The organism is Saccharothrix coeruleofusca (assembly GCF_014648515.1).
GTDB classification, from domain to species: domain Bacteria; phylum Actinomycetota; class Actinomycetes; order Mycobacteriales; family Pseudonocardiaceae; genus Actinosynnema; species Actinosynnema coeruleofuscum.
In genome coordinates this window covers 3,141-45,669 of the sequence record NZ_BMRG01000029.1, presented here as the reverse complement: position 1 = coordinate 45,669, position 42,529 = coordinate 3,141, and the positions used below count along the sequence as shown (strand labels likewise).

General features: G+C 72.5%; 42 protein-coding genes. 22 read left to right on the top strand and 20 right to left on the bottom strand.

The window, feature by feature from the left end; genetic code table 11:
• Window positions 1–302: 302 nt before the first annotated feature.
• Complete coding sequence (locus tag IEZ00_RS34665) at window positions 303–1,058, bottom strand: SDR family NAD(P)-dependent oxidoreductase (RefSeq protein ID WP_189227583.1); 756 nt, start codon at window positions 1,056–1,058, stop codon at window positions 303–305.
• A 30-nt stretch (window positions 1,059–1,088) separates the two neighbouring features.
• Window positions 1,089–1,862, bottom strand: coding sequence for an SDR family NAD(P)-dependent oxidoreductase (locus tag IEZ00_RS34660; RefSeq protein ID WP_189227582.1), 774 nt, complete (start codon window positions 1,860–1,862; stop codon window positions 1,089–1,091).
• Between the two features lie 307 nt (window positions 1,863–2,169).
• Here IEZ00_RS34660 and IEZ00_RS34655 point away from each other — a divergent pair, with 307 nt between their 5' ends.
• From IEZ00_RS34655 to IEZ00_RS34640, 4 genes are all read left to right on the top strand, one after another.
• Entirely contained in the window at window positions 2,170–2,661 is a 492-nt protein-coding gene (locus IEZ00_RS34655; protein ID WP_189227581.1) for a SigE family RNA polymerase sigma factor, read from the top strand.
• On the top strand, window positions 2,658–3,476 hold the full coding sequence (locus IEZ00_RS34650; RefSeq protein WP_189227580.1) for a hypothetical protein: 819 nt from the start codon (window positions 2,658–2,660) through the stop codon (window positions 3,474–3,476). The genes IEZ00_RS34655 and IEZ00_RS34650 overlap by 4 nt, the downstream gene beginning before the upstream one ends.
• 157 nt (window positions 3,477–3,633) lie before the next feature.
• A complete protein-coding gene (locus IEZ00_RS34645) occupies window positions 3,634–4,575 on the top strand; it encodes an oxidoreductase (RefSeq protein ID WP_189227579.1) in 942 nt (313 codons plus the stop codon).
• A gap of 14 nt (window positions 4,576–4,589) precedes the next feature.
• A complete protein-coding gene (locus IEZ00_RS34640) occupies window positions 4,590–5,177 on the top strand; it encodes a TetR/AcrR family transcriptional regulator (RefSeq protein ID WP_189227578.1) in 588 nt (195 codons plus the stop codon).
• 96 nt (window positions 5,178–5,273) lie between these two features.
• Here IEZ00_RS34640 and IEZ00_RS34635 read toward each other — a convergent pair whose 3' ends face one another.
• The gene (locus IEZ00_RS34635; protein WP_189227577.1) at window positions 5,274–5,858 is read right to left on the bottom strand and encodes a choice-of-anchor C family protein; all 585 of its coding nucleotides are present in this window, start codon (window positions 5,856–5,858) and stop codon (window positions 5,274–5,276) included.
• Window positions 5,859–6,093: 235 nt separating this feature from the next.
• On the opposite strand from IEZ00_RS34635, the gene IEZ00_RS34630 reads away from it, so the two are divergent.
• The 5 genes from IEZ00_RS34630 to IEZ00_RS34610 all read left to right on the top strand — a co-directional run bounded on the left by IEZ00_RS34630 (window position 6,094) and on the right by IEZ00_RS34610 (window position 12,273).
• Window positions 6,094–7,434 carry a helicase-associated domain-containing protein gene (locus IEZ00_RS34630; RefSeq protein ID WP_229796388.1) on the top strand — a complete coding sequence of 447 codons (1,341 nt, stop codon included), beginning with the start codon at window positions 6,094–6,096 and terminating at the stop codon, window positions 7,432–7,434.
• Between the two features lie 71 nt (window positions 7,435–7,505).
• Window positions 7,506–8,429: an AraC family transcriptional regulator gene (locus IEZ00_RS34625; protein ID WP_229796387.1), complete on the top strand. Its 924-nt coding sequence runs from the start codon at window positions 7,506–7,508 to the stop codon at window positions 8,427–8,429.
• A 162-nt stretch (window positions 8,430–8,591) separates the two neighbouring features.
• The gene (locus IEZ00_RS34620) at window positions 8,592–9,131 is read left to right on the top strand and encodes a (2Fe-2S)-binding protein (RefSeq protein ID WP_189227576.1); all 540 of its coding nucleotides are present in this window, start codon (window positions 8,592–8,594) and stop codon (window positions 9,129–9,131) included.
• Window positions 9,128–10,123, top strand: a complete 996-nt coding sequence (locus IEZ00_RS34615) for an FAD binding domain-containing protein (RefSeq protein ID WP_189227575.1) — start codon at window positions 9,128–9,130, stop codon at window positions 10,121–10,123. The genes IEZ00_RS34620 and IEZ00_RS34615 overlap by 4 nt, the downstream gene beginning before the upstream one ends.
• On the top strand, window positions 10,120–12,273 hold the full coding sequence (locus tag IEZ00_RS34610) for a xanthine dehydrogenase family protein molybdopterin-binding subunit (RefSeq protein ID WP_189227574.1): 2,154 nt from the start codon (window positions 10,120–10,122) through the stop codon (window positions 12,271–12,273). Before IEZ00_RS34615 ends, IEZ00_RS34610 begins: the two co-directional genes overlap by 4 nt.
• 19 nt (window positions 12,274–12,292) lie before the next feature.
• Here the strand turns inward: IEZ00_RS34610 and IEZ00_RS34605 are convergent, their stop codons facing one another.
• The 5 genes from IEZ00_RS34605 to IEZ00_RS34585 all read right to left on the bottom strand — a co-directional run bounded on the left by IEZ00_RS34605 (window position 12,293) and on the right by IEZ00_RS34585 (window position 16,900).
• Complete coding sequence (locus tag IEZ00_RS34605) at window positions 12,293–13,696, bottom strand: M20/M25/M40 family metallo-hydrolase (protein WP_189227573.1); 1,404 nt, start codon at window positions 13,694–13,696, stop codon at window positions 12,293–12,295.
• Between the two features lie 31 nt (window positions 13,697–13,727).
• Window positions 13,728–14,354 (bottom strand): hypothetical protein, encoded by a 627-nt coding sequence (locus IEZ00_RS34600; RefSeq protein WP_189227572.1) that lies wholly within the window; start codon window positions 14,352–14,354, stop codon window positions 13,728–13,730.
• 248 nt (window positions 14,355–14,602) lie between these two features.
• Window positions 14,603–15,667, bottom strand: a complete 1,065-nt coding sequence (locus IEZ00_RS34595) for a Kelch repeat-containing protein (RefSeq protein WP_189227571.1) — start codon at window positions 15,665–15,667, stop codon at window positions 14,603–14,605.
• A 145-nt stretch (window positions 15,668–15,812) separates the two neighbouring features.
• A complete protein-coding gene (locus IEZ00_RS34590; RefSeq protein ID WP_189227570.1) occupies window positions 15,813–16,235 on the bottom strand; it encodes a VOC family protein in 423 nt (140 codons plus the stop codon).
• A 92-nt stretch (window positions 16,236–16,327) separates the two neighbouring features.
• Window positions 16,328–16,900, bottom strand: a complete 573-nt coding sequence (locus tag IEZ00_RS34585) for a TetR/AcrR family transcriptional regulator (RefSeq protein ID WP_189227569.1) — start codon at window positions 16,898–16,900, stop codon at window positions 16,328–16,330.
• Window positions 16,901–17,014: 114 nt separating this feature from the next.
• Here IEZ00_RS34585 and IEZ00_RS34580 point away from each other — a divergent pair, with 114 nt between their 5' ends.
• Window positions 17,015–17,893 carry an SDR family oxidoreductase gene (locus IEZ00_RS34580; protein ID WP_189227568.1) on the top strand — a complete coding sequence of 293 codons (879 nt, stop codon included), beginning with the start codon at window positions 17,015–17,017 and terminating at the stop codon, window positions 17,891–17,893.
• 34 nt (window positions 17,894–17,927) lie between these two features.
• Window positions 17,928–19,442 (top strand): FAD-dependent monooxygenase, encoded by a 1,515-nt coding sequence (locus IEZ00_RS34575; RefSeq protein WP_189227567.1) that lies wholly within the window; start codon window positions 17,928–17,930, stop codon window positions 19,440–19,442.
• 20 nt (window positions 19,443–19,462) lie between these two features.
• Here IEZ00_RS34575 and IEZ00_RS34570 read toward each other — a convergent pair whose 3' ends face one another.
• The gene (locus IEZ00_RS34570; protein ID WP_189227566.1) at window positions 19,463–20,323 is read right to left on the bottom strand and encodes a helix-turn-helix transcriptional regulator; all 861 of its coding nucleotides are present in this window, start codon (window positions 20,321–20,323) and stop codon (window positions 19,463–19,465) included.
• A gap of 86 nt (window positions 20,324–20,409) precedes the next feature.
• Here IEZ00_RS34570 and IEZ00_RS34565 point away from each other — a divergent pair, with 86 nt between their 5' ends.
• On the top strand, window positions 20,410–21,168 hold the full coding sequence (locus IEZ00_RS34565) for an SDR family oxidoreductase (RefSeq protein WP_189227565.1): 759 nt from the start codon (window positions 20,410–20,412) through the stop codon (window positions 21,166–21,168).
• Window positions 21,169–21,214: 46 nt separating this feature from the next.
• Complete coding sequence (locus IEZ00_RS34560) at window positions 21,215–21,424, top strand: 4-oxalocrotonate tautomerase family protein (protein WP_189227564.1); 210 nt, start codon at window positions 21,215–21,217, stop codon at window positions 21,422–21,424.
• Window positions 21,425–21,470: 46 nt separating this feature from the next.
• On the opposite strand, the gene IEZ00_RS34555 is transcribed toward IEZ00_RS34560, so the two are convergent.
• Window positions 21,471–21,893, bottom strand: coding sequence for a hypothetical protein (locus IEZ00_RS34555; protein WP_189227563.1), 423 nt, complete (start codon window positions 21,891–21,893; stop codon window positions 21,471–21,473).
• A gap of 119 nt (window positions 21,894–22,012) precedes the next feature.
• Here IEZ00_RS34555 and IEZ00_RS34550 point away from each other — a divergent pair, with 119 nt between their 5' ends.
• Complete coding sequence (locus tag IEZ00_RS34550; protein ID WP_189227562.1) at window positions 22,013–22,804, top strand: MmyB family transcriptional regulator; 792 nt, start codon at window positions 22,013–22,015, stop codon at window positions 22,802–22,804.
• Here the strand turns inward: IEZ00_RS34550 and IEZ00_RS34545 are convergent.
• Window positions 22,753–23,658 carry a helix-turn-helix transcriptional regulator gene (locus IEZ00_RS34545; RefSeq protein ID WP_189227561.1) on the bottom strand — a complete coding sequence of 302 codons (906 nt, stop codon included), beginning with the start codon at window positions 23,656–23,658 and terminating at the stop codon, window positions 22,753–22,755. The genes IEZ00_RS34550 and IEZ00_RS34545 overlap by 52 nt on opposite strands.
• Window positions 23,659–23,788: 130 nt before the next feature.
• Between IEZ00_RS34545 and IEZ00_RS34540 the strand changes: the two genes are divergently transcribed.
• On the top strand, window positions 23,789–25,054 hold the full coding sequence (locus tag IEZ00_RS34540) for a lipase family protein (RefSeq protein ID WP_189227560.1): 1,266 nt from the start codon (window positions 23,789–23,791) through the stop codon (window positions 25,052–25,054).
• A gap of 72 nt (window positions 25,055–25,126) precedes the next feature.
• On the opposite strand, the gene IEZ00_RS34535 is transcribed toward IEZ00_RS34540, so the two are convergent.
• Together IEZ00_RS34535 and IEZ00_RS34530 are read right to left on the bottom strand one after the other, a co-directional pair.
• On the bottom strand, window positions 25,127–26,536 hold the full coding sequence (locus IEZ00_RS34535) for a carboxylesterase/lipase family protein (RefSeq protein ID WP_373293256.1): 1,410 nt from the start codon (window positions 26,534–26,536) through the stop codon (window positions 25,127–25,129).
• A 5-nt stretch (window positions 26,537–26,541) separates the two neighbouring features.
• The gene (locus IEZ00_RS34530) at window positions 26,542–27,483 is read right to left on the bottom strand and encodes an MBL fold metallo-hydrolase (protein WP_189227559.1); all 942 of its coding nucleotides are present in this window, start codon (window positions 27,481–27,483) and stop codon (window positions 26,542–26,544) included.
• Between the two features lie 148 nt (window positions 27,484–27,631).
• Between IEZ00_RS34530 and IEZ00_RS34525 the strand changes: the two genes are divergently transcribed.
• Window positions 27,632–28,504 (top strand): helix-turn-helix domain-containing protein, encoded by an 873-nt coding sequence (locus IEZ00_RS34525; protein WP_189227558.1) that lies wholly within the window; start codon window positions 27,632–27,634, stop codon window positions 28,502–28,504.
• Entirely contained in the window at window positions 28,501–29,076 is a 576-nt protein-coding gene (locus IEZ00_RS34520; RefSeq protein WP_189227557.1) for a TetR/AcrR family transcriptional regulator, read from the top strand. The genes IEZ00_RS34525 and IEZ00_RS34520 overlap by 4 nt, the downstream gene beginning before the upstream one ends.
• Before the next feature lie 12 nt (window positions 29,077–29,088).
• Here IEZ00_RS34520 and IEZ00_RS34515 read toward each other — a convergent pair whose 3' ends face one another.
• Together IEZ00_RS34515 and IEZ00_RS34510 are read right to left on the bottom strand one after the other, a co-directional pair.
• On the bottom strand, window positions 29,089–30,360 hold the full coding sequence (locus tag IEZ00_RS34515) for an alpha/beta hydrolase-fold protein (protein ID WP_189227556.1): 1,272 nt from the start codon (window positions 30,358–30,360) through the stop codon (window positions 29,089–29,091).
• A complete protein-coding gene (locus tag IEZ00_RS34510) occupies window positions 30,357–31,292 on the bottom strand; it encodes an NmrA family NAD(P)-binding protein (RefSeq protein ID WP_189227555.1) in 936 nt (311 codons plus the stop codon). Before IEZ00_RS34510 ends, IEZ00_RS34515 begins: the two co-directional genes overlap by 4 nt.
• A 103-nt stretch (window positions 31,293–31,395) precedes the next feature.
• Here IEZ00_RS34510 and IEZ00_RS34505 point away from each other — a divergent pair, with 103 nt between their 5' ends.
• Entirely contained in the window at window positions 31,396–31,986 is a 591-nt protein-coding gene (locus tag IEZ00_RS34505) for a TetR/AcrR family transcriptional regulator (RefSeq protein WP_189227554.1), read from the top strand.
• Here the strand turns inward: IEZ00_RS34505 and IEZ00_RS34500 are convergent.
• Window positions 31,968–33,104, bottom strand: a complete 1,137-nt coding sequence (locus IEZ00_RS34500) for a serine hydrolase domain-containing protein (RefSeq protein WP_189227553.1) — start codon at window positions 33,102–33,104, stop codon at window positions 31,968–31,970. The genes IEZ00_RS34505 and IEZ00_RS34500 overlap by 19 nt on opposite strands.
• Window positions 33,105–33,257: 153 nt before the next feature.
• Window positions 33,258–33,533, bottom strand: a complete 276-nt coding sequence (locus tag IEZ00_RS34495; protein WP_189227552.1) for a hypothetical protein — start codon at window positions 33,531–33,533, stop codon at window positions 33,258–33,260.
• A gap of 469 nt (window positions 33,534–34,002) precedes the next feature.
• Between IEZ00_RS34495 and IEZ00_RS34490 the strand changes: the two genes are divergently transcribed.
• Complete coding sequence (locus IEZ00_RS34490; RefSeq protein WP_189227551.1) at window positions 34,003–35,787, top strand: CocE/NonD family hydrolase; 1,785 nt, start codon at window positions 34,003–34,005, stop codon at window positions 35,785–35,787.
• A 389-nt stretch (window positions 35,788–36,176) separates the two neighbouring features.
• Here the strand turns inward: IEZ00_RS34490 and shbA are convergent, their stop codons facing one another.
• Window positions 36,177–36,755, bottom strand: a complete 579-nt coding sequence (gene shbA, locus IEZ00_RS34485) for an RNA polymerase sigma factor ShbA (protein WP_189227550.1) — start codon at window positions 36,753–36,755, stop codon at window positions 36,177–36,179.
• A 130-nt stretch (window positions 36,756–36,885) separates the two neighbouring features.
• On the opposite strand from shbA, the gene IEZ00_RS34480 reads away from it, so the two are divergent.
• The 3 genes from IEZ00_RS34480 to IEZ00_RS34470 all read left to right on the top strand — a co-directional run bounded on the left by IEZ00_RS34480 (window position 36,886) and on the right by IEZ00_RS34470 (window position 42,054).
• Window positions 36,886–38,790 (top strand): N-6 DNA methylase, encoded by a 1,905-nt coding sequence (locus IEZ00_RS34480; protein ID WP_189227549.1) that lies wholly within the window; start codon window positions 36,886–36,888, stop codon window positions 38,788–38,790.
• 61 nt (window positions 38,791–38,851) lie between these two features.
• The gene (locus IEZ00_RS34475) at window positions 38,852–40,828 is read left to right on the top strand and encodes a type I restriction-modification system subunit M (RefSeq protein WP_189227548.1); all 1,977 of its coding nucleotides are present in this window, start codon (window positions 38,852–38,854) and stop codon (window positions 40,826–40,828) included.
• Complete coding sequence (locus IEZ00_RS34470; RefSeq protein WP_189227547.1) at window positions 40,825–42,054, top strand: restriction endonuclease subunit S; 1,230 nt, start codon at window positions 40,825–40,827, stop codon at window positions 42,052–42,054. The genes IEZ00_RS34475 and IEZ00_RS34470 overlap by 4 nt, the downstream gene beginning before the upstream one ends.
• A gap of 43 nt (window positions 42,055–42,097) precedes the next feature.
• Here the strand turns inward: IEZ00_RS34470 and IEZ00_RS38265 are convergent, their stop codons facing one another.
• Window positions 42,098–42,304, bottom strand: coding sequence for a DUF397 domain-containing protein (locus tag IEZ00_RS38265; protein ID WP_189227546.1), 207 nt, complete (start codon window positions 42,302–42,304; stop codon window positions 42,098–42,100).
• Window positions 42,305–42,324: 20 nt separating this feature from the next.
• On the bottom strand, window positions 42,325–42,529 hold a 205-nt coding region (locus IEZ00_RS34460; protein ID WP_189227545.1), incomplete at its 5' end, for a Scr1 family TA system antitoxin-like transcriptional regulator.

Here is a 42,529-nt window from a genome sequence, read left to right as displayed (position 1 = left end):
GCCACCGCCATGCCGCGCTCTCGCACAGCCGCGGCACGGCGGTCCGGGGTACCGCCCCCACCCTCGACGGGGGGCGGCACCCCACCCCACGCGCCCGACACCGCCGGGCGTCATGACCGCGCACGTGGGGTGGCTCTGGCGCGCGTACCTGGAAGACGGGATCACTCATCAGCACTTGGCCGGTTCCGGCTTCTCCCCCACCTTCTCCAGCCGCGCTGCCGGCGCTGCGCGGTCCCGGTTGGCGGTGGCTGCCGCCGCAGCATCTGCGCGCACCCGTCTGGTGATGGGAAGCGCTCCTGTGGTCAGTGGGCGGTGAGGCCGCCGTCGACGACGAACTCCGCCCCGGTGACGAACGAGGATTCGTCGCTGGCGAGGAACAGCATCACCGGGGCGACCTCTTCGGGGCGTCCGGCGCGGCGCATGGGGGTGCGCACGATGTCGGGCTGCTGGTCGCCCATCTCGTCGAGGAGGTCCCCGATCATCGGGGTCGCGATGACGCCGGGGTGCACCGAGTTCACCCGCACGCCCTTGGTGGCGTACTCGACGGCCGCGGTCTTGCTCAGCAGCCGCACGGCGCCCTTGGTCGCCTGGTAGGCCGCGCCCGCGCCGCTGCCGATGATGCCGAGGACCGACGAGGTGTTGATCACCGATGCGTTACCGCTCTCGCGCAGCAGCGGCATGGCGGTCTTCATGCCGAGCCAGGTGCCGGTCTGGTTGACCGCGACGACCCGGTTCCAGGTGTCCTCCTCGGTGTCCTCGATGCCCGGCCAGTCGAGGATTCCGGCGATGTTGACCAGGACGTCGAGCCTGCCGAAGCGCTGGCGCGCCAGGTCGACGGTGTTCGCCCACTCCCGCGCCGAGGACACGTCCAGGCGTGCGGGCACCACCTCGGCGCCGGTCTCGGCCAGCCGCGCGGCCAGGGCGCGCAGCGCGTCCTCGGCCAGGTCGGTCACGACGAGGCGGGCGCCTTCCCGCGCGAAGAGTTCGGCGGTCGCCTGTCCGATGCCGCCGGTGGCGCCGGTGATCAGTGCGACCTTGCCCGTCAGTCGTCCTGCCATGGTTCTCCCTGTTCTCTCGTGCGGGGGTGGTCAGGCGGCGGTGTAGCCGCCGTCGGCGGCGACGATCGCGCCGGTGATGAACGAGGACCTGTCGGACGCGAGGAAGCCGATGACCTCGGCGATCTCCTCGGGGTGCGCGACCCGGCCCAGCGGGTGGGCGGGGCCGAAGGAGCGCAGGTACTCGCGGCTGTCGTCGCGGAAGTTGTCGAGCATGTCGGTCTCGACCACGCCGGGCGCCACGACGTTGGCGCGGATGCCGTGCGGGCCGCCCTCCAGGGCGAGGACCTTCGTCAGCTGCGCCAGCGCCCCTTTGGACGCGCTGTAGGCGGAGCCGCTGACGAGGCCGACGGTGGAGGCGAACGAGCCGACGGTGACGATCGAGCCGCCGCCGCGTTCCCGCATCACCCGGAACGCCTCGCGCGCGTGCAGGAAGACGCCGCGGGCGTTGATCGACATCAGCTCGTCCCAGTCGGCGGCGGTGGTCTCGGTGATCGGCTTGTTGACCGACCGCCCGGCGTTGCCGACCAGGATGTCCAGGCCGCCGAAGCGCTCCACCGCAGTGGTCGCCGACCGCACGGCCGTCTCCTCCAGCGACACGTCGCCGACGAGGGTCGCCACGCCGTCGAACTCGGTGGCCAGCTCCCGCACCTCGGGTCGCAGGTCGCAGGCGAGGACGTGCGCGCCGCAGGCGTGCAGCCAGGCGACGGTGGCCTTGCCGATGCCGCGCGCGGCTCCGGTGACCACGGCGACTCGGCCCGCCAGTTCGGCCCCCTGGTCGTGGGGTGGGGTGGGTTCTGCGTTCACGGCGGCTCCTCCCGGTCCGGTGCCGTGACGGGCGCTCGTGGTTCGGCCCGTCTCGTGCTACCGAGCTTGGGCGGTGGCGGGCGGACGTGGTAGGGCGTGCTGTGCCTGGGTGCGGCGCACCCGGGAACGTCGCGAGCGGGCTTCAGCCGTGGGGTTTCGCCGCGGAGTCGGCGGCACGGGTGGGGCGTTGGTCCTGCCGGTACGGGGTCGAGGCTCTCAGCGGCCGTGGAGATCGAATGCAACAAAAGGGGCCACTTCCGCATTAGGGGTGCGGAATCGAGGTCGAGCCGACGATCGGGAGTGGCCGATGGAGTTTGCTGAGTACGTGGCGAGGCAGCGTCCCGCGCTGATGCGGTTCGCCACGGTCCTGACCTGCCGGACGTGGCTGGCCGAGGACCTGGTGAGCGACGTGCTGGGCCGGGCGTTCGAGCGCTGGGAGCGGATCTCGGCGATGGCCGAGCCGAACGCCTACGTGCGGCGGATGGTCGTCAACGAGTACCTGTCCTGGCGCAGAAGGCTGACCCGCGCGTCCCCGCGCGCCGGGGTCGAGCCGACGGTGACCCCCGACGGCGCGGACGAGCGGGCCGAGCGGGACGCGATGATCCGCCGCCTCGCCCGCCTGCCGAGGAAGCAGCGCGCGGCCGTGGTCCTGCGCTACTACGCGGGCCTGTCCGACAGGGAGATCGCCTCACAGCTGGGGTGTCGGGAACCGACCGTACGCAGCCAGATCCACCGGGCGCTCAACGCTCTGCGCATCGACCTCACCGCCACCGCCCCCGACTTCCAGGAGACCTCATGAGCGACCTGCGCACCCTCCACGATGCCTTCGCCGAGTTGGAGCGGCGCGCCGACGCCGCCGCTACGGGTATGGCCCCGGTGGCGCGGCCGCGCCGGGCCGTGCGGCTGGCACCCGTCGCGGCCACCGTCGTCGCGGTGGCGGCCCTGGTCGCGGGTGTGGTGTGGCTGGTGCCGGGCGGCTCCGGCACGCACGCCGCCGACCCGTCGACCACCTCGTCGACCGCGCCAGCCACGACCACTGCGCGCGGCCCGGTCCCGACCTCGCCGGATGACCTGATCGCCCGGTTCAGGGTGGTGCTCGGTGACACCGCGACGTTCGAGGCGACCACGAAAGCCAGCTTGCCACCCCCGTCCACGTCGAACAGCCCGCAACCCCCGTCCCCGACGAATCCCCCGCGACCAGGAGCGGGATCGGTCGGGACACCGCAACTGGCGGACCCGGAGGTCTCCACCGGCGCGGTCATCGGCGGGACTCTGACCTCCGCGGGCTTCACCGGGGGCTTCGGCCTGATGGTCCACCCCAGCGATTCCGAGCCCCGCGAGTGGTGCGACTTCTCCCGCGTGGAGCACTGCGACGTCAGCACGCTGCCCGACGGCTCCCGGCTGGCGACCGGGACCGCGCGGCGGGCTCCCGGCGCGGTGTCGTACCTGGCGTGCCTCAAGCGGCCCGACGGGACGATGCTCCTCATGCAGGTCAGCAACCAGGAGGACCCTGCGGGCGCCGTGATCGGCTCGCCGGGCGGCGAGATCTACTCGCCGCAGCCGCCGCTGACCCTCGACCAGTTGAAGGAGATCGTCACCTCGGACAAGTGGTGACGAGTTCGCGATGGCGGGCCACCTCGGTGGCCCGTCATTGGTCATTTCCTGGCCGGTAGGCGATCCGGACGCGGGGTGAGGCCGTTGTCGAGGGCATGGTGCTGACGCCTGACGCACCTTGCGCGCCGCTTTACAACTCGGACTATAGTTGTAAAGCATGTCAAGCCAACGAGGTGGTCGGGCGTCCCGGTGGACCGCTGACGACATTCCGAGCCAGCAGGGCCGGTCGGTGATCGTCACCGGCGCCAACACGGGCCTGGGGTTCCAGGCCGCGGCGATGTTCGCCGCCAAGGGCGCGGACGTGGTGCTGGCCTGCCGGGACGAGGCGAAGGCGGAGTCGGCGGTCGCGCGGATCATGGAGCGCCTGCCCGTCGGTTCGGTCCGCGCCGCGCGGCTCGACCTCGCCGATCTGGACTCGGTCCGCGCCTTCGCCGACGACTTCGCCAACCGGCAGGACCGCCTCGACGTCCTGGTGAACAACGGTGGCGTGATGTGGCCGCCGCTGTCGCGCACGGCGCAGGGCTTCGAAGTGCAGTTCGGCACCAACCACCTCGGGCACTTCGCGCTGACCGGCCGGCTGCTCCCGCTGCTGCTGCGCACCCCCGCCGCGCGGGTGACGACCGTGACCAGCCTGGCCCAGGTCACCGGTCGCATCGATTTCGAGGACATGCACTGGTACGAACGCCGGTACTCCACGGGTGCCGCCTACGCGCAGAGCAAACTGGCCAACATGATGTTCGCGCTCGAACTGGACCGGAAGCTGCGGGCGGTGGGTTCGCACGTGGTGTCGACCGCGTCGCACCCCGGCTGGACCTTCACCGATCTCACCCGCCACTCGCCCGCCGTCCTGCGCAGGGCGAGCCCCTTCATCGGGATGCCGCCGGAGGTGGGCGCGCTGACCACGATGCGCGCGGCGACGGACCCGGACGCGCCCGGCGGCAGCTACTGGGGGCCTGCGCGGCTGTTCGGGACGAAGGGGCATCCGGCCCCCGCCCGCATCCCGCGCCGGGCGCGGGACATCGTGGCGGCGGCCCGGTTGTGGGCGGAGAGCACGCGCCTGACCGGGGTGCGGTATCCCCTCGCGGCGTCGACCGGTTGAGGAAGCGGGCAGCAGTGGACGACACCGCGGCAGGAGGCTCGGCGCGGCGCGAGGGCATAGTCCGCGCCGCCACCGGGGCCTTTCTGCGCTTCGGGTTCCGCAAGACCTCGATGGAGGACGTCGCCAAGGCGGCGGCGATCTCCCGGCAGGGCCTCTACCTGCACTTCGAGACGAAGGAGGCGCTGTTCCGGGCCGTCGTGGAGCAGATGCTGGCGGATCTGCGCAGTACCACGTGGGAGGCGCTGGACCGGGAGGACGTCGAGGCCGGGGAGCGCCTGGCGCGAGCCCTCGAAGCTTTTCACGGCGTCACGGTCGGCACGGTCAACCGCGAGGTCTACAGCGAGCTGCTGAGTTCGGCGCGGTCCTTCGCGCTGGACCGGATGAGTCGGATGGAGGAGGAATTCGTCGCGGGCATGGCCGCTCTGCTGACCAGCACCGGGCACGCCGCCGCGTGGGAGGGCGCGGGGCTGTCCGCCGCCGAACTCGCACAGAACCTCTTCGACGCCTCTGCGGGCGCCAAGCACGAATCCGGTTCGCTGGACGATTACCGCCGACGCGTCCGGGTCGCCACGCGGATCATCACCTCTCGACCGAGGGATTAGCCGCATTCCACGATGGCGGCGGTAGGCGGGCCGGAGCGTGCGTGGTTTTCACCGCGCACGCTCCGGCCCGTTTCACTGGGGCTATTTCGGAAATGGTCAGCAGCACCCGCAGGGTTTCACCGTCACGTTGTCGAGGACCGGTCCGTTGGCGCTGCTGGGTGTGGTGCTGGCGAATGTCAGCGTGGTCGTGGGATTGGTCGCCACGAAGCTGAAGGCGCGGGTGACGTAGCCCATCGCCGCAGGCGTCCTGCCGGTGATGTCGAAGGTGAAGTCCTGGAAGTTCTGGCCGTCGACCAGCGCCCGGCCGGTCTTGACCACCGGGCCCGCCGCCGTGTTGCCCGCGATCGAGTAGCCGACGTCGTACCTGACACCGGGAATGGTGTCGAAGGTCTGCGACACCGCGCCCGGTTGCACGCCGTTGAGGTCGACGGACTGGTCGCCCTCGGCGGCCTGCCAGTAGCCCGCGCCGATCAGGTCGACGTTCCCGCCCGTCACGCGCCAGGGGCCGATGGCGCTCCCGGTTCCCAGGTTGGTGAAGCTGTTCTGGGGCGCCCTGGGGGTTTCGAAGCCGCCGTTCCCGAAAAGGGCGGCCACTCGGGCCGAGGCGGCGGCCCCGGTGGTCGTGCCCACGAGGAGGAGTCCGGCGGTGATGGCGACGATGAATGCGCGTTTGCGGCTCATGAACTTCCCTCTGCTTTGCGTCGGGCGGCAGTAGATCAAGTGCGGCGGTGACGTTACTCCGCCGAATAAGGCGCGTAAGCCGTCAAGCGAGGGACACACCATTAGGTGACTGCCTGGACGCGGGAGTTCCCGATACCGGTGTGAGAGGCCAAAAGGGTGATATTCCGGGGGCCCATTCACTCCGCCGGCCGCTCGTGAGCCGATACCGAATACGCTGTCCGCGCTTGCGGAGCGGGTGCGGCGGCGGGATCTCGCCGTCGAGGGCGAGGAGGACGACGTGGACCCCGAGGAGCGGGTGCGGTTCACCGAGCAGGAGGCTCTGGCCAACCTGCGCACCGTGCTCGAACTGTGCGCGGCCGGGGAGGTCAGGTGCAGCGACAAGACCAAGCGCCCGTCGGCCGCGACGATCCGGACCATCACCGCGCACCTGGCGCAGGGCGACTTCTACGACGACGAGCCGATTGCCGCGTTCGCCTGGCCGCTGCTGCTGCAGGCCGGTGGGCTCGCGGCGCTCGACGGCACCCGCCTGCGGTTGACACCGAAGGGGCGCGCGGCGTTGGGGAAACCACCGGCGGAGGTGATCCGGGGGCTGTGGCAGCGCTGGCTCACCCACGCGGTGATCGACGAGTTCAGCCGGGTGGAGCAGATCAAGGGCCAGCGCGTCCCCAACGTCCTGACCGCGGCCAAGCCGCGTCGTCAGTCGGTGGCCAAGGCGCTGGCCACCTGCCCGCAGGACAAGTGGGTCGACGTGGACACGCTGTTCACCACCATGCGGCGCGGGAACATGAGCCCCACCATCGCGCGTAACGACAGGGCGTTGTGGAGGCTCTACCTGGTGGACCCGGAGTACGGCAGTCTCGGCTACGACGGCCACCACGACTGGGAGCTGCTGGAGGGCCGCTACACCTTGGCGGTGCTGTTCGAGTACGCGGGCACGCTGGGGTTGATCGACCTGGACTACGTCGACGCCGCGGGCGCGCGTGACGACTACGTCGACAACTGGGGCGGCGACGACCTTGAGGCGCTGAGCCGCTACGACGGACTCGTGGCGATCAGGCTCACCGCGCTGGGCGCTCATGCCGTTGGCCTGACCGACGCCTACCGGCCCGCCGCCATCGGGACCCGGCCGCTGAAGGTGCTGCCCAACCTCGACGTGGTCGCCGTCGGCGAGGTCGGCGCGGCGGACCGGCTGGTGCTGTCCGCTTACGCGGAGCGGACCGCCGACCGGGTGTGGGCGGTGTCGGCGGGCAGCCTGCTCTCCGCGCTCGACAGCGGACGCGACCTCGACGAGTTCGTCGCGTTCCTCGGTGAGCGGACCGACCACGAGCTGCCCGCCGCCCTGCGCACGGTGGCCGAGGACGTGCGGCGGCGCAGCGGGCAGCTGGTCGATCTGGGCCTGGTCCGGGTGATCGAGTGCGCCGACGCGGCGACCGCCGCGCTGCTGGGCCGTGATCGCGCGGTGTGCCGCGTGATCGGTGACCGGCACATCGCCGTCCGGCCGGATCAGGAGCCGAAGTTCCGCAAGGCCCTGCTGAAGCTGGGCTACGTCATGCCGTCGCGCGAGGTGTCGGGCTGACGTGCGGAGGAGGTGCTCCTGTCACGGGGGCGCGCTCGGCTCGGCGGGCATCGGGCTCGCGCGGTGCTTGAATGGCGGCCATGCCGCTCGACGAACTGCGTGTGCTGCTGGCCAGGCACGCCCGGCCCGACCTGAGCACCGACATCGACGGCCTGCGCGTCTTCCGCGCCGATCGGCCGACGCCGCCGACGCCGACCACCTACGGCAAGGTGCTGGCCCTCGTCGCCCAGGGGGTCAAGCGGTTCGCGCTGGGCGACCGCCTGTACGAGTACCGCGCCGGGGAGTACCTCGTCGCCTCGGTCGACCTGCCGGTGACCGCGTACTTCGCCCGCGCCAGCCCGGAGGAGCCCGCGCTGGGCTTCGGCTTGGAGCTGCGCCCGGCCGTGGTCGCCGAGGTGCTGCTGCAGGTGGACCCCGCGCAACTGCCGGAGCCCGGCCCCGGCGGGGCGGCCGGTCTGGTGGTCAGCACCGCCTCCGCCGAACTGCTCGACGCCGTGCTCCGCCTGCTGCGGCTGCTCGACCGGCCGCACGACATCCCCGTGCTCGCGCCCCTGGTCGAGCGGGAGATCATCTGGCGGCTGCTCACCGGCGAGCAGAGCGGCGTCCTGCGCCAGTTCGGCTTGCCCGACAGCGGCCTGAGCCACGTCGCCAGGGCGGTGCGGTGGATTCGCGACAACTACGCCCTGCCCTTCCGGGTCGAGGAGGTGGCGCGGCGGGCGGGCATGAGCGCCTCGGCGTTCCACCGCAACTTCCAGGCGGTCACCTCGATGAGCCCCATCCAGTTCCAGAAGCAGATCCGCCTGCAGCAGGCCAGGTTGCTGCTCGCCGCGAACCCCGGCGACATCGCCGGGGTCAGCCGCCTGGTCGGCTACGAGAGCCCCGCCCAGTTCAGCCGCGAGTACCGCAGGCTCTTCGGTGGTCCGCCGCGCCAGGACGCGGTCCGGCTCGGTGGCGGCACCCGGACCGGCGCACCGGCCGCCGGTCGCGGCGATTGACCAGAACTCGCGTTCTCTTGCTCGATCCTGCCCCGTCGCGCGACGGGCGCTCCCGCGTCGGCTTCCGCTGGATAGCGTGCGGGACAAGGGCTTCTGGTTGCCCTGGAGGATTCGATCTCAACCGGCGTCCCGTGCACGACAGCGGGTGCGCGGAGGACTGCGATGACCGACCACACGCGCAGCGGGATATCGCTGCGAGTCAACGACGTGTCCCACCGGCTGTCGGTGGACAACCGCCGGACGCTGCTCGACGCGCTGCGGGAGGACCTGGGGCTCACCGGGCCGAAGAAGGGGTGCGACCACGGGCAGTGCGGGGCCTGCACGGTGCTGTGCGACGGCAGGCGGGTGGTCTCCTGCCTGACCCTCGCGGTCGCCGCCGACGGCGCCGCCGTCACCACGGTCGAGGGGCTGGCCGCCGGGGGTGAGCTGCGGCCGTTGCAGGAGGCGTTCGTGCGCCTGGACGGTTTCCAGTGCGGCTTCTGCACTCCGGGGCAGCTCTGCTCGGCGGTCGGGGTGCTCGCCGAGCACGAGGCGGGCTGGCCCAGCGCGGTCACCGCCGACGACGACCCGGAGCGGACGCCCGAGCTGGACGAGGCCGAGGTGCGCGAGCGGATGAGCGGCAACCTGTGCCGTTGCGGGGCGTACCCGTCGATCGTGCGCGCGGTGCTCGAAGCCGCCGCCCGCCAAGGGGGTGCGGCGTGAGGGAGTTCGCCTACCAGCGCGCGGCGCGGGTCCACGACGCGCTCCTCGCGGTCGCGGGCGACCGGAACGCCCGGTACCTGGGCGGGGGCACGAACCTGGTCGACCTGATGAAGTGCGGGGTCGAGCGGCCGACCCGGCTGGTGGACGTGCGGCGGCTGCCGCTCGACGGTGTCCACGTCGCGCCGGGCGGGGGCCTGGTCATCGGCGCGACCACGACCAACAGCGACGCGGCCGCGCATCCCGAGGTGCGCCGCCGGTTCCCGGCGCTGTCGCAGGCCCTGCTGGCGGGCGCGTCCGGTCAGCTGCGGAACATGGCCACGGTGGGCGGCAACCTGTTGCAGCGGACCCGGTGCGGCTACTTCGCCGACCTGTCCCGGCCGTGCAACAAGCGGCTGCCCGGCAGCGGGTGCGCCGCGATCGCGGGGGTGCACCACAACCACGCCGTGCTCGGCCACTCCGCGCACTGCGTGGCCACCCACCCCTCGGACATGGCGGTGGCGCTCGCCGCGTTCGACGCGGTCGTGCGCTACCAGTCGCTCGACGGCGGCGGCGAGATCCCGCTGTCGCGGTTCTACCTCCCGGTGGGCGACCGCCCGGACCTGGAGACCGCGCTGCCGCCCGGCGCGCTGATCACCGCCGTCGCCCTCCCCGGCGTTCCGGGGAGCCTGCGCTCGCGCTACCGCAAGGTCCGCGAGCGCGCGTCGTACGCCTTCGCGACCGTCTCCGTCGCCGCCGCGCTCGACGTCCGCGACGGCGTGGTGCGCGACGTGCGCATCGCCATGGGCGGTGTGGCGTCGCGCCCGTGGCGGGCCGGTTCCGCCGAGGCCGTGCTGCGCGGCGCGCGGCCCACCCCCGACCGGTTGCGGGCCTGCGCCGAGGAGGCGCTCAGCGGTGCGGAGCCGTTGCCCGACAACGGTTACAAGGTGCTGTTGGCGAAGAACCTGATCGCGGCCGTGCTCGGTGAGCTGGCCGCGGCGGAGGAGGTCGGATGAGCCCGGACCGCACGGTGGGCGCGGTCGGCGCGTCACGTCCCCGGATCGAGGGCGGGCTCAAGGTCACCGGCGCCGCCCGCTACACCGCTGACGTGCCGATGCCGGGACTGGTCCACGGTCAGCTGGTGACCGCCACGACCTCGCGCGGCCGGGTTCGCGATGTCGACGCCTCGACCGCGCTGGGCATGCCGGGGGTGCTGGGCGTGCTCGACCACCGCAACGCGCCGCGGCTGAACCCGAAGGCGGGCAACTACTTCGGCCCGGACGGCAGTCTGCTGCTGTTGCAGGACGAGGTGGTCCCGTACGCGGGTTGGCCGGTCGCGCTGGTGGTGGCGGAGACGCCCGAGCAGGCCAGGGCCGCGGCGGCGGCGCTGCGGGTGACCTGCGACGCCGAGCCCCACGACCTGGATTTCGACATGGACCACCCGGCCGCCCGTCCGGCGTCGACCGCGTTCGGCCCGGAGGCCGACACCGGCGACCTGGAGGCGGAGCTGGCGGCCTGCGCGGTCGTGGTCGAGGAGCGCTACCGCACCCCCGAGGAGAGCCACTGCGCCATGGAGCCGCACGCCTCGACCGCGTGGTGGGAGGGGGACCACCTGCACGCCCTGGACGCCAACCAGGGTGCGTTCAGCGTGTCGGAGGTGCTGGCCGCGCTGTGGTCGATCGACCGGGAGCGGGTGCACGTCCGCTCCGAGCACGTCGGCGGCGGCTTCGGCGGCAAGGGCGTCTGCGGTCCCCAGATGATCCTCGCGTCGATGGCGAGCAAGCGGTTCGGGCGTCCGGTGCGGATCGCCATGACCAGGGCGCAGGTGTTCGAGACGACCTCGTCGCGGCCCCGGACGGAGCAGCTGGTGACCATCGGCGCCGACGCCGACGGCCGCCTGCGGGCGGTCGGCCACCGGGCCGCCTACGCCCTCTCGCCGCTGGCCGAGTACATCGAGGCGTGCACCGAGCAGGCCAAGGTCCTGTACGCCGCGCCCGCGATCCGCACCCGGCTCACCGCCGTGCCCCTCGACGTCCTGCCGCCCGCCTCGATGCGCGGGCCGGGCGCGACGCCCGGCTCGTTCGCCCTGGAGTCGGCGATCGACGAGGTGGCGGAGCGGTTGGACGTGGACCCGGTGCGGCTGCGGCTGCGCAACCAGCCCTCGGTCGCGCCGGTGTCGGGGCTGCCGTTCAGCACCCGCCGCCTGGTCTCCTGCGTCCAGGAGGGCGCGCGCCGGTTCGGCTGGGCGGCGCGCGACCGGCGTCCCCGCTCCCGGCGCGAGGGTCCGCTGCTGATCGGCACCGGCATGGCCACCGCGTCGTTCAGCGCCGGGGTGTTCCCCTCGACGGCCTCGATCACCGCCGAGGTGGACGGGACGTTCACGGTGTCGGTCGGGGCGAGCGACATCGGCACGGGCGCCCGCACCGCGCTGACCGCGGTCGCCGCCGACGCGCTCGGGGTCGACGCGGGGCGGGTCCGGCTGCGCATCGGCGACAGCGACCTGGGCATGGCGTGGGGCGCGGGCGGCTCCCGTGGCACCACCTCATGGTCCTTCGCCATCACCGAGGCCGCCAAGGAGCTGCGCGGGCGCCTGGGCGACCCGGCCCGGCCGGTGACCGCGACGGTGGACACCAGCGCGCTGATCGACTTCCAGCCTGGCCGGGAGCGGCAGACCTTCAGCGCGGTCTTCGCGGAGGTCGCCGTCGACCCGGCCACCGGCGAGGTGCGGGTGCGCCGCCTGCTGGGCGTGTTCGCGGTGGGGCGGGTGATCAACCCGCTGCTGGCGCGCGGCCAGGTGGTCGGCGGGATGGTCATGGGGCTGTCCATGGCCCTGCACGAGGAGAGCGTGCGCGACCCCCGCACCGGCAGGCTGGCCAACGGCGACTTCGCCGGCTACCACATCGCCGCGCACGCCGACGTGCCCGACGTGGAGGCCGACTTCGTGCCGGACTACGAGCCGTTGGACCCGTCGGGGTTCAACGGCCTGGGCGAGATCGGCACGGCGGGCACCGCGGCGGCGATCGCCAACGCCGTGTGGCACGCCACGGGCACCCGTCAGCGGACCCTGCCGATCCGCCTGGACCGCGTGCTGGAGCCGGTCGCCGCCGGGAAAGACACCGAGGGAGCCACCGAGGGGGCCGACCACGCCGTGACCAGGGGGGCGTGACCTGCCCGATCGGATCGGGTCAGGCCAGCCGCGACCAGAAGCGGGCCAGGGTGGCGGCCCCGGCCAGCAGCACGTCGACCGACACCCGCTCGTCGCTGTCGTGCCAGCGGTCCTCGGGCAGGCCGGTGCCGAAGAACACCACCGGCGCGTCCAGGGTGCGGGCCAGCAGCTCGGCCGGTCCGCCGCCCGCGTTGCCCATCCGCCCCGGCGGCGCGCCGAACCCCTCGGCCATGGCCGCCGCGAGCGCGTCCACCGCCGGGAGGTCCTCCGGGGTGCGGTAGGGCTCCTGGCCGCTGTCCTCGGAGACCGTCAGCTCGTAGTCGACGCGGTCGCTGATGGTGTCCGCGACCCAGCGCCGCACCTGCTCGGCCACGACGGCGACCTTCTGGTCGGGGACGGTGCGGATGCTCAGGTCGGCGCTGGCCACGGCGGGCACGGCGGCCCGCGACGCGCCGACCGGGTCGCCCGCGACCACGGTGAGCACTTCCAGCGCCGGGCGGGTCCACAGCCGCTCCAGCACCGTGTACCCGGCCTCGCCGCCGACGGTGCGGGTGTCCGACCTGGTCAGCCAGTCGTCCTCGGTGAACGGCAGCGCGGCCAGCTCCGCGCGCAGGCGCTCGGGGGCCTCGGCGACGTCGTCGTAGAACCCCGGCAGGGTGACCCGGCCCTTGTCGTCGTGCAGCCGGGCCAGCAGCCTGCTCAGCTCCTCGACGGGGTTGGGCGCGGGCCCGGACACCGCGCCGCTGTGCACGTCGCGCAGCGGGCCCAGGACCTCCAGGTGCGCCAGGACCAGGCCGCGCACGCTGGTGCAGATCGCCGGGTGGTCGGCCCGCCACAGCAGGGTGTCGGAGAAGACCACCAGGTCCGCGCCGAGCCGGTCGCGGTTGTCGTCGACGAGCCCGGCCAGGTGCAGCGAGCCGATCTCCTCCTCGCCCTCGACCAGGAACTTCAGGTTCACGGCGGGGGCGTCGCGGCCGGTGGCGGCCAAGTGCGCCCGCACGCCCCACACGTGGGCCAGCACCTGCCCCTTGGCGTCGGAGGTGCCCCGCCCGTAGAGGCGGCCGTCGCGCAGCGCGGGCTCGAACGGCGGGGTCTCCTCCCACTGGTGGTCCTTGGCCGCGCGCACGTCGTGGTGGCTGTAGACCAGGACCGTGGGCGCGTCGGGCGCCGCGCACCACTCGGCGTAGACGGCGGGCCCGCCCTCGGTCTCCCACACCTCCACGGTGGGAAAACCGGTTTCCCGCAGCACGCCCGCGAGCCAGTTGGCCGACCGGATCAGGTCGGGGTCGTGCTCGGGCAGGCCGGCGACCGAGCGCAGGCGCACCCAGCCGATCAGCTCCTCGATCATCCGGTCGCGGTGTTCGGTCAGGTAGTCGCGCACGTCCGCTACCGCGCGCTCCTCGTCCCGTGGTGCTGCGGTCATGGCGTTCCCCTGTTTGCCGAGTCCACGACGGCTACCCCGCCACAGCGGCCTCAACCTCTTTCCGGGGCGGGGGGCGGGAGTCCCGACCGGGCCGCCCGTCGGTCAGGGCCGACCGGGCGGCGGCCACGACCCGCGCCGCGAACGCCAGGGTGATCAGCACTTCGGCGACCGACACGGCGAGCAGGTCGGCGCGCACGGCGGCGGAGGTCCAGTAGAGGGTGGTCGACAGCAGCGACGGGACCACGAAGACCAGCAGGTCCACCACCAGTTGCATGACCTTGTCCAGCCGTCGCAGCGGCTCGTGCCGGTGGACGGACTCCCAGGTCAGCACCCTGGCCGCACCTTCGTCGACGGCTGTGAGCGCGGGGGCCAGGTGCCGGCGCAGGTACCCGCCGATGGCGGTGATCTTCTGGTCGTTGGCCAGGTGGGTCCAGCCCAGCACGACGCACACCACCGGCAGCAGCAGGAGCAGGTGCGGCCCGCCCGCCTGCTGGACCACCGGTGTCACCGTGGCCGTGAGCGCGGCGAGCGCGACGTACACCATCCGGTCCCGCGACGCGATCCGCGACTTCTGCTCGGCTTTGAGGGCTTCGTACTCCGCCAGCAGGACGTCCTTGGCCGCGCTGTCCGACGCGACACCGACTCGGTTTCCGCTCATCGTCCGTCCGTGCTCCTCCGGCGTCGAGTCGCCTTGGCGGAGTCGAGGTCAACCCCGGCACGACATTTATTGTCATGGTGACATTAAGTGTTCGCCACCACAAGTGACGCCGTGGAGCCAATGGTCAGGTTGACAAAAAAGCCTCGAACGGCGGAGCACGATCGGGTCGGACGAGCGCGACAAAGCCCTGCGGGGTGGGTGCGGAAGACCGCCGCCCACCCCGCAGGGCTGTCCATGCGTCAACGGGCTCAGCGCCGCCCAGGGCGGTAGGCGTCGTTCACGTCGACCGGGCCCGCGCCGCCCACCGTGCCGCCACCGGGGATGTGGATGGTGCCGCCCACCGCGACGGCCGCCGTGCCGTGGCGCGGCACCGCCATGGGGGCGAGCCGCTGCCAGCTGTCGCGCGCCGTGTCGTACACCTCGTTCTCGGCGAAGACGCTGTGCGAGCCCTCGGCGGGGTTGCCCTCGCCGCCGAAGGTGTAGATCTTGGTGCCGACGGCCGCCGCCGCGATGCCGCCCCTGGCGGTCGGCATGGGGGCGCGCTCGGTCCACCGGCCGGTGCCGAAGTCGAAGGCGTAGACGGTGTCGCGGACGTTCACCTGGCCCCGGTCCCGGCCGCCGAGCACGTAGAAGGTGTTGCCCACGACGGCCCCGCCGACGTGGTCGCGAGCCTGGGGCAGGCTGGGCAGCGTCTCCCACCGGCCGGTCACCACGTCGTAGGACGACACGGTGTCCACCGTGTCCTGGAGGCCGCCGGGGCCGGGCGTCAGCGTGCGCATCCCGCCCGCGAGGTAGATCTTCGTCCCGCGCACGCCCATCGCGGCGCTGCCGCGCTCGGTTCCGGCGGGCATCGGGGCGAGCCGGGTCCACCGGTCGGCGCGGGGGTCGTAGACGTAGCTGTCGCGCATCGCCTGCCAGGAGTTGCCTCCCGACAGCGCGCCCAGGACGTAGATCCGGCCGCCGACGGCCGCCACGTTGGGGTGGTTCATGGGGACCGGCAGGGGGGCGGCTTCCGACCAGCGGTCACGCCGGGTGTCGTAGACCTCCACCCGGTCGGTGGTGACGACGCCGCCCTCGGCACCGGGTTCGATGCCGCCGAGGACGTAGACCTTGCCGTTCAGGGCGGCGACGCTGTGCTCCTGGCGGGGACCGCCCGCGATGGGGGCCAGCGGCTTCCAGCCGTTGCCGTAGGTGGGGGTGGTCGGCGCGGCGGGCGGGTTCGTCGGCGTGCCGTGGCCGGGGTGGGCCAGGGCCGGGCTCGCGGGGACCAGCAGCAGTGCCAGTCCGAGGGCCAGCGCGGTTGGTCGTCGCATCGGATCTCCATTCGCTCACGGCACCCGAGTTCGAGGTGTCGGGACTGCGCGTCGCTTTCGACCGTGACCGGAGCGGGAGCGGACAACCAGGGGTCCTTCAACCAGGGGACGGCATCCCCTGGTTGAAGGGCACCGCGGCGGGGCGTCAGCCGTTGTACTCGACCTCGACGTCGAGGACCCAGACGACGCCGAAGCGGTCGCGCAGCATGCCGTAGGCGGGGGCCCAGCCCGCCGGGCCCATCGGGACGACGACGGTCGCCCCGTCGGAGAGCTTCTCCCAGTGCCCGGTGACCTCTTCGGCGGTCTTGCCGCGCACGGAGACGAAGAACGAGTTCTCGCCCTGGTCGTAGCCCATCCGCGAGGGCACGTCGTAGGCCATGACGTGGAAGCCGTTCTCGGCGAGCACCTGACCCCACATCACCTGGTCGGCCTCGGACTCCTCCTGGACGTTGCCCGCGTCCTTGTACGTGACGACGGCGATGTGGCCGCCGAACACGGACTGGTAGAACTCCAGCGCCGCACGGGCCTGGCCGCGGAAGTTCAGGTGGGTGGTGGTGGTGACGGACAAGGTCGCTCCTCGACTCGGTGCCTGTTGTGGGGCAACAGTCGCAGGGGAAGCGGCCAGGGTGTGTCCTCTTCTCCGCGCCGGTCGGGCGGGGTTCAGCGGAGTTCGGCGACGGTCGTCCGCAACTCCTGGAGCGCCTGCCGGGCCAGTTCGCCGAACTCGTGGGGGTTGGCGGGGTCTGCCCAGCGCGAGTAGGCGTCGCCGAACGCGAGGACGCCCAGCCAGGCGGCGACGCTCGCGGGCCGGTCGGGGACGCCGCGGCGGCGCAGCGCCTCGGTCATGGCTTCGGCGAAGCCGGTGTACTTGAGCGCCTCGCGCTCGCGCAGCTCGCTGTTGGCCGCGATGGCCGCGAGGAGGGCGGGCGCGTAGTCGCGCCGGGCCGGGATGAAGATCGCCGCGGCGGCGGCGAGGGCGGCTGCCACGGCGTCGAGCGGGGTCGCGCCGTCGGGGGCGTTGGCGATGCCCTCGGCGAGGAGTCCGTTGAGGGTGTCCTGACCGCCGAAGAGCACTTCCCGCTTGTCGCGGAAGTGCCGGAAGAACGTGCTCTTGGTCAGCCCCGCCCGCTGGGCGATCTGGATGACGGTGGTGTCGTCGTAGCCCTGTTCGGCGAACAGGTCGAGCGCGGCGCGCAACAGCCGGTCCCGCGCGTCGGGTTCCCATCGGGCCATGCCCTCAGGATAGGCGATGGGACTTGGTCCCATCACTCTGCTACGGTGACGGGACCAAGTCCCATCACTTGTCCGGCACCGGACCGGACGGGGGCGGTTCCCAGGAGGCTTCCCATGCGTGTTCTCGTCACCGGCGCGGCGGGCTGGATCGGCTCGGCGCTCGTGCCCGAGCTGATCGGCGCGGGTCACCACGTCGTCGGGCTCATCAGGTCCAACCGCTCGGCCGCGGCCGCCGCCGAGCGGGGCGTCGAGGTGCTGCGCGGCGACCTGGCCGACCTGGACCTGCTGCGGGAAGCGGCGGCGGGCGTCGACGGCGTGGTCCACCTCGCGTTCGGCCACGACTTCAGCCGCTTCGAGGAGTCGGCGCGGGAGGAGGGGCGGGTCATCGAGGCGCTCGGCGCGGCCCTGGAGGGCTCCGACCAGCCGCTGGTCGTCGCGTCCGGGACGCCGGTCGTGCCCGGCGGGGTGGCCACCGAGCGCGACCGCGCCCAGGGCGAGGGGTTCGCGGTGCTGCGCGACGCCAACGCACGGGCTGCGGTCGGCCTGGCCGAGCGCGGTGTCCGCTCCTCGGTGGTGCGGCTGCCCCGGTCCGTGCACGGCGAGGGTGACCGGGGGTTCATCAGCGCCCTGATCGGCATCGCCCGCGACCGGGGCGTCTCCGGCTACGTCGGCGACGGCTCCCAGCGCTGGCCCGCCGTGCACCTGCGCGACGCCGCGCGCCTGTTCCGCCTGGCGCTGGAGCAGGCCCCGGCCGGGTCGGTGCTGCACGCCGTCGGCGACGAGGGCGTGCCGATCCGGGAGATCGCCGAGGTCATCGGCCGCCACCTGGACGTGCCCGTGGCCGCCGTCCCGGCCGAGGGGTTCGGCTTCCTCGGCGGGCTGCTCGGGGTCGACCAGCCCGCCTCCAACGCGCTGACCGGCGAACTGCTCGGCTGGCGGCCGGAGGGGCCGGGGCTGGTCGAGGACCTGGACGCGGGTCACTACTTCGCGTGACACCCGACACCTTCGACTACCTGGAGTGGTGCGCATGACCGCCTCGGCGGTGGAGACGGCCGACGTGGTGATCGTCGGCGCGGGTCCGGTCGGCCTGATGCTGGCCGGTGAGCTGTGCCTGGCCGGGGTGCGGCCGGTCGTGGTCGAGCGGTCGCCGCGGCGCGTGCCGGTGCCGCAGGCGGGCGGGCTGGTCGGCCAGGTCGTGCGGCTGATGGACCACCGCGGCCTGTACCGGGGGCTGAGCGGGGACGCCGCGCCGCCCCGGCCGGTGTCCGCCTACCCCTACGGCGCGATCCCCCTGCTGCTGGACGGCTGGGCGGACAACCCGCTGCACGCCTTCACGATCCAGCAGTGGGAGCTGGAGGCCCGCTTGGAGGAGTGGGCCCTCGGGCTGGGGGCCGAACTGCGCCGGGGCCAGGAGCTGCTCGGGTTCGAGCAGGACGACGACGGGGTGACCGCGCAGCTGTCCGGCGGGTCGCTGCGGGCCCGCTACCTGGTGGGCTGCGACGGCGGGCACAGCCGGGTGCGCAAGCTCGCGGGCATCGGCTTTCCGGGGGTGAGCGCGCGGCGGATGGTCGTCCGCGCGGCGGACGCGATGCTGCCGGAGTCCGAGCGACGGGCGCTGACCGACGAGCCGGTGTCACCGGGAGGGCTGACCTACCGGCGCACCGAGCACGGCGTGTTCGCGTCCGTGTCGATCGATCCGGGGGTGCACCGGGTCACCGCCCTGGAGTGGGACCGGCCCGAGGTGGCCGACGGCGAGCCCGTGACCTTCGAGGAGGTCCGGGCGGCCGTGGCCCGCGTGCTGGGCCGGGACGTGCCGATGGCGCGGCCGGGCGGTGCGGGCCCGCACGTGCTGCGGCGGCTGCCCGGTTTCAACACCCGGCTGGCCGACCGCTACCGGGTGGGCCGGGTGCTGATCGCGGGCGACGCCGCGCACGTGCACTCCTCGATCGGCGGGCCGGGCCTGAACGCGGGCCTGCAGGACGCCGCCAACCTCGGCTGGAAGCTGGCCGCCGAGGTCCGGGGGTGGGCCCCCGCCGGGCTGCTGGACACCTACCAGCGGGAGCGGCGGCTCGCGGGTGAGCGGGTGATGGTGTCCTCGCAGGCGCAGCTGGCGCTGCTCGCGCCGGGCAGCGAGGTCACGGCGCTGCGGGAGGTGTTCGGCGAGCTGCTGGCCGACCCCGCGAACGCGCGGCGGATCGCGGCGATGATGGCGGGCGCGGACGTGCGCTATCCGTCCACTGAGGACGACCCGCTCACCGGGCGGTGGGTGCCGGACTTCCCGCTGGCCCGCGCGGACCGCCCGGTGCGGCTGGCCGAGCTGGCGCGCGCCGGCCGCCCGCTGCTGGTCGACCTGACCGGCGGTCCGGAGCTGGCCGGGGTCGCGGCGGGCTGGGCCGACCGGGTCGACCTGGTGGCCGCCACCTCCGACGCCGCCCCCGCCGCCGCGCTCCTGGTCCGGCCCGACGGCTACGTGGCGTGGGCGGGCGAGGACGCCGCTTCGCTCGCCGACGCGCTGCGGACGTGGTTCGGCGAGCCCCGCTGAAATCCTCTTGCAGGGGTGGTCTACTCCGGGTTGGGGGCGAACTCCTGGGTGCCGATGACGGCGAGCAGGTCCAGCTTGTCGACGCTGTCGGTGCCCAGGGCGGGGGTGAACCACAGCAGGCGCTGCCGACCGTCCTCGCTGAACAGGTTGAGGCAGTTCACCTCGACCAGGCCGAGCACGGGGTGCTGCAGGCGCTTGCGGTCGTCGCGGCGGAACGCCACGTCGTGCTCGGCCCACAGCCGGGCGAACTCGGCTGAGCGGTCGAGCAGTTCGGCGACCAGCGCGCTGACCTCGGTGTCCCTGGCGTCCCGGCGGGCGGCGGCGGCCCGCAGGTCGGCGGCGAACGCCCTGGACTGGGCCGGGTGGTCCGCCTCGGGGTAGAGCCGTCGCGCCTCGGGCTCGGTGAACCACCGGTAGACGAAGGCCGCCCGCTTGCCCCGGAAGTGGGAGTGGTCGCCGAGCAGCGCGACGGCCAGCGGGTTCTGCACGAGCGTGACGTGCAGGTCGGTGATCACCTGCGCGGGCGTGCCGGTCAGCCGGGTGAGCAGGTCCAGCATTCCGGGGTGGACGTGCGAGCCGAGGCCGCCGTCGCGCGGCACCGGGCGGTTGGCCAGGTGGTAGAGGTGGTCGCGCTCGTCGGCGGTCAGGCGCAGCGCGCGGGCCAGCGCGGCCAGCATCTGCTCCGACGGCTGCGCGCCGGCGCCGCGCTCCAGCTCGTTGTAGTAGTCCGCGGACGCCCCGGCGAGCTGGGCGACCTCCTCGCGGCGCAGCCCCGGCACGCGCCGCCGCGGCCCGGCGACCAGGCCGACCTCCTCGGGCCGGATGCGCTCGCGCCGGGAGCGGAGGAACGCGCCCAGCTCGGCGTACTTCGACGAGTTCATGCCGTCCAGTCTGCGTCGGAGCGGGCCGCCGACACAGGGGATGGCGTCCCCTGTCACCGTTCCGCGCGGTGCCGCACGGTAGGGGCATGACAACCACCGACCCCTTTGCCGGAGGGACGCGACGGGTCGCCGTCGTCACCGGGGGTTCGCGCGGCATCGGCCGCGCGGTCTCCCGCAGGCTCGCCGACGACGGCTTGGCCGTCGTGGTCAACTACGTCGGCGACGACGCCGCCGCGGCGGAAACCGTGGGCGCGATCACCGCCTCGGGCGGGCAGGCGGTCGCGGTGCGGGCCGACGTGGCCGACGAGACCGCGGTGGCCGCGCTGTTCGACCGCGCCGAGACCGAGTACGGCGGCGTCGACGTCGTGGTCAACTGCGCGGCCCGGCTGGCCCTGTCCCCCATCGCGGAGCTGGACCTGGACGTGCTGGACCGGTTGCACCGCACCAACATCCGGGGGGCTTTCGTCGTCGCCCAGCAGGCGGCCCGGCGGCTGCGCGCGGGCGGCGCGCTCGTGGGCTTCTCGACCTCCGTCGTGGGCACGCAGTTCCCCGGCTACGGCGCTTACGTCGCCAGCAAGGGCGCGGTGGAGGCGATCACCCTGATCCTCGCCCGCGAGCTGCGCGGGCGCGACGTCACGGTCAACGCGGTCGCGCCCGGCCCGACGGCCACCGAGCTGTTCCTGGACGGCAAGACCGAGGAGCAGGTGGAGGCGCTGGCCAAGGCTCCGCCGCTGGAGCGCCTGGGCTCCCCGGAGGACATCGCGGACGTGGTCGCCTTCCTCGCCGGTCCCCGTGGCCGCTGGGTCAACGGCCAGGTGCTGCGCGCCAACGGCGGCCTGGTCTGACACCGCACCCACCGAGCGAGCACTCAACACAACCAAGGAGAAACCAGTGCCATTCGCCAACTTCAAGGTCCCGGCGGACACGATCAGCGCCGAGGACAAGAAGAAGATCGTCGAGCGCACCACCGAGCTGTACGTGGAGATCTACGGGGAGCGCGCCCGCGCGACCACGGTCGTGCTCGTCGACGAGGTCCCGGACGGGGGCTGGGGCGTCGCGGGCAACGTGCTGACCGCGGCGATGCTCAACGGCGACGCCTGACGCGCGGGCGGGCGTGGCGGCCTCGACGGGCCGTCACGCCCGCCCGTCACGCCCGGGCGCGCGAGCGCCGCAGGCCGGTGAGCTGGAGGGCGGCGAAGCCGGTCACCCACGCCGCCCCGACCAGCACGAAGGCGACGCCCAGGCCGGTCAGCGGCAGCGCTCCGGTGGCCACGAGCAGGAGCATCGCCGCGCCGGAGACGCCGTTGCCCGCGACGGCGAGAGCGGCGGGCCGGGGCGGGATTCGCGGGTAGCCCGCGATGAGGCCGAGGGCGGCGGCCCCGCCCAGCATGGCGATCCCGATCGGGGTGAACCACCCGGCGGGCAGGCCGAGCGGGCCGCTGAGCCACCCCCCGCCCGCCAGCATGACGACGCCGAACACCGCGGTGCCCCAGGCGTCCGCGCGCAGGCTGCCGCGCAGCAGGTCCGATCCGGGCGCGGTGTCGGTGGCGGTGTCGGGAGCGGTGTTCATCGGCGTCTCCTCGGGTGTTCGGGCCGCTGTTCGCGGTGACCGTCGCACCGGGGCGGGCGCGGGTTCAATGACCTCGGAGGTCATGGCCCCGGTGATCCGGGGGTGGCTACCCTCCCGGCATGGACGCGCACGGGCCGGGGGCGCTGCTGCGGCAGTGGCGGCGGCGACGCAGGCTCAGCCAGCTCGACCTGGCCCTGCTGGCGGGCACTTCCGCGCGGCACCTGTCCTGTGTGGAGACCGGGCGCGCCCGGCCCAGCCGGGCGATGGTGCTGCGCCTGTGCGGCGCGCTGGAGATCCCCCTGCGCGAGCGCAACACGTTGCTGCTGGCCGCCGACTACGCGCCCGCGTACCGGGAGAGCGACCTGGACGACCGGGCGCTGGCGTCGGTCCGCTCGGCGCTGGACACCATGCTGGCCGCGCACGAGCCGTACCCGGCGGTGGTGGTCGACCGCCGCTGGGACGTGCTGGCGGGCAACCGGGCCATGCCCGTGCTCATGGACGGCACACCGGAGCACCTGCTGCGGCCCAGGCCCAACGTGTTCCGCCTGACCCTGCACCCCGAGGGGCTGGCCTCGCGGCTGGTCAACTTCCACCAGGTCCGGGCGCTGTTCCTGGAACGGCTGCTGCGCCAGGTCAACGCCACCGGGGACGCGGGCCTGCGCGAGCTGTACGAGGAGGTGCGCCGCTACCCGCTGCCCGGTGGCGTGTCCGAGGAGCGCGCCGACGACCAGCCGTCGGGGCCGATCCAGGTGCCGCTGCGGGTCCGCACCCCGCACGGCGAGCTGGCGATGTTCAGCACCGTGGCGACGTTCGGCGCGCCCGCCGACGTGACGCTGTCGGAGCTGGCGATCGAGCTGTTCTACCCCCTCGACGAGGTCACCGGGCGGGTGTTGCGCGCGCTGGCCCGGTGACCGGCGGCCCGCGTGGCGGTCAGGGACGCGAGGAGCTGGAGGCGTTCGGCGTCGGGGGTGCCGGGTTCGGCGGTGTAGACCAGCAGCAGCGGGCCGGGGTTGCCGGGCAGCGGGTAGGTGTCCCAGGTCAGGGTCATCTCGCCCGCCTCGGGGTGGCGGAACACCTTGGTGCCGTGGACCGACGCGCGCACGTCGTGCCGGGCCCACATCCGCCGGAACTCGTCGCTGCGGATGCTCAGCTCACCGATGATCGCGGTGGCGCGCGGGTGGGTGGGGTCGGCGGCGAGGCCGGTGCGCAGCATCCCGATGTACTGGCGGGCGAAGCCCTCCCAGTTCGGGCAGCGCAGCCGGGACTCGGGGTCGAGGAACAGGCCGAGCAGCAGGTTGAGCCGTTCCGGCGGGTGGTCGCGCGGGCCGCCGAAGAGGGTCTCGGCCAGCGGGTTCCAGGCCAGCACGTCGAGGTGCCTGCCGACGACCAGCGCGGGGGTGGCCAGGACGTGCAGCAGGTTGCGGGTGCTGTCGGGGACTCGTTCCGGGCGGCGCGGCGGGGTGGGCTTGGGCCGTCGCGCCGCGCGGGCCAGGGCGAACAGGTGGGCGCGCTCCTGCTCGTCGAGGACCAGCGCGGCGGCGATGGCGTCGAGGACGTCGTCGGAGGGCCTGACCTCGCGCCCCTGCTCCAGGCGCTGGTAGTAGTCGGTGCTCAGGCCCGCCAGCAGGGCCAGCTCCTCGCGGCGCAGGCCGGTGACCTTGCGCCTGCCGCCCGGTTCGAGTCCGACGTCCTGCGGGCGCAGTCTGTTCCGCCGGGCGCGCAGGAAGTCGCCCAGCTCGCGCGCGTGCGGGTGCGGTTCGGCCATGTCGACCAGTGTGCGGGGCGGGCGGCGGGAGTGGGTAGGACTGCCACCCCCGGGGAAACGGGGACGAGGGAGGTCCGCCTGGGCCGACCTAGCGTCGGGAGGCGTTGTCCACCCCTGACGAGGAGTCCTGATGCCCCTTCACCGCTGGAAAGCCGCGCGGCTGGTCGTCGCGGCGGCCGTGGCGCTCACCGCCGTGGCCGCCGCGCCCGCCGCGTCGGCGGCCCCCGCGACGTCCTCCCCCGCGCCGTCCTCCCCCACCGCCGGGCTGCCGCGACCGGACGACGATCCGTTCTACGCGGTGCCGTCGCGCCTGGGGTCCAAGCCCGACGGCGCGGTGCTGCGGTCGCGGCGGCTGCCCGCCGACGCCTTGGCGGTGCCCGCGCCCGCCGAGGTGTGGCAGCTGCTCTACAAGACCCGCGACAACGACGGGCGGGCGACGGCCACGGTCGCCACCCTGCTGGTGCCGACCGCGCCGTGGACCGGGGGCGGGCCGCGCCCGCTGCTGTCGTACCAGACGCCCGAGGACGGCCTGGCGACCTTCTGCGCGCCGTCCTACGTGCTGCGCTCGGGCGCGGCGGTGTCCCCGCTGGCCGAGCGGCAGGCCGGGTTCGACCGGGAGCAGGTGGCGGCGGCCGTGCGGCGGGGCTGGGCGGTCGTGGTGCCCGACTACGAGGGGCCGAAGTCGCAGTTCCTGGGCGCCTCCGCCGCCGCGCACGGCGTCCTCGACGGCATCCGCGCGGCCCGTTCCTTCGGCCCGGCCAGGGTGCACCGCCAGGCCCCGATCGGCCTGTGGGGCTACTCCGGCGGGGGCTTCGCCACCGCGTCGGCCGCGCAGAAGCAGTCCGGCTACGCCCCGGAGCTGAGGATCAGCGGCGTCGCGCAGGGCGGCGTGATCACCGATCTCAACGCGAGCCTGCGGTCGGTCGGCGAGCAGTCCTCGGGCGGGTGGCTGCTGTTCGGGCTCGCCGCCTTGCGCAACGCCTACCCGAAGGCGGGTGTCGACCGGTACCTGACCGCCTCCGCACGCGCCCAGGCCGACGCGGTGGCGCACGGCTGCCTGGGTGACGCCATCCTGAGCCACCCCGCGCCGGCGACGCTGGAGCGGTTCGAGGCGTGGCCGGGGTCGTTGACCTCGGGGTCCTTCGAGCGCTTCGCCCACGCCGCGAGCCCGCTCGGCTTCGGCGGCACGCCGACCGCGCCGGTCTACATGTACCACGCCACCGGCGACGAGCTGCTGCCCGTGGCCGGGGCGCGGCGGCTGGCGGCGCAGTACCGCGAGCGCGGCGCGGACGTGGTGCTGGTGGAGGACGCCGCGCAGGACCACAGCAGCGAGCAGTCGCACGGCGTCCCCGGCGCCATTGCCTTCCTGACCCAGCGCTTCACCCAGTCCAAATAGGACTGCCGCGAGTCGAACGCCCGGGACCCCCGAGTTCGACGTTCACGCGCACCGGGTGGTGGTTAGCGGCCATCACGGGTGGGTCGGGTAGTACTTGCCGACGTCGTGGGAGGGGGGCCAGCCGGGGGTGCCGGTGGCGGCGAAGCGCACCCAGTCCGCGTGCACCTCCTTGGCCAGCTCGGACGGTGGCACGGCGGTGCCGAAGAGCTTGCCCCGACCGGACAGCGCGGCCAGGTGCGCCAGGTCGAACACGAACGGCAGCTCCATCGTGTGCGTGGCCCCGAGTTCCGAGGACTGCCAGGTGAACTCGTAGACGTAGGTGTTGTGCGCCGGGTGGGCGCGGGCCAGCGCCCGCGTGCCCGCGCCGAACAGGCCCTCGGCCAGCAGCCGCGAGCGGATCTGCCCCGCCGTCGCGTCCGGGTGGGCGCGGCGGCGGGCGGCGACCTCGGCCGCCGGGTCGGCCGACATCAGCGCGGCGGTGTCGTGCACGTCCTGCCACGTGCTGGTGGTGAACTTGCCGAGCGGCACCAGGTAGAGGTGCCCCTCGTCGCTGTTGGTGCCCACCATCAGGTCCACGTCGGCGGCGACGCCCCTGGCCAGCGCGGTCGCGGGCTGCTCGTCGGCGACCACGCTGAACGGGCTGAGCCCCATCAGCGGGTCCGGGGTGCCGTCGGCGGCCAGGTCGAGCCCGCCCAGCGCCGAGCAGGCGGCCACCAGGTCGGCGTCGGGCACGTCGGCGAGGGCGGCGGCGGTGCCGGGCACGCCCAGGTGCTCGGCGAGCCGCCGGGTGACGATCCCCGCCTGCGCCGGGGTGAACGCCCCGGTGCCGCTGCCGCTCTGCAGGATCGCGCGGCGCAGCAGCCCCTCGGAGCGCGGGTCGGCCAGCACCGCCCCGAGCAGGGTGGCCCCGGCCGACTGGCCGAACACCGTCACGTTGCCGGGGTCGCCGCCGAAGGCCGCGATGTTGCGCCGCACCCAGCCCAGCGCGGCCAGCACGTCGAGCAGGCCGCGGTTGTCCGGCGCGTCGGGCAGGTGCAGGAACCCGGCCACGTTGAGCCGGTAGTTGACGGTGACCAGCACGACGCCGTCGCGGGCGAACGCGGTGCCGTCGTAGAGCGGGCTGCGCGTGGAGCCCGCGGTGAAGCCGCCGCCGTGCACGAAGACCATCACCGGCAGGTCGGCGTGGCGTCCGGCGGGGGTGCGGACGTCCACGGTCAGGTACTCCTCGCCGGGCACCCAGCCCGGCCCGAAGTACGGGGACATGTCCAGCCCGCCGAAGGCGTCGCGCTTGGGCTGGGGCGCGGTGGGGCCGGGGCGGGTGGCGTCCCGGACGCCCTGCCACGGGGTGGGCGGCTGGGGCGGCGCGAACCGGGCCGCCCCGTGCGGCGCGGCGGCGTAGGGGATGGCGTGGAACACGGCGACGCCGTCGGCCAGGTAGCCGCGCACCGCGCCGGTGTCGACGGTGATTTCCTCGTGGCGCAACAGGATCAGTCCTCGGTCAGCTCGGGGGCGGCGAACGGTGCCCACTCGGCCAGTGCGAAGCCCTCGCCGCAGGCCCGCACCCGGAACCCGCCCGCGCCGCCGAAGTGCGCGGGGAAGACCAGGGCGTCCTCGTCGGCGGCGCGGGACAGCAGCTCCCGCCGGGTCGCCCGCGCCTGCTCGGGGTCCTCGCAGAAGCAGCTGTTGGCGTGCGGTTCGAGCACCTGCGCCGGGGTGTGCAGCATGTCGCCGACGAACATCGCCTTCGTGCCGCCGGAGTCGAGCAGGACGGCGGAGGAGCCGGGCGTGTGCCCCGGCGCGGGGACCAGGCGCAGGTGCTCGTCGATGACGTGCTCGTCCTCCCACAGCTCGACCAGCCCGGCCCGGTGGACCGGGGCGATGCTGTCCTCGAAGACGTTCTGGTTGTGCGGACCGCCCGCCGCGACGCGCCGGTGGACCGGGTTCCAGTACTCGAAGTCGCGCGCGGGCATCAGGTAGCGGGCGTTGGGGAAGGTCGGCACCCACTCCCGCCCTTCGAGCACGGTGTTCCACCCGACGTGGTCGTTGTGCAGGTGGGTGTTGACGACGATGTCGACGTCCTCCGGGCGCACGCCCACGGCGGCGAGGTGGTCCAGGTAGGCGGTCCGGCGGTGCGCCCACACCTGGGCGTAGGGGCGTTCCTTGCCGTTGCCCGCGCCGGTGTCGACGAGGATGGTCCGGCCGCCGCTGCGCAGCACCCACGTCTGCAGCGCGGAGCGGACGGTGCCCGAGTCGGGGTCCAGGAAGTCCGGGGCGAACCAGTCCTCGTTGTCCCGCCACGTTTCCTGGCTCACTTCGGGGAAGAACTGCTGCGGGGGTATGTGGACCGTGCCGAAGTACTCCGGGACGCGCTCCAGGGTGACGGAGCCGAAGGCGAGGGCGGCGCGGCCCCGCTCGGTGGTCGTGGTCATGCTCGTGGTCCTCCTGGGACTGTGCGGACGGTTCCGCCGGAGCGGACCGGTCCACCGTCACCCGAGGAGCGCGCGCCCAACCAGATCGCGTCTTTCCTACCACTGGCGTGGTCAGGTTCCGCGCGTGCGCGCGACGCATACTGGCGGTATGAGCGGATCGGGACAGCTCGCCGAGTACTTGCAGGCGTGTCGGGCCAGGCTGCGCCCGCAGGACGTCGGCCTGGACACCTACGGCGAGCGGCGCCGGGTGCCGGGGCTGCGCCGCGAGGAGGTCGCCGGCCTGGCCGGGGTCAGCGCCTCCTACTACATCCGGTTGGAGCAGGGCCAGTCGTTGAACGCCTCGAACGAGGTCATCGACGGCATCGCCCGCGCCCTGCGGCTGGACCCCGACGAGCGCGAGCACCTGCGCGCGCTGGCCCGGCCGCGCCGCCGGGCCGTGCCGCCGCCCCCGGTCGAGCACGTCGCGCCCGCCACCGCCGAGCTGATGGCGAGCATGGCGCACGTGCCCGCCGTGCTGCTGGGGCGGCGCACCGACGTGCTGGCGTGGAACCCGCTGGGGCACGCCCTGTTCGCCGGCCACCTGGACCAGGACGCCCCGCGGCACCCGGACGAGCGCCCGAACATGGCCCGGCTGGTGTTCCTGGACGCGCACACCCGCGAGCTGTACCCGCGCTGGGAGGTCAAGGCGCGGGCCATGGTCGGGCACCTGCGGCTGGTGGCGGGCAGGCACCCGGAGGACCGCGAGCTGAGCACGCTGATCGGCGAGCTGGTCACCGGCAGCGAGGAGTTCGCCGCGATGTGGGCCGACCACCGGGTGCGCGAGTGCGACAACACCGAGCACCGGATGCGGCACCCGCTGGTGGGCGAGCTGACGGTGAAGCAGCAGGCGCTGCTGCTGCCGCACGCCCCCGAGCACCGGCTGACCTTCGTCACCGCCGAGCAGGGCTCGCCGTCGCAGGCCGCGCTCACCCTGCTCGCGCGGGCGGTGGAAGGCCGGGCCGCGCGTACGATGTCAACGTGAAGGGCGCGGCCTACCACCACGGCGACCTGCGGGCGAGCCTGCTGCGCTCGGCGCTGGAGCTGGTGGAGACCACGGGTTCGGACCAGCTCTCGCTGCGGTCGGTGGCCCGCGCGGCCGGGGTGTCCCCGAACGCCCCCTACCGCCACTACGCCGACAAGGACGACCTGCTGGCGGCCGTGGCCGTGCACGGCTTCCAGCAGGTGGGCGCGCGGATCGCCGCCGCGGCGGCCCAGGCCGGGCCGGATGACCGGCTGGTCCGGGTCGTCTCGGCGGCGATCCACTACGCCATGGCCAACCCCGGCTTGTTCCACCTGATGGTGGGCCGGGTGTGCGGCACGAACGCGGCGGCGCGGGCCGCCGCCCGCGACGTCGTGGTCGCGGTCGCCGAGGCGCTGGAGGTCGACCTGGGCGAGCCGCAGGGCGAGGCCCTGTGCACCGGCATCTGGGCGGTGGTGCAGGGGATGAGCGTGCTGCTGGTGGACGGGGCCCTCAAGCCGCACGAGGGCCAGGACGTGGACGAGCTGATCGGCTCGGTCGTGCGCGCCACCTTCGGGACGTGGCCGCGTGCGTGACGCGGGCGGGCGTCACCGCAGCAGCGCCGCCAGCCCGTCGACCACCGCCAGGTGCAGGTTGACCAGCTCGTGCCCGGACGGGACCTCCCGGTAGCCGCGCAGGTCGTACCCCTTGTCCCGCAAGGTGTCGCGGAACTGGCGGGTGGAGCCGACCCACGTGGTCCCGGCCGCCACGCCGGGGTAGTCGACCGGGACGTCCTCCAACTGCCCCACCGTGAGGTAGACGGCGGTGGGGCGGGTGGGTTCCCGCTCGTACTGCCGGATCAGCCACCCGCTCGGCTCGTCGCCGGGGGCCGGGGTGTACCACAGCGCGCCGGACATGGGCAGCGCCGCACCGAAGGCGTCCGGCCGGGTGAGCGCGATGTGCGCGGTGGCCAGCCCGCCCAGGCTGAACCCCGCGATGACCCGCCGGGAGGCGTCCCCCGGCACGCCGTAGCGCTCGGCGAGGAACGGGATCAGCTCATCGGCCAGGGCGTCGGCCAGGGCGGGGTTGCACGACAGCTCGCCCATGCGGGAGGTCAGCGTCCGGTTGTGCCAGAACACCGCGCGCAGCGGCGGCAGTTCCCCGGCCGCGATCGCGGCGTCCAGCCTGCGGTGGACGCCGCCCCGGATGCCCACTTCCCCGTCGAGCACGACCACCAGCGGCAGCGCGTCGCCGGGGGCGGTGCCGTCCGGCTGGTAGACGCTGATCCGCCTGCCGTCGAGCTCGTGCTCGTCCAGCGCGGGCGTCGGGCCGTCGGCGGCCAGGTGGACGTAAGGGCTGTCCGGCAGCACGAGCACCGAGTCGAACACCTCTTCGTCGCCGATGACGAGTTCCCTCGGCGCCCGGATCGGGTTGTGCGGGTCGGCGGTGGTGGCGGTCTCGCGGGCCAGCAGGTGCTCCCCGGCCCGCCGCTCGTCGGAGTACACGGCCAGCGCCTCGGCCGGGGAGGCGAAGACCGGCGGCGGGTCGTGCAGGAAGGAGTACGCGACGGCGGTGTCGGAGGCCGCCCGCACCGTCAGGTGCCACACGTCGGTGCCCTCGATCCGCCGCAGCGGCGCGTGCTCCTCGTGCGAGGGCAGGCGCAGCAGGGTGGTGCGCAGCGCCACCGAGCCCGCGTCGGCGACGTGCACGAAGGTCACGTCGACCTCCTCGGGCGAGACCCGCTCCACCAGCGGGCCACCGGCCGCCCGCAGGTCGGCGACCAGCCCGGCCAGCGCGGTGTCCGGGTCGGTGGCGGCGTCGGCCTCGAAGCGCCGCAGCCGGGCGCTGGTGAAAGCGCTTACCGGAGACGTGGCGGTCACGCCGCGTCCCGCAGGTTCTTCCGGACCCACTCCTCGAAGGAGGTGGTGGACAGGCCGAGCTCCCACGCGTACTCGGGGCGGGCGGGCTGGCCCGCCGTGTTGATCCACTCGTGCGAGGCGCCCATCGGCGGCATCCCGGCGGCCATCGCCTGCTCCAGGGTCATCTCCGGCGCGGTCAGCGGCTTGTCCAGCACGCGGGCGAGGACTTCGGCGATCTCGGTCATGGACAGGTGCTCGCCCGCCAGCTCCAGCTCGACCCGGTCGAACTTGTCCGGGTCGGCGATGGCCGCGGCGGCGGCCTTGCCGATGTCCTCCACGGCGATCAGGGACAGCCGGGTGTCCGGCTTGAGCACGCTGACGATGCCGCCGTCGATGCCGCGCGGGAACAGGAAGGCCATCGACGGCAGGAAGTTCTCCATGAAGAAGCCCGGCTTGAGCAGCGTCCAGTGCGGGAAGCCCGCTTCGCGCACCCGCTCCTGGACGGCGCTCTTGGCGTTCATGACGGGCTCCAGCACCGCCCAGCGGCCCTCGGCCCAGCCGGGGGTCTCGGTGTGCTGGTCCGCGCCGGTCACGGAGGAGTGCACGAACTGCGGCACCCCGGCGGCCTTCGCGGCCTCGATGAGGTTGACGCCGTGGGTGACCTCCATCGAGAAGTCGAAGCCGTCCGGGGTGAAGGCGGGCAGCGACACGGAGAACACCGCACGCGCCCCCTGCGCGGCCCTGGTCAGGGAGTCGCGGTCGCCCAGGTCGCCGGTGACCAGTTCGGCGCCCAGCGCCTCGACGGCCTTGGCCCGGTCGGTGGCCGGGTCGCGCACCAGGGCGCGGACGGGGATGCCCGCCGCGAGCAGGGCGCGGACGGTGGCGCCGCCCTGCCTGCCGTTGGCTCCGGTGACCAGGACGGGTGCGGAACTCGGCGTGGAATTGTGGGACATGGGTGCTCCTCGGGCACTCGGGAGCTAAATGGCGGGGTCCGCCGTTTAGGTCCCGCTACGATATGGCGGACCCCGCCATTTAGCAAACACGGAGGTGAGCGCCATGCCGGACCGCCTGCGCGCCGATGCCCGGCGCAACTACGCGCGCATCCTCGCGGTGGCCGGGGAGGAGGTCGCCGCGCACGGCCCCAACGCCTCCCTGGAGCGGATCGCCCGCGTCGCGGGGGTCGGCTCGGCGACCGTGCGCAGGCACTTCCCCACCCGCCGCGCCCTGCTGGAAGCGGTGGCCAAGGACCAGATCGAGGCGCTGGGCGTCCGCGCGGGCGAACTGCTCGGCGAGGCCGACAGCCGGGAAGCGCTGCTGACGTGGCTGGGCGAGGTCGTCGCCTACTGCGTCGCCACGGGCGGCCTGGCCGCCGCCCTGGCCTACGACGCCGAGGCGGTGCACGACAGCGCCTGCGCGGCGGACCTGATGCGGGCGGCGGACCCGCTGGTGCGCCGGGCCGCGCGGGACGGCGTGGTGGCCCAGGACGTCACCGTCGCCGACCTGCTCACGCTGATCGTCGGCATCACCACGGCCACCGAGCGGCACCCCGACCCGGCCGCCCAGGCCGAGCGGCTGTTCCGGCTGGCCGTGGCGGGGGTGAGCCCCCTGACGGGTCAGCCCGGCTCGGTTCAGCCCAGCGCGTCGTAGACGGCCCGGACGTAGGCGGCGGTGCGCTCGGAGCCGATGAGGCCCTGCCCCATCCGGTTCATCACGTAGGAGAGCGTGATCCTCCGGTCGAGGTCCGCGATGACCACCGACCCGCCCCAGCCCGCCCAGAAGCAGACCCGGCCCTCGGGGAGCCACGGGACGGTCGCGGGCTCGCGCAGCCCGTAGCCGACGCCCCAGCGCAGCGGGACGCCGATGCCCAGGTCCACGCCCGCCGCCTGCTCGTCGAAGATCAGGTCGATGGTGCCGGGGCCGAGCAGCCGCACGCCGTCGACCTCGCCGCCGCGCGCCAGCACCGACAGCACGCGCGCCACCGAGCGGGCGTTGCCGTGCCCGTTGGCCGCGCCGACGTCGGCCAGCCGCCACGCGGGCGTGGCGGCGTCCTCGGCCTGCACGACGGGACCGGTGACGACCTTGAGCATCAGCTCGCCACCCGACGCCAGCGCCGCGCGGTCGACCGGCGGCGGCGGCACGAGCTCCGCGATCCGGTCCCAGTCCCGCTCGGCCGCGCCGATCTGGAAGTCCGCGCCCAGCGGGCCCGCGATCTCCTCGGCCACGAACCGCTTGAGCGTCTTCCCGCTGACCCGCCGCACGACCTCGCCGACCAGGTGGCCGTAGTTGGTCATGTGGTAGCCGGAGGCCGTTCCCGGCTCCCACCACGGGGCCTGGGCCGCCATCCGGGCGGTGGCCTTGTCCCAGTCGTAGAGGTCCTCGACGGTGCCGGGCTGGTCCAGCCCGGCGACACCGGAGGTGTGCGAGAGCAGGTGGCGGACCAGGACGCGGTCCTTGCCGTTCTCGGCGAACTCCGGCCAGTAGCGGGCCACCGGCGCGTCCAGGTCGAGTCCACCTCGGTCGACCAGCACCAGTGCGGCCAGGCTGGTGACGGTCTTCGTGGTGGACCACACGTTGGTGATGGTGCGCTCGTCCCAGGCGGTGGTGCGGGCCAAGTCCCGGAAGCCGCCCCACAGGTCGACGGCGGCCTCGCCGTCGACGTCGAGGAACAGGGAGACGCCCAGCTCCTCACCGGAGGCGAGGTTGCGCTCCAGCTCGGCGCGGACGGCGTCGAACCGGGGGTCGTTGCTGCCGTTGATGTTGGTCACGCCGCCAGGCTAGGCACGTCCGCGTCGGCGTGCGGGCGGGCGCGAGGGCATTCGATTCCGCCGCGCCGGGCGCGGTGGAATTTGTTTGCACGATCAATCGGGCACGTCTTTACCGGGTTTCCCCTTCGGCCTTAATTCGACCGGGCGAACCGACTACCCGGCGTGCCGCGCATTCGCCTCGGGATCGGACTCCGCGCCGACGACGAGCACGGTGACTTCGGACAGCAGCAGCATCAGCGTCTGCCCCGTCCGATCGATTCTCACCGGAAAGGTGACCGCTTTCCAACTGCCCTCGTACGCGGTGACCGTGCCCGCGCGCCCGTCCCGCAGCAGCACCCGCGTGCCCGGCTTCGGACGCCCGCCCGTGCCCTGGTCGTAGTAGCTCCACCAGCGCTCGGACTGGGCCCTGGCGACCGACAGCGCGGTCATGGCCAGGCGGGGCGGCGGCCGGGGCGCGCCCCCGGCGGAACGTCGGTCATGCGAATAACGGGAATACTCATCAGGAACGCCCTTTCCGACAAGTGACGATCTCGCCGACGAGCTCAGTAAAACACGCACCCGCACAGCCCGACGCTATTCGATCGGGTGAAGTGCGCCCACGCAACGCTTAACCTGCGGCACGCGGGTGGGTGAGCCGGACACCCTATAGAAACGAAGGTGCCACGGCGGACCCGGCACGGCCACACGAGCCTTCGGGAAGGTGGCGAACAGTGCCCGATGAGGCAATGAGCACGAGTCGAACGGGTCTTCCGGCAGCACGCGGCGTCCCGCGTCGCACGCGGGCAGCACACGCTCCGCGAGATGTGCGGCCGGTCACATGGGTCCGAGGTGAGCATCCTTCTCGATCCGGGACACGTCTCTCCGGTTTGTAAAGCACACAACGACTCCCAGGAGCGCCGTGAGGAAACACGCTGTGCCGCGCCGTACCGGAGCGATCTCGCTGGCGGTCGTGGCGACGCTGGTGTTAGCAGGCCAGTCCCCCGCCGCCGCGGCCGGTCCGCCGACGCTGTCCATCATCGACAACGAGACCCAACCCGTCTTCTCCTACGCCGACGCGATCGTCGAGTCCCTGTCGGTCGAGACGGGGGAGGACACCGACGGCGACGGCGTGGTGGACCACGTCTACGTCGACCTCATGCGTCCCAGGGAGGGCGAACAGGGGCTCAAGTCGCCGGTCCTGCTCACCGCCAGTCCCTACAACGAGGGCTACGAGAACCCGGAGAACGAAGACATCCCGCTCCGTCAGGCCATCGGGGCGGGCCCTGGGTTCGCCTGGAGGATCCAGGGCGACGTCAAGACCGACCTGTTCGTGCCGCGCGGGTACGCCGTGGCGCAGATGCAGGTCCAGGGCACGGGCCGGTCCACCGGGTGCACGGACCTGGGCGGTCCGCACGACATCGCGGCGGTCACCGCGGTCATCAACTGGTTCGCGGGCTCCGGCAGGGCCTTCTACCTCGACGGCTCCCCCGCCACCGCCGACTGGAGCACCGGCGCGGTCGGCATGTACGGGCACTCCTACGACGGAACGCTCCAGGTCGGCGCCGCATCGACCGGCGTGCCCGCGCTCAAGGCCATCGTGCCCACCGCGCCGGTGGCCGACTGGTACAAGTGGGTCCGCACCAACGGCCTCACCAACTACTGGGCTGACATGCCCGGCTACGCCCAGAGGGTCGCGGGGCCGGCCGCCAAAGAGGTGTGCGCAGGCCACGTCGCCTCCCTCGCCGCCGCTGAGGACGCCGCCAGCGGGGACCGCAACGCCTTCTGGGACGCGCACGGCTACGTCCGCGACATGAGCCGGTTCACCGCCCCCGTGCTCACCACCTGGGCCCGTGACGACGCCAACGTCGACTCGGTGCAGTTCGCCGATCTCTGGAACGCGCTCGGCGCCAAGGGAGTCCCCCGCAAGCTGTGGTTGCTCAACGGTCACCACGGCTCCTCACCGTCGGACTGGCGGTACGACGACTGGAAGCGGACCCTGCGCAGGTGGATGGACCGCTGGCTGCTCGGGCTGGACAACGGCATCGACCGCGAACCCGCCGTCGACGCGCAGCGCCAGACCACCCCCGGACCGAACACGCCCCCGGAGATCACCTCCACCTGGCCCCGGCAGGACGCCACCCCGGTGCGGCTGCACGCCGGTGACATGGTCAACGGCTCCGCGCCGCTCACCACCGAGCCGTCCGCGTCGGCCGACTTCCACATGGTCCGCGACACCAAGGTGGGCCCGCTGCTCAAGACGCAGCCAGGGATCGAACCGCCGTACCGGATCTTCGGGGTCACCCCGCCCGCCGCGGCGGACACCCGCTTCTCCGGCACGCCCACGATGACCGCCACCGTCCGCCCCACCACCAGGAGCACCCCGCTCTCGGCCTACCTCGTCACCTACCGCGAGGGGGTGAAGGGCATGAAGGTGCTGTCCCGAGGGCTCATCGACCTCAAGAACAGGCACTCCCTCTACCGGCCGGAGCCCCTGGTCCCCGGTGAGACGCTGACGGTCACCTGGGAGATGAGCCCGCTCGACCAGACCGTGCCCGCCGGGCAGCGCATCGGGCTGATCCTGCTCGGCGACAACTACAGCTCCGACACCGTGCCCGACCCGGAGGCGGGCCCGATCGACTTCGACCTGACCAAGACGAGCATCACCGTGCCCGTGGTCGGCGGCCGGGCCGCGATTACCTTGTGACACCGGACGCCTGAGCGGGGCGGGCCGTCGACGATGAGCCCGCCCTGTCGCGGAGGTCGCGTCCACAGTGGACGCGACCTCCGCCGGGTCAGCCGTCGAACCGGCCCGCGCGCACCGCGTTCAGGAACCCCGCGAGTCGAACGCTCAGAACCCCCGAATTCAACGCTCAGGACGTCCACGCCCGCCCTGCGGCGTCACCCACCCATGGGCGTGTCGGGCATGTCACCCCTGCGCGTCGCGCGCCCGGACACCCCGAACCGAGCTTTCACGCCCACCCGGTAGTAGCTACCGGCCCCCGGACACCCCTCGGGTAGTACTTGCCCACGCACCAGGGCACGCGGAGCCGCCGAGGTGGCCATCCGTCGCCCCGACGGGCGGGGCGGGGGCGGTCAGGCGGCTTCGCGCCCGCCGGTGAGCCGGTCGCGCAGCTTGCGCAGGGCTCGGTGCTGGGCGACGCGCACCGCGCCGGGCGTCATCGACAGGGCCTCGGCCGTCTCGTCGGAGGACAGGCCGATCACCAGGCGGTGCATCAGGACCTCGCGCTGCGTGTCGCTGAGCACGCCGAGCAGTTCGTGCACGTTGCGCTGTCCCTCGTTGTGTAAAGCGGCCTGCTCAGGGCCGCCTCGGTCGTCCGCGCGGTCGGGCAGCTCGGCCACGGGCGTGGCGCGCTCGCGGCCCGCCTTGCGGTAGTAGTCGGCGATCTTGCGCCTGGCGATGCCGAAGACGAACGCCAGGAACCCGCGCCCCTCGTCCCGGTAGTCCGGCAGGGCCTTGAACACCCCGATGAGGGCGTCCTGCGCCACGTCGTCGGCGGAGGCGAAGGTGCCGCCGCCGATGCGGCCGCGGCAGTAGCGGACCACCAGCGGCTTCAGGCGGACCAGCAGTTCGTCGGTCGCCTTCCGGTCCCCCTCCACAGCCGAGCGGGCCAGGACGTCGAGGTGGGCGTCGGGCTCGACGTGGGCAGTCATGAGCAAGCCTCCAGTCACACGAGACAGCCGGTTCGGGTGTTGACGTGAACATGGAAGCATCTTTACGAGTTCACAGTCAACACGTATTGTGCTGGTTGCTAAGCTAACACCCATTTCTGCGGAGGTGAGCATGTCGGAAGAAGCCCTGGTGACGGCCGCGGAGATCGCCCGGATGGCCAACGTCGGCCGGGCGGCGGTGAGCAACTGGCGCAGGCGGCACCCGGACTTCCCCGAGCCGGTGGTCGGTCCAGGGGGCTCCCCCGCGTTCCGCCTGGACGAGGTGGAGGACTGGCTGCGCAGGCAGGGGAAGCTGACCGGCAGCGACCCGGCGGACGCGCTGTGGCTGGCGCTGGACGCGGGCCGCACCGAGGCCGACGCGCTGGAGCTGGTCGCCGACCTGGCGACGCACCTGCGCGACCCGCGCGCCGCCGAGCCGCCCGAGCAGGTCCGCGACCTGCTCGGCGGCCTGGCCGACGCGCCGCGCGAGGAGCTGGTCGAGTCGCTGACCGACCGGGTGTTCGAGCGGCAGCAGCGCCAGCACCTGGTCACCCCGGCCAAGCTGGCCCGGCTGATGGTGGAGCTGGCCGCCCCGGTCGCGGGCACCGTGTTCGACCCGGCCTGCGGTCCGGGCAACGTCCTGCGGGCGGCGGCGGAGGCGGGCGCCGACCGGCTGGTCGGCCAGGAGATCAACCCCGTGCTGACCCGGCTGGCCTTGGCCCGGCTGGGCGCGCGGCTCCCCTCGGAGGTCGTCGCGGGCGACGCGCTGCGCGCCGACGCCTTCCCCGACCTGCGCGCCGACGCCGTGATCTGCGATCCGCCCTTCGGCTACCGGGACTGGGGTCACGAGGAGCTGGCGCTGGACCCGCGCTGGGAGTACGGCTTCCCGGTCAAGGGGGAACCGGAGCTGGCGTGGTTGCAGCACTGCCTGGCCCACGCGAAACCGGACGCCCCGGTGGTGCTGGCGCTGCCCGCCGGGGTGGCCTTCCGCAGGCCCGGCCGGGCGATCCGGCAGGCGCTGCTGCGCCGGGGCGCGGTCCGGGCGGTCATCGCGCTGCCGGCGGGCATCCTCATGTCCACCGGCATCCCGATCCACCTGTGGGTGTTGCGCAGGCCGGGGGCGGGCGCGTCCGGTCCGGTGCTACTGGTCGACGCCAGCCACCACCAGCCGTCGCGCCGGGGCCGGGTGAACTGGTCCGCGCTGGCGGGCGAGGTGCTCGACGCCTGGCGGGAGTTCCGCGACACCGGCGCGGTCGCCGAGGTCACCGGCAGGCAGAAGACGTTCGAGCCGATCGAGCTGCTCGACGAGGACGTGGACCTCACCCCGGCCCGGCACCTGCCGCAACCGCAACCCGCGCTCGACCCGGACACCCTCGAACGCACCCGCGCCGACCTGGCGGACCTGCTGGGCGAGCTGAGCGGCTTACTGCCGGACTTCCACCAGATCACCCCGGACGCGCGGGCCACGACGACGGTCAACGACCTCGCCCGAGCCGGGGCGCTCGCACTGCGCCAGCAGGTCGGGCCGCTGCCCACCGACGAGGCCGGTTCCGGCCCGCCCGTGCTGACCGGGCGCGACGTGGTGACCGGCACGCCTCCCGCCGCGCGCTTCGCGGGCACCGAGGACGACGACCCGATCCACCTGCGCCCCGGCGACCTGGTGATTCCCATGCTGATCGCGGGCGACGGACGCCCCCGCGTCCTGGTGGTCGACACCGACGACCTGATCCTCGGCCCGAACCTGCACCTGATCCGCGTGGACAGCGGCAGGCTCGACACGCACTTCCTGGCCGGGCAGTTGCGCGCCGCCGACCCCTCCCGCCTGGGCGGCACGACCCTCTCCGGGGTGCACCGGGTCGACGTGCGGCGCATGGAGATCCCCGTGCTGCCGCTGGAGCGGCAGCAGCGGATCGGCGCCGCGTTCCGGCGGCTCGAAGCGTTCGAGTCGGGTCTTCGCCGGGCCGCCGCGCTGGGCGCGGACCTGGTCAAGGAGCTGAGCACGGGACTCGCGCGCGGAGCCGTGGCACCACCGGAGTAGAAACGTCTGTTACTTCCGCGACGACATGCTGGGCGTTGTGCCGGACCCCGAGGGAGATTGAGTGAGCAGCACGCACACGAAGCTGGCCGGCTTCATCTGGTCGGTAGCCGACCTGTTGCGCGGCGACTACAAGCAGTCCGAGTACGGCAAGGTCATCCTGCCGTTCACGGTGCTGCGGCGGTTGGACTGCGTGCTCGCGCCGACCAAGGCCGCCGTGCTGGAGCGCAAGGCGAAGCTGGCCGAGCAGGGCGTGCAGAACCTGGACATGCTGCGCCGCGCCACGGGCGGGCTGAGCTTCTACAACACCTCGAAGCTGGACTTCCAGGCCGCGGTGCGCGACCAGGACAACGTGGCGAACAACCTGAAGTCCTACGTCGGCGCGTTCTCGGAGAACGCGCGGGAGATCTTCGACGCCTACGACTTCACCGCGCAGCTGGGCCGTCTCGACGGGGCCGGGCTGACCTACCAGGTGGCGGCGAAGTTCGCCGAGATCGACCTGAGCCCGGAAGCGGTGGACAACCACCAGATGGGCTACGTGTTCGAGGAGCTGATCCGGCGCTTCTCGGAAATCTCGAACGAGACCGCCGGTGAGCACTTCACCCCGCGCGAGGTCATCAAGCTGATGGTGAACCTCCTCCTCGCGCCCGACGAGCAGGAGTTGACCACGCCCGGCGTGGTGAAGACCGTGCTCGACCCGGCGTGCGGGACGGGCGGGATGCTGACCGCCGCCGAGGAGTTCATCCTCCAGCACAACCCCCACGCCAAGGTCGTGCCGCACGGCCAGGAGCTCAACGCCGAGTCCTACGCGATCTGCAAGTCCGACATGATGATCAAGGGCGAGAACGCGGCCAACATCAAGCTCGGCAACTCGTTCAGCCAGGACAAGCACTACGGCAAGGCGTTCGACTACCTCTTGGCCAACCCGCCCTTCGGCGTGGAGTGGAAGAAGGTCAAGAGCGACGTCGAGAACGAGGCCAAGATCGGCTTCGCGGGCCGCTTCGGCGCGGGCCTGCCGCGCATCAACGACGGCTCGTTGCTGTTCCTGCAGCACATGATCCACCACATGAAGAAGCCGGAGCAGGGCGGCTCGCGCATCGCGATCGTCTTCAACGGCTCGCCGCTGTTCACCGGGGCCGCCGAATCGGGCGAGTCGAAGATCCGGCAGTGGATTCTGGAGAACGACTGGCTGGAAGCCATCGTCGCGCTGCCCGACCAGCTCTTCTACAACACCGGCATCTCCACGTACTTCTGGATTCTGACCAACCGGAAAGACGAGGCGCACCGGGGCAAGGTGATCCTGCTCGACGCGCGGGAGAACTGGGCGAAGATGCGCAAGTCGTTGGGCGACAAGCGCAAGCTCATCCCGGATGAGGACATCGCCAAGCTGAGCGACCTCTACGCGGAGGCGCTGACGGTCGCGCAGGACCCCGAACACCCGATGCACGAGAAGGTGAAGGTCTTCGCGCCAAGGGACTTCGGCTACCGGCGGATCACCGTCGAGCGGCCGTTGCGGCTGCGGTTCGAGGTGACCGAGGAAGCGTTGGCGGAACTGGAGATCGCGAAGCCGCTGGCCAAGTACGAGGGCCGGGAAAAGCTGCTCGACGCGCTGCGCGGCCTGGTCGGCAAGCCGGCGGCGCTCCGCAAGGTCGACTTCGCGAAGCTCCTGCGGGAGACGCTCGTCCCGCTCGGCAAGCTGCCCGCGCCCGTGGACAAGGCGATTTGGGCGGCAGTGTCGGTCAGCGACCCCGAGGGCGAGTTGCAGACCGACGCCAAGGGCAACCCGCTGCCAGACCCGGACCTGCGCGACAACGAGAACGTGCCTCTAGACGAGGACATTGACGAGTACATGGCCCGCGAGGTCTTGCCCCATGTGCCGGATGCCTGGGTGGACCACTCGAAGACCAAGGTGGGGTACGAGATCCCGTTCACACGACACTTCTACAAATACACACCGCCAAGGCCCCTGGAAGAGATCGACGCGGAGTTGAAGGACCTTGAATCTCAGATCCAGCGGTTGCTGCGCGAGGTGACACAGTGAGTCATCCACTAAGGCTGAAGCATGTTCTTCTATCATCAACCAGTGGCGCATGGGGCAACGAAGCAACCGGAGAGGACACACCTGTAATCAGATCAACGGAGATAGACTCCGATGGAAATCTAAACGCCAGGTATGCCGAGCTTCGCTCGCTGACCGCCAGCGAAAAGAAACAGACGGAACTACGCAAAGGCGACCTCCTGGTCGTCAAGTCCAGCGGAAGCGATACACACCTAGGAAAAGTCGGATACGTTGATGAAAAGTCCCAAGGTATGGGCTTTTCAAACTTCCTGCAAAGACTTCGCTTCCCCTCCGTTCAGTATTCGCGCTACTATTGGTACCTACTTAACAGCGTATACATTAAAGACCAGATACGCTACCTAGGTACCACCACGACGGGATTGCAAAACATTACCGGCAACCTCCTTGGGGAACTGCGCATACCAAAAATGGAAGTGAGCAAACAGCGGAAAATTGTCGACTTCCTCGATACGGAAACTTCGGCAATCGACCAGGTTGTGCGCCTACGTCGCATTCAACTCGACTTGCTCGCCGAGCGCGAGCGGGCAGCAATCGACCGCATTTTGATTTCAGAGTCGGACCGAAAGATACCCCTTTCGCGACTGTGCAGAATCCAAACCGGGATCGTTATCGATAGCGGCCGCAATACAGAGGGACACGAACTTCGCCCATACCTCAGAGTAGCCAATGTTAAAGCAGATGGTCTTGACCTGACCGACGTCAAGTACACTCTTGTCGATCGCACACTAGCCAAACGAACAGAACTACGTAATGGCGACGTCCTCATGACAGAGGGCGGAGACATCGACAAGCTCGGCAGGGGAACCTTGTGGTCTGACGAGATCGCTGGCTGCCTACACCAAAATCACATTTTCGCGGTTCGTCCGGGGCCTCATATCTCCGGAGGCTACCTTGCACTGCTGACAAGGACCACACTAGCTCGTACCTATTTTGAGATGACGGGTACCAAGACCACCAAACTAGCATCAACCAGCATCTCGAAAATTTTGGCCTTTAACGTTCCACTCCCTCCTCGCAACGAGCAAGAACAGCGGGTCCAGGCTGCCGAAAAGGAACTTTCTGAAATCTCCCGACTGACCACCGCTCTCAATAAGCAGATTGACCTCCTTATTGAGCGACGCCAAGCGCTGATTATGGCCGCCGTCACAGGGCAACTCGACGCAATCACGACACCAACAGTGCACTAATAAGGCGGCCCCCGACAGCACCGGGGGCCGTTACACCAAACGATCAGAATCGGTTCCCCTTTACTGTTTCAAGAAACATGAGGCGAGCGCGCTCGCCAACGACTACTACCCCCGTGCCTGGACTCTTACTGTCCCTTACTGCCAAACCGCCGCCGACGACGAGGGCAAGCTCAAGGCATTCCCCGGCGGAGTTTCCGCTGCGGGTGCTCTTGCGCCAGCGCAACGCCTCCTCCTTCCGCTGCGGGATCATCAGCCCCTCCTCTGCTGGATTCATGGTTGCGACAAGAGGCTATCCAGAAGGGCCAGGGTGTCGGCAGGGGTTGCGGAGGCATCGATCAGCTCGCTGAACACCCGCGCGTAATGCTCGACTTGATTGTTTTCGTCAACCAGCGGGCCGTCGGTCAAGATCTCTAGATATACTGTCGTCAGCCGGTCTCCCGAGGGCGTGAGGATGGTGAACGGGAAGTACAGCGCA

Bases quoted from the DNA above. Each gene is read 5' to 3' on its own strand.
- IEZ00_RS34665 (WP_189227583.1), bottom strand. From the start codon at position 1,058: ATGGCAGGACGACTGACGGGCAAGGTCGCACTGATCACCGGCGCCACC.
- IEZ00_RS34655 (WP_189227581.1), top strand. From the start codon at position 2,170: ATGGAGTTTGCTGAGTACGTGGCGAGGCAGCGTCCCGCGCTGATGCGG.
- IEZ00_RS34650 (WP_189227580.1), top strand. From the start codon at position 2,658: ATGAGCGACCTGCGCACCCTCCACGATGCCTTCGCCGAGTTGGAGCGG.
- IEZ00_RS34645 (WP_189227579.1), top strand. From the start codon at position 3,634: ATGTCAAGCCAACGAGGTGGTCGGGCGTCCCGGTGGACCGCTGACGAC.
- IEZ00_RS34635 (WP_189227577.1), bottom strand. From the start codon at position 5,858: ATGAGCCGCAAACGCGCATTCATCGTCGCCATCACCGCCGGACTCCTC.
- IEZ00_RS34625 (WP_229796387.1), top strand. From the start codon at position 7,506: ATGGCGGCCATGCCGCTCGACGAACTGCGTGTGCTGCTGGCCAGGCAC.
- IEZ00_RS34620 (WP_189227576.1), top strand. From the start codon at position 8,592: ATGACCGACCACACGCGCAGCGGGATATCGCTGCGAGTCAACGACGTG.
- IEZ00_RS34610 (WP_189227574.1), top strand. From the start codon at position 10,120: ATGAGCCCGGACCGCACGGTGGGCGCGGTCGGCGCGTCACGTCCCCGG.
- IEZ00_RS34605 (WP_189227573.1), bottom strand. From the start codon at position 13,696: ATGACCGCAGCACCACGGGACGAGGAGCGCGCGGTAGCGGACGTGCGC.
- IEZ00_RS34600 (WP_189227572.1), bottom strand. From the start codon at position 14,354: ATGAGCGGAAACCGAGTCGGTGTCGCGTCGGACAGCGCGGCCAAGGAC.
- IEZ00_RS34595 (WP_189227571.1), bottom strand. From the start codon at position 15,667: ATGCGACGACCAACCGCGCTGGCCCTCGGACTGGCACTGCTGCTGGTC.
- IEZ00_RS34585 (WP_189227569.1), bottom strand. From the start codon at position 16,900: ATGGCCCGATGGGAACCCGACGCGCGGGACCGGCTGTTGCGCGCCGCG.
- IEZ00_RS34580 (WP_189227568.1), top strand. From the start codon at position 17,015: ATGCGTGTTCTCGTCACCGGCGCGGCGGGCTGGATCGGCTCGGCGCTC.
- IEZ00_RS34575 (WP_189227567.1), top strand. From the start codon at position 17,928: ATGACCGCCTCGGCGGTGGAGACGGCCGACGTGGTGATCGTCGGCGCG.
- IEZ00_RS34570 (WP_189227566.1), bottom strand. From the start codon at position 20,323: ATGAACTCGTCGAAGTACGCCGAGCTGGGCGCGTTCCTCCGCTCCCGG.
- IEZ00_RS34565 (WP_189227565.1), top strand. From the start codon at position 20,410: ATGACAACCACCGACCCCTTTGCCGGAGGGACGCGACGGGTCGCCGTC.
- IEZ00_RS34555 (WP_189227563.1), bottom strand. From the start codon at position 21,893: ATGAACACCGCTCCCGACACCGCCACCGACACCGCGCCCGGATCGGAC.
- IEZ00_RS34550 (WP_189227562.1), top strand. From the start codon at position 22,013: ATGGACGCGCACGGGCCGGGGGCGCTGCTGCGGCAGTGGCGGCGGCGA.
- IEZ00_RS34545 (WP_189227561.1), bottom strand. From the start codon at position 23,658: ATGGCCGAACCGCACCCGCACGCGCGCGAGCTGGGCGACTTCCTGCGC.
- IEZ00_RS34540 (WP_189227560.1), top strand. From the start codon at position 23,789: ATGCCCCTTCACCGCTGGAAAGCCGCGCGGCTGGTCGTCGCGGCGGCC.
- IEZ00_RS34530 (WP_189227559.1), bottom strand. From the start codon at position 27,483: ATGACCACGACCACCGAGCGGGGCCGCGCCGCCCTCGCCTTCGGCTCC.
- IEZ00_RS34525 (WP_189227558.1), top strand. From the start codon at position 27,632: ATGAGCGGATCGGGACAGCTCGCCGAGTACTTGCAGGCGTGTCGGGCC.
- IEZ00_RS34510 (WP_189227555.1), bottom strand. From the start codon at position 31,292: ATGTCCCACAATTCCACGCCGAGTTCCGCACCCGTCCTGGTCACCGGA.
- IEZ00_RS34505 (WP_189227554.1), top strand. From the start codon at position 31,396: ATGCCGGACCGCCTGCGCGCCGATGCCCGGCGCAACTACGCGCGCATC.
- IEZ00_RS34495 (WP_189227552.1), bottom strand. From the start codon at position 33,533: ATGACCGCGCTGTCGGTCGCCAGGGCCCAGTCCGAGCGCTGGTGGAGC.
- shbA (WP_189227550.1), bottom strand. From the start codon at position 36,755: ATGACTGCCCACGTCGAGCCCGACGCCCACCTCGACGTCCTGGCCCGC.
- IEZ00_RS34480 (WP_189227549.1), top strand. From the start codon at position 36,886: ATGTCGGAAGAAGCCCTGGTGACGGCCGCGGAGATCGCCCGGATGGCC.
- IEZ00_RS38265 (WP_189227546.1), bottom strand. From the start codon at position 42,304: ATGATCCCGCAGCGGAAGGAGGAGGCGTTGCGCTGGCGCAAGAGCACC.